40 protein-coding genes, 2 tRNA genes and 1 pseudogene (1 of these 43 running past the window's edge) are annotated in these 57,671 nt (G+C 53.3%); 18 read left to right on the forward strand and 25 right to left on the reverse strand.

From position 1 onward, the window contains the following. Nucleotides 1-1,130: 1,130 nt before the first annotated feature. Together B2952_RS14150 and B2952_RS02290 are read right to left on the reverse strand one after the other, a co-directional pair. A pseudogene (locus B2952_RS14150) lies at nucleotides 1,131-2,579 on the reverse strand (SLC13 family permease); the annotation flags it as partial. A 108-nt stretch (nucleotides 2,580-2,687) separates the two neighbouring features. After that, nucleotides 2,688-16,124 carry an InlB B-repeat-containing protein gene (locus B2952_RS02290; protein WP_290735092.1) on the reverse strand — a complete coding sequence of 4,479 codons (13,437 nt, stop codon included), beginning with the start codon at nucleotides 16,122-16,124 and terminating at the stop codon, nucleotides 2,688-2,690. 434 nt (nucleotides 16,125-16,558) lie between these two features. On the opposite strand from B2952_RS02290, the gene B2952_RS02295 reads away from it, so the two are divergent. Further along, nucleotides 16,559-18,133 carry a biotin attachment protein gene (locus tag B2952_RS02295; RefSeq protein ID WP_097034922.1) on the forward strand — a complete coding sequence of 525 codons (1,575 nt, stop codon included), beginning with the start codon at nucleotides 16,559-16,561 and terminating at the stop codon, nucleotides 18,131-18,133. Between the two features lie 78 nt (nucleotides 18,134-18,211). Here B2952_RS02295 and B2952_RS02300 read toward each other — a convergent pair whose 3' ends face one another. The 7 genes from B2952_RS02300 to B2952_RS02330 form a co-directional block, all read right to left on the reverse strand. Beyond that, nucleotides 18,212-19,192, reverse strand: coding sequence for a hypothetical protein (locus B2952_RS02300; RefSeq protein ID WP_290735097.1), 981 nt, complete (start codon nucleotides 19,190-19,192; stop codon nucleotides 18,212-18,214). 29 nt (nucleotides 19,193-19,221) lie between these two features. Then, nucleotides 19,222-19,608 carry a hypothetical protein gene (locus B2952_RS02305; RefSeq protein ID WP_290781486.1) on the reverse strand — a complete coding sequence of 129 codons (387 nt, stop codon included), beginning with the start codon at nucleotides 19,606-19,608 and terminating at the stop codon, nucleotides 19,222-19,224. A gap of 152 nt (nucleotides 19,609-19,760) precedes the next feature. Then, nucleotides 19,761-20,399, reverse strand: coding sequence for a hypothetical protein (locus B2952_RS02310; RefSeq protein ID WP_290735101.1), 639 nt, complete (start codon nucleotides 20,397-20,399; stop codon nucleotides 19,761-19,763). Beyond that, complete coding sequence (locus B2952_RS02315; RefSeq protein WP_290735104.1) at nucleotides 20,380-20,631, reverse strand: hypothetical protein; 252 nt, start codon at nucleotides 20,629-20,631, stop codon at nucleotides 20,380-20,382. The genes B2952_RS02310 and B2952_RS02315 overlap by 20 nt, the downstream gene beginning before the upstream one ends. A 15-nt stretch (nucleotides 20,632-20,646) precedes the next feature. Continuing rightward, the gene (locus tag B2952_RS02320; RefSeq protein ID WP_290735106.1) at nucleotides 20,647-21,546 is read right to left on the reverse strand and encodes an enterotoxin domain protein; all 900 of its coding nucleotides are present in this window, start codon (nucleotides 21,544-21,546) and stop codon (nucleotides 20,647-20,649) included. 290 nt (nucleotides 21,547-21,836) lie between these two features. Further along, on the reverse strand, nucleotides 21,837-22,139 hold the full coding sequence (locus B2952_RS02325) for a type II toxin-antitoxin system RelE/ParE family toxin (RefSeq protein ID WP_290735108.1): 303 nt from the start codon (nucleotides 22,137-22,139) through the stop codon (nucleotides 21,837-21,839). Then, a complete protein-coding gene (locus B2952_RS02330; protein WP_173474096.1) occupies nucleotides 22,136-22,438 on the reverse strand; it encodes a type II toxin-antitoxin system RelB/DinJ family antitoxin in 303 nt (100 codons plus the stop codon). The genes B2952_RS02325 and B2952_RS02330 overlap by 4 nt, the downstream gene beginning before the upstream one ends. 138 nt (nucleotides 22,439-22,576) lie before the next feature. Here B2952_RS02330 and B2952_RS02335 point away from each other — a divergent pair, with 138 nt between their 5' ends. Next, nucleotides 22,577-22,741: a hypothetical protein gene (locus tag B2952_RS02335; protein WP_290735115.1), complete on the forward strand. Its 165-nt coding sequence runs from the start codon at nucleotides 22,577-22,579 to the stop codon at nucleotides 22,739-22,741. A gap of 133 nt (nucleotides 22,742-22,874) precedes the next feature. On the opposite strand, the gene B2952_RS02340 is transcribed toward B2952_RS02335, so the two are convergent. After that, nucleotides 22,875-22,947, reverse strand: a tRNA-Glu gene (locus B2952_RS02340). Between the two features lie 78 nt (nucleotides 22,948-23,025). On the opposite strand from B2952_RS02340, the gene B2952_RS02345 reads away from it, so the two are divergent. The 5 genes from B2952_RS02345 to rpmB all read left to right on the forward strand — a co-directional run bounded on the left by B2952_RS02345 (nucleotide 23,026) and on the right by rpmB (nucleotide 27,772). Further along, complete coding sequence (locus B2952_RS02345) at nucleotides 23,026-24,615, forward strand: ABC transporter ATP-binding protein (protein ID WP_290735118.1); 1,590 nt, start codon at nucleotides 23,026-23,028, stop codon at nucleotides 24,613-24,615. Continuing rightward, a complete protein-coding gene (locus tag B2952_RS02350; RefSeq protein WP_290735121.1) occupies nucleotides 24,602-25,234 on the forward strand; it encodes a methyltransferase family protein in 633 nt (210 codons plus the stop codon). Before B2952_RS02345 ends, B2952_RS02350 begins: the two co-directional genes overlap by 14 nt. Before the next feature lie 7 nt (nucleotides 25,235-25,241). Next, entirely contained in the window at nucleotides 25,242-26,552 is a 1,311-nt protein-coding gene (locus B2952_RS02355) for a 3-deoxy-D-manno-octulosonic acid transferase (protein ID WP_290735124.1), read from the forward strand. After that, on the forward strand, nucleotides 26,552-27,484 hold the full coding sequence (gene ispH / locus B2952_RS02360) for a 4-hydroxy-3-methylbut-2-enyl diphosphate reductase (protein ID WP_173365667.1): 933 nt from the start codon (nucleotides 26,552-26,554) through the stop codon (nucleotides 27,482-27,484). The genes B2952_RS02355 and ispH overlap by 1 nt, the downstream gene beginning before the upstream one ends. Before the next feature lie 66 nt (nucleotides 27,485-27,550). Continuing rightward, entirely contained in the window at nucleotides 27,551-27,772 is a 222-nt protein-coding gene (gene rpmB / locus B2952_RS02365) for a 50S ribosomal protein L28 (protein ID WP_173318737.1), read from the forward strand. 114 nt (nucleotides 27,773-27,886) lie between these two features. On the opposite strand, the gene B2952_RS02370 is transcribed toward rpmB, so the two are convergent. Beyond that, on the reverse strand, nucleotides 27,887-28,537 hold the full coding sequence (locus B2952_RS02370) for a 3'-5' exonuclease (protein ID WP_290735127.1): 651 nt from the start codon (nucleotides 28,535-28,537) through the stop codon (nucleotides 27,887-27,889). Nucleotides 28,538-28,539: 2 nt separating this feature from the next. Then, complete coding sequence (locus B2952_RS02375) at nucleotides 28,540-29,085, reverse strand: lysophospholipid acyltransferase family protein (protein ID WP_290735130.1); 546 nt, start codon at nucleotides 29,083-29,085, stop codon at nucleotides 28,540-28,542. A gap of 73 nt (nucleotides 29,086-29,158) precedes the next feature. Here B2952_RS02375 and B2952_RS02380 point away from each other — a divergent pair. Further along, a tRNA-Cys gene (locus B2952_RS02380) sits at nucleotides 29,159-29,231 on the forward strand. A 47-nt stretch (nucleotides 29,232-29,278) separates the two neighbouring features. Here B2952_RS02380 and B2952_RS02385 read toward each other — a convergent pair. Beyond that, nucleotides 29,279-29,917, reverse strand: coding sequence for a hypothetical protein (locus B2952_RS02385; protein WP_290735132.1), 639 nt, complete (start codon nucleotides 29,915-29,917; stop codon nucleotides 29,279-29,281). A gap of 147 nt (nucleotides 29,918-30,064) precedes the next feature. Between B2952_RS02385 and B2952_RS02390 the strand changes: the two genes are divergently transcribed. The 6 genes from B2952_RS02390 (at nucleotide 30,065) to B2952_RS02415 (ending at nucleotide 38,300) form a co-directional block, all read left to right on the forward strand. Beyond that, entirely contained in the window at nucleotides 30,065-30,727 is a 663-nt protein-coding gene (locus tag B2952_RS02390) for a DNA alkylation repair protein (RefSeq protein ID WP_173365672.1), read from the forward strand. Between the two features lie 238 nt (nucleotides 30,728-30,965). Next, nucleotides 30,966-32,939: a 4-alpha-glucanotransferase gene (locus B2952_RS02395; RefSeq protein WP_290735135.1), complete on the forward strand. Its 1,974-nt coding sequence runs from the start codon at nucleotides 30,966-30,968 to the stop codon at nucleotides 32,937-32,939. 7 nt (nucleotides 32,940-32,946) lie between these two features. Further along, on the forward strand, nucleotides 32,947-34,224 hold the full coding sequence (locus B2952_RS02400) for a glycoside hydrolase family 13 protein (protein WP_290735138.1): 1,278 nt from the start codon (nucleotides 32,947-32,949) through the stop codon (nucleotides 34,222-34,224). Between the two features lie 26 nt (nucleotides 34,225-34,250). Beyond that, nucleotides 34,251-34,556, forward strand: a complete 306-nt coding sequence (locus B2952_RS02405; protein ID WP_290724634.1) for a TM2 domain-containing protein — start codon at nucleotides 34,251-34,253, stop codon at nucleotides 34,554-34,556. Nucleotides 34,557-34,636: 80 nt separating this feature from the next. Next, a complete protein-coding gene (gene secD / locus B2952_RS02410) occupies nucleotides 34,637-37,288 on the forward strand; it encodes a protein translocase subunit SecD (RefSeq protein WP_173381412.1) in 2,652 nt (883 codons plus the stop codon). Between the two features lie 79 nt (nucleotides 37,289-37,367). Beyond that, the gene (locus tag B2952_RS02415) at nucleotides 37,368-38,300 is read left to right on the forward strand and encodes a magnesium transporter CorA family protein (RefSeq protein WP_173365677.1); all 933 of its coding nucleotides are present in this window, start codon (nucleotides 37,368-37,370) and stop codon (nucleotides 38,298-38,300) included. A 73-nt stretch (nucleotides 38,301-38,373) separates the two neighbouring features. On the opposite strand, the gene B2952_RS02420 is transcribed toward B2952_RS02415, so the two are convergent. From B2952_RS02420 to B2952_RS02460, 9 genes are all read right to left on the reverse strand, one after another. Further along, the gene (locus B2952_RS02420; protein ID WP_173381411.1) at nucleotides 38,374-39,378 is read right to left on the reverse strand and encodes a polyprenyl synthetase family protein; all 1,005 of its coding nucleotides are present in this window, start codon (nucleotides 39,376-39,378) and stop codon (nucleotides 38,374-38,376) included. 3 nt (nucleotides 39,379-39,381) lie between these two features. Continuing rightward, a complete protein-coding gene (gyrB, locus tag B2952_RS02425) occupies nucleotides 39,382-41,322 on the reverse strand; it encodes a DNA topoisomerase (ATP-hydrolyzing) subunit B (RefSeq protein WP_173365679.1) in 1,941 nt (646 codons plus the stop codon). A 45-nt stretch (nucleotides 41,323-41,367) separates the two neighbouring features. Beyond that, nucleotides 41,368-41,682 carry a DUF721 domain-containing protein gene (locus B2952_RS02430; protein WP_290735144.1) on the reverse strand — a complete coding sequence of 105 codons (315 nt, stop codon included), beginning with the start codon at nucleotides 41,680-41,682 and terminating at the stop codon, nucleotides 41,368-41,370. A gap of 143 nt (nucleotides 41,683-41,825) precedes the next feature. Further along, a complete protein-coding gene (locus B2952_RS02435; protein WP_290735147.1) occupies nucleotides 41,826-42,602 on the reverse strand; it encodes a hypothetical protein in 777 nt (258 codons plus the stop codon). A gap of 7 nt (nucleotides 42,603-42,609) precedes the next feature. Continuing rightward, nucleotides 42,610-43,551 carry a hypothetical protein gene (locus B2952_RS02440; RefSeq protein WP_290735149.1) on the reverse strand — a complete coding sequence of 314 codons (942 nt, stop codon included), beginning with the start codon at nucleotides 43,549-43,551 and terminating at the stop codon, nucleotides 42,610-42,612. 238 nt (nucleotides 43,552-43,789) lie between these two features. Then, nucleotides 43,790-44,218 carry a hypothetical protein gene (locus B2952_RS02445; RefSeq protein WP_290730630.1) on the reverse strand — a complete coding sequence of 143 codons (429 nt, stop codon included), beginning with the start codon at nucleotides 44,216-44,218 and terminating at the stop codon, nucleotides 43,790-43,792. 91 nt (nucleotides 44,219-44,309) lie between these two features. Continuing rightward, nucleotides 44,310-45,083, reverse strand: a complete 774-nt coding sequence (locus tag B2952_RS02450; protein ID WP_173381421.1) for an MlaE family ABC transporter permease — start codon at nucleotides 45,081-45,083, stop codon at nucleotides 44,310-44,312. An 18-nt stretch (nucleotides 45,084-45,101) separates the two neighbouring features. After that, nucleotides 45,102-46,889 carry a S41 family peptidase gene (locus tag B2952_RS02455; protein ID WP_173381408.1) on the reverse strand — a complete coding sequence of 596 codons (1,788 nt, stop codon included), beginning with the start codon at nucleotides 46,887-46,889 and terminating at the stop codon, nucleotides 45,102-45,104. A gap of 102 nt (nucleotides 46,890-46,991) precedes the next feature. Then, nucleotides 46,992-47,846: a sigma-70 family RNA polymerase sigma factor gene (locus tag B2952_RS02460; RefSeq protein ID WP_173365682.1), complete on the reverse strand. Its 855-nt coding sequence runs from the start codon at nucleotides 47,844-47,846 to the stop codon at nucleotides 46,992-46,994. A 196-nt stretch (nucleotides 47,847-48,042) separates the two neighbouring features. Between B2952_RS02460 and B2952_RS02465 the strand changes: the two genes are divergently transcribed. The 4 genes from B2952_RS02465 (at nucleotide 48,043) to B2952_RS02480 (ending at nucleotide 54,123) form a co-directional block, all read left to right on the forward strand. Further along, nucleotides 48,043-49,269 (forward strand): sensor histidine kinase, encoded by a 1,227-nt coding sequence (locus tag B2952_RS02465; protein ID WP_290730636.1) that lies wholly within the window; start codon nucleotides 48,043-48,045, stop codon nucleotides 49,267-49,269. Between the two features lie 159 nt (nucleotides 49,270-49,428). Continuing rightward, entirely contained in the window at nucleotides 49,429-50,703 is a 1,275-nt protein-coding gene (locus tag B2952_RS02470; protein ID WP_290735152.1) for a hypothetical protein, read from the forward strand. 1 nt (nucleotide 50,704) lies between these two features. Beyond that, nucleotides 50,705-53,221, forward strand: a complete 2,517-nt coding sequence (locus tag B2952_RS02475) for a hypothetical protein (protein WP_290735155.1) — start codon at nucleotides 50,705-50,707, stop codon at nucleotides 53,219-53,221. 89 nt (nucleotides 53,222-53,310) lie between these two features. Continuing rightward, the gene (locus tag B2952_RS02480; protein ID WP_290735159.1) at nucleotides 53,311-54,123 is read left to right on the forward strand and encodes a hypothetical protein; all 813 of its coding nucleotides are present in this window, start codon (nucleotides 53,311-53,313) and stop codon (nucleotides 54,121-54,123) included. A 68-nt stretch (nucleotides 54,124-54,191) separates the two neighbouring features. Here B2952_RS02480 and B2952_RS02485 read toward each other — a convergent pair whose 3' ends face one another. The 3 genes from B2952_RS02485 to B2952_RS02495 form a co-directional block, all read right to left on the reverse strand. Continuing rightward, on the reverse strand, nucleotides 54,192-54,947 hold the full coding sequence (locus tag B2952_RS02485) for an acyl-[acyl-carrier-protein] thioesterase (RefSeq protein ID WP_290735162.1): 756 nt from the start codon (nucleotides 54,945-54,947) through the stop codon (nucleotides 54,192-54,194). A 65-nt stretch (nucleotides 54,948-55,012) separates the two neighbouring features. Then, nucleotides 55,013-56,743 carry a maltotransferase domain-containing protein gene (locus B2952_RS02490; RefSeq protein WP_290735164.1) on the reverse strand — a complete coding sequence of 577 codons (1,731 nt, stop codon included), beginning with the start codon at nucleotides 56,741-56,743 and terminating at the stop codon, nucleotides 55,013-55,015. 73 nt (nucleotides 56,744-56,816) lie between these two features. Next, nucleotides 56,817-57,671: the 3' portion of a hypothetical protein gene (locus B2952_RS02495; protein WP_173366944.1), read on the reverse strand. Its footprint extends 54 nt past the window's final position; only the last 855 of its 909 coding nucleotides appear in the window; its start codon lies off the right edge, out of view; its stop codon occupies nucleotides 56,817-56,819.

Genomic DNA, 57,671 nt, shown 5'->3' on the forward strand with positions numbered 1-57,671 from the left:
GCCTTGGCCTTCTTCACTGCGGCGATGCTATCCTGCTGGGCTTTCTTAGCGGCAGCGGCAGCCTTCTTTTCTTCGGCAGCTTTCTTCTTGGCTTCAGCGGCTTCAGCCTTCTTCTTTTCTGCTTCTGCCTTCTTGGCTTCGGCAGCAGCCTTCTTGGCAGCAGCGACGCTATCGGCCTTGGCCTTCTTCACTGCGGCGATGCTATCCTGCTGGGCTTTCTTCGCGGCAGCGGCAGCCTTCTTTTCTTCTTCAGCTTTCTTCTTAGCTTCAGCAGCTTCTGCCTTCTTCTTTTCTGCTTCTGCCTTCTTGGCTTCGGCAGCAGCCTTCTTGGCGGCGGCGACGCTGTCGGCCTTGGCCTTCTTCACGGCGGCGATGCTATCCTGCTGGGCTTTCTTCGCAGCAGCAGCGGCCTTCTTCTCTTCAGCGGCCTTCTTCTTGGCTTCAGCGGCTTCTGCCTTCTTCTTGGCCTCTTCTGCCTTCTTGGCTTCGGCAGCAGCCTTCTTGGCGGCGGCGACGCTGTCGGCCTTGGCCTTCTTCACGGCGGCGATGCTATCCTGCTGAGCCTTCTTTGCGGCAGCGGCAGCCTTCTTCTCTTCGGCAGCTTTCTTCTTGGCTTCAGCGGCTTCTGCCTTCTTCTTTTCTGCTTCTGCCTTCTTGGCTTCGGCAGCAGCCTTCTTGGCGGCGGCGACGCTGTCGGCCTTGGCCTTCTTCACGGCGGCGATGCTATCCTGCTGGGCTTTCTTAGCGGCAGCAGCGGCAACGAGAGCAGCGGCTTCGGCAGCCTTCACCTTCTCGATGGAGTCGGCCTTGGCTTGAGCAGCGGCAATACTATCGGCAGTAGCCTGGGCGGCAGCGGCACTATCAGCAGCGGCCTTCGCAGCAGCACTATCGGCAGTAGCCTGAGCGGCAGCGGCGCTATCCACGACAGCAGCGTTGCTATCAACAACTGCGGAATCAGCAACAGCGGCAGAATCGACAGCCGCGCTATCAACAGCAGTAGTATCAACAACAGAAGAATCTGCGACTACGGCAGCAGGGGCTTCCGGAGCAGGCTGTTCCACGACCTTAGTCACTGCGGCAGGCTCTGCGACCTTATCAGCAGCCTTCGGCGCCGGCGTACCAAAGAAGTTCACATGGGCGAGGAAAATCATCATTCCCCAAGAGAGAACCAGACCGACCAGTCCCATGACAACACCCGTAATCGCCATACCGCGCGTATCCGTATAGCCCGTCGCATGCGCAAGGGCGTTAGGCGGAGTCGAAATCGGGAGGCTCATGCCGAGAGAGCTAGCAAACGCAACGGAAACGAGGAGAGCGGTCACGCCACCGAGGCCAACGAGGTTGTCTTGGCAAGCGATGCCCACAGCACAAAGAATCGGGACCAAAAGCGTAGCCGTAGAGGTATGGCTCATGAAGTTCGCCATGAACAAGCAAATGATACCGCAGCCGACCATGAGAGCAAGCGGAGACCAGCTTGCAAACGGGATCGTCTTGATAAGGTGAGCGGCAAGGCCAGTCGCATTGAGGCCAACCCCCAGGGCAAAACCACCAGCCACGAGCCAGAGCACGTCCCAGCTCATCGCATTCAAATCCTTCTTGGTAATCACGCCGGTAAGGGCAAACACGGCCATCGGGATCATCGCAATCGCGTTATCGTTAATACCGTGAACGTTCTTGCCCGTCACCCACAAAAGCACACACACGACAAAGGTAATGTAAACAATGATAGCCTTGGGGCTCGTATCGAACTTGCCGGCACCTTCAATATTCAGGACCATCTGCTTCATCTTGATCGGGTAAATCTTCACGAGCAGGAGCCAAGCAACCACCATCAAAATAATCACGTACGGAATACCGAAAGCCATCCACTGGCCGAAGGTCACCGGGTTCGCGACAAGGTCACCACGGGCAACGGCATCGTTCAGGGCACCAAGGGCGATGGCGTTAGGAGGCGTGCCGATCGGGGTACCCATACCACCGATGTTGGCACCGAGCGGAATAGCAAGGGCAAAAGCAGCCTTACCGCGATCGTCTTCGTCAAAGAGCTTGAGCACCGGGGCGAGGATGGCAAGCATCATGGCTGCGGTAGCGGTATTGCTCATGAACATCGAGAACACAGCCGTAATGAGCATGAGGCCGAGGAGCACGAACTTCGGGTTCTTGCCGAAGGGCTTCAGGAGCACGCGGGCCAGGTTCAAGTCCATCTTGTACTTGGTGGCGGCGGCAGCAAGGAAGAACCCACCCAGGAAGAGCATGATGATGGGGTTTGCAAAGGTCGCCATGATGGACTTGTGGCTAATCATCGTCACACCGTCCACGCGGAACGGGGCGAGCGACGAATCGGACATCGTGACAATCATGAGCACGATGACAAGCATCGAGGTGGACCAGATCGGGAACGGTTGCAGGATCCAGAAAAGAGCGGCCATGACGAAAACGCCGATGACGCGGATTTCGAGCGGGTTCAGGGGTCCCATGGGGCTTGCTGCATCGAATCCGAGGGATTCGTAGGGCAAGAAGAGAGCGGCGATAGCAAGTATCGACGCAATGATGAATTTGATGAATTTAGCCTTTGTCATAGTGCGCCCAAATTTAGAAAAATAGGGCAATGGTGGCAAATACGGAGGCCAACGGAAAAGCCCGCCTAGGCAGGCGGGCCTTAATGCTGTTTTTTTTGCGCTTTGGGCCTATTTCACCATGATTCGGCCGGCCTTCATCTGGCTACCCGCACGCACGCGGAGCATGTAGAGGCCCGGTTTCGGAGCATCGAGGACCAGCTGGTTCACACCGGCAAGCGTCGTCGCGCTGCGGCTAGAAACCACCTTGCCGCCCATATCGAGGATATCGACAACCGTACGGCTACCCGCGAGGCCATCGCTAGCCTCGAAGGTGACTCCCACATTCGCGCCCGACTTCACGTAGCGGAGCCCATCGATGTTGAAGCTTGCGACCACCTTCGCAGCCGGAGCCACGCGGACCGTCGCCTTCTTCGCAAAGGCCCCCAGCTCCACGCGCAGGGTTTCACCCCCGTGCATTTCCGTCGTCTTGCCGTCGACCGTCACGAATACCTTGAGGCCGACCTCGCGCAGGGATTCGACACCCTTGAACGAGAGCTCGCCCACGCGGTCGGAGGTCGCGCTGAGTTCCACGGACCATTCCAGTTCGTCGGCCGGAGCCCTCACGGATGTCGCGAGCATACGTTCGCCATCCACAATGGAGAGGTTCACGTGGTCGCCCATGCCTGCAGGCGGCTCCTTCGCGACAAACGGCCTTGTCGATGCACCGAGGATGTTCCAGGAATCCACTTTTCCCTTCTTGTCGGAGAGTATAGCCTGGAGTCTCCAGTCCCTGTTGCTTGTGGCCTTCGCAAGGAAGCGCTTGCTGAGCGGGGATTCGAGAGAATCCAGCCCGGAAGTATCCCTGGAGGTAAAATCAGGTTTCACAGGCAGCACCCATTCCATGGAATGGTGGACTTCGGCCCAGACAGCTTCGTAAGGCTTGATAACGACCGCCGGTTCATACCGTCCGGCATCGGGATTCCAGCGCCAGAAGTTCACCTCGGACTTCTCTGCAGCATCGAGGGTCTCGTTTGGCCTGTCGCCATAGACGTTCAGGTTAAAGCCGTAGGGGTTCGCAACCAGGTTCCAGCCGCTGTTGATGCTGTCGAGGTTCCAGACAACGTTGTCCATCACACTCTCATCGGTTGCAGGCTTGAGCACAAGCGGGCGGCCTTCGAGAGAGCTATACCAATAACCACGGGTCGGTTCGATTTCGTCTTCCGGAGAGTATTCCCTATACTGCCAGAAATCGCCCATGGCCGAGGATTCGTCCCACCAGTAGAACTTGGCATCGTCATCGTCCCACTTCATGGCCTCCTTGTCGAGGTTCACGAGCGAAATCATCTGCCAGCCATCTTCGGCGACGGCGGCAATCTCAGCCTTCACCTCGAAGCGCTCCGACGTTTCGACCGTGTCCTTCGAATCGTAGAGCAACGCCGTCAGCACATACTTGTCGGCGGAGAGCGGGAACATCTGCCAGACTCCGCTGTAGGGCGGAACGATGGAATCGACAATGACCGTATCGGCCACGGATTCGCCAGCCTCCGTTTCAAGAATGACGCGCGCCGACACCTTGCGGGTCACCTCGAACTCGCTGGTCGCAAAGGCGAACTGGACCGCGTTACCCGCCTGCGTAACCACGGGCTTCACGAATTCGATATCCGTGCGGTTCGCCTTGCCAAAGTAAGCCACCAGCGAAGCTTCGGCAAGATTGAACGGCAGGACACCACCTTCAAACGTCGCAAGGCGTTCGTCACCACCGAGACGCACCATCACAAGGGAATCCAGCACAAAGCTCGAATCCGGTACGGACTCTACGCGGAGCATGTTGCCGTTCACGGTCTTCGGCAGGATAATCGTATTGTCCTTCGCGAATTCATGTTCGATTTCGCGCTGTTCCGCAATTTCTACAAGCTTGACCGTTCCGTTTGCGCTCTGGAGAGCCACGCGGTTATACATGTCGTCACAGGCTTCTCCGGAACCCCATACGGCATAGAGGTCGTAGGCATCCGTCTTTTCGAGGGAGAGCAGGGCATCGGCAAGTTCGCTAGAGAATTCCGTATAGGCCTCCCCTTCGCCCTTGCTGTCAAGGCTCCAGCCCACCATGCAGGCACTTGCCGTGTAGAGGTAGGCAGGCAGCGGAATCGAGACCGTGCTGTCGTCAAGCTTATACGAGGCAGAGTTCTTCCAGTCGCTGCCGTAGAAGAGGACATCCTTGTCGCGGTTCGCATGGAAGACGACGTCGAAGGTTTCCCCTTCCGTCGGAATCGCAAGCGTCACGTCCTCGGCCACGGTGAGTTCACCATCGGCAAGAGAAGTCAGGAGACCGCTGATGTCATCCACCACATAGAGCGAATCGGTAGAGCCCGAGAAACCCGCCTTGAGCGTGTAGGCCGCCTTGAACTTCAGGCCTCCCTGCACGACCGGCACCACGAGGCCCGAATCGGCCACGGTGAACGACACCGTAGTATCCTCGACATCCTGGGTGAGCACGAGGCTTCCCACGTTCGTATTCGCAAACGACACCGTGTAGGTTTCGACTTCGGCCGGTTCCCACACCGCATAGAGCGTGCGCACCTCGTTGGAGGCGCTTACGTCGCGTACCAGGTCGGAGGTAAGGTCGAACGAGCCTTCCGAAGCATCGGAGTCGAAGGACCATCCCACGAGTTTCGCATCGGCACGGTAGATGTTGTTCGGGAGCGCCACCGATTCATCGTCAAGAGTCTTCTCGTCCGAACTGAACCAGCCATCACCATAGAACACGTTCGCATCGCCACCGTTCACATCGTAAGTGAACCTGTACGGGATGGCAGCGACAGACGCACCAAGCGAAAGGCTCTGTTCCTGGCCCATGACCAGGGAGCCGCCGTTCGCCGTAGAGCCAAGGACCTCGCCCGTAGCGTCGGACTTCGTAATGGCAGATTCGGAATCGACGCGGTAACCCGGTATCACCTCGTAGGTCACGTTGAAAGTGATGCCCTTCTCGCTGCGCGGGATTTCGATACCGGCCGCCGTCACTTCGATCGGGTCCATCGTCATGTCGTTCACCGTCTGGCTGATAAAGAACGAACCAGTCCTGTCGCCCTCGCTCTTCACAAGTTCCTTGTCAACCGTCGCATACTCGTCCCACACCGCATAGAGTGTGTCTACCGGCAAGCCAAGCACACGGGCGTTGCGGAGATCAACCACGAAATCTTCGTCGTAGCGTTCATAATACTTGGAACCGTTGCGCGAGAAAGCCCAACCAAGGAGTTCGGCATCCGTGCGGAGCAGGCCCCTCGGGAAATCCGTCTCGCCATCGAGCGCAAAGAATCCCTTGTTGTTCCAGCCGTTCTCGTAGAACACGCGGGCCCTAGTATTTTCGACAAACACGAACTGGGCGCCGTCGCTTTCGACCGGGATTTCAAGAATCTTGTCGGCATTCACGTTCAGCACGCCGTTCACGAGCGATTCCAAACGGGTCCCTTCGGCATCGACCACGTAGAGGCTGCTGCCGTTCGCGAAGTAGCCCGAATTGAGCGTCACACCCGTATTGAACAGGAGGCCTTCGCTCACAGCAGGAACCACAAGCCCGTCATTTCCGATTTCGAAGTTCGTCTGTATGCCATCCGCGGACTGCGAAACGCTGACCTTGCCGGCATTGGCATTATACAGGGACACCGTGTAAGTTTCCTGATTATCGTCCGTGACCCACACGCCATAGAGTGTAGTGCGCTGCGTCGCAGAGAGATCCTTGGCGAGTTCCTCGTCGAACGCCGTATAGACGTCCGCATCGTCCGTCTTTTCGATAGACCAGCCGACCAGTTTGTAGCCCACGCGATAGACCTGCATCGGGAAGGCGCGAGCGTCCTCGCCCTGCGTCACATCAAATTCGCCGGAAGAACGCCAGGAGCTGCCGAAGAACTTTTCCGGGGATTCGACATTCACGTCGAACGCGATTTCGTAGGAAGACAGTTTGGCAGGCGCCTTCACGACCGTGTTGTCCGCCAGTGTCAGCCGATTATTCACAAGGGCAGCAAGGCTGTTGCCGTTTGCATCCACCGTGTAGAAGTAGCTGTTCGCGACCATCGAGTAGCCCGGATTCGCGACAAACTCGACCGTAAAGGCGACATCGCCCTTGCCGAGCGGAAGCGTGACCGCCTCGTCCGTGATTTCTGTGCTATTGACGATTTCGCCGTCCGCATCGCGCTGCACGAGAGAGAGCGAGCCCATCTCGGGAGCGTACTGGGCGACCGTCACGTTGTTCGTCGTAGCGCAGGTTCCCCAAACGGCATAGAGCGTTCCCGTGTAGCTCGGGATTTCGGCAACCGCCTCGACAAACGCAGCGTCAAACTCATGGAACAGCGTTTCGCCTTCGACAGGAGCCTCCGTCGCGCGCCAGCCCGTAAGACATGCATCCGTGCGGTAGAAGTCCGTCGGGAAAGCCTTCGGTTCGGCCACCTTGTAGGTGTATGCCGGAGCCGCGCCATCGGCGGGAGTCCCGTAGTAGACCGGAGCACCGCCCGCATTCACGTTGAACGTAATCGTGTATTCGCTTTCGGCAAGCCCGAGCGCCTTGATAGAGACCGTCTGGTTAACCATCAAAGCGCCATCTTCAAGTTCACCGAGCGAAACGCCATTGGCATCGAGAACCGCGAGGTTCGCATCCGCGTCATAGGCATAACCCGTAGCAGGAGCAAACGAGGCCACGAATTCGAGCCCGTCACCAACCGCCGGGACCGAGAGACCGTCGCCCACCTCAAACGCGCGCGTTCCCTGTGCAAGCGTCAGCACGCCCTTGCCCTTGTCGGCAGAAGTGACCGTATAGACCGTCTGCTGGCAGTTTGCATCCCAAACCGCATAGAGCGTGGACGTTCCGGCATCCTCGTAAGCCAAGGCGACATCGGCATCGAACATCGTGAAGCCCGTCGTCGCCGTCTCGTTGAAGCTCCAGCCCACGAAGCAGGCATCGGCACGGTAGAGGTTTGCAGGCAAGGTCCTTGCCGCCTCGTCGTCCGACACCTTGACGGAAACGCTGGCCAAGGGTTCTCCCATATAGAACACATTCGCGCCATTCGCATTTTCGTCCAGGGCTAGTTCGTAGCTCACGGCATTGACTGCAGCCGAGACGACAGCGTCTTCGGTCATGTACCAGGGCTGCGGTTCAGCAGTCATTTCCACCTCGGCTTCGTCTCCCACCTTATAAGAAGGATTGACCGTATTGTCGAGGGCATAGCCGGTCGCGGGGACCACGCGGAGTCCGGAGAAGTAAACGAACTCGCCCAGATATTCGGTATTGCCATTTATGTCAACAGCGCGGGTCGTCACCTTCGGAATCGAGACTCCCTCGTCTCCGACAACCGCCGCCACCCTGGTTTCGCCTTCCACATCCTGCAAGAGTTCGACCGTGGCCTTGCCCTGCAATTCGTCGGAGAGCGTTACCGTGACATTCTGGATCGGGGATTCGCAAGCGGCATCGTCGTCACTCCACACTGCATAGAGGTCGATGTCGCCATCGATTTCGCGCATCTCGAGTTCACCGATGAAGTCCGCATCCAGCGTCCTATACACAAGTCCGTCGGCAGAATTCACATCGAACGTCCAGCCCGCAAGGCACTTGTCGGTGCGATACACGCTTTCGCTCAGCGTATCGCCCACGCCGTATGTAGCGCTTGCAGCCCAGTGTTCGCCATAGAACACGGGAGCATCGCCAGCATTTTCGTGGTAGGCGACAGTGTAATCATTGCGAGAAAGTCCAGTCACGGAAATGATGATATTATCGTCGAACAAGGTTTCTGCGCCACCCGCAACGGTCGGCATAGAATGCACGGTCTGGTCAGCATCAGATTCATTCACATAAGAAATCGTGTAGTCCCCGTCAAGGGTTACACCCGGCTTCACCTTGACTTCGGCACGGGTGAAGTAGATGTTGTCTCCAACATACGAGGTGTGGCCGCCGTCATACCCCATCGGTCCCTGAGGAATCTGTACACCTGTCGCACCAATTGTAATGGATTCTACTTCTACCCCATCCACTTCCTGGTAAAGCGTAATGGAGGCAATATCAGAAATTTCCGGATCCAGCGTGAGATTCAGCATACCCATACGGCAGTCAGGATCACTTTCATTCCATGGCAGGTAAAGGACATCGGCTTCAAGCCCTGCCGCAATACGCTGCGCACGCGCAGTCAAGAAGGCTTCGTCAACCCAGAAATAAGCACCATTATTTGGAGAGTTTTCCCAATCCGGGTCAAAACTCCATCCAGTCATTTCGCTCAAGCAGGCATCGGAGCGGAAGGCAAAACGTGCCGGGAGGGAATCGCCGAAGACATACGTTCCGCCGGCATCCCAGTGTTCACCATACAGGACCGTAGCCTCACCGCCATTAGCAGCAGTGGTAAAGTGGTACTGGATCTTGGTTGTCTTGACACCGACATTGTAATTTCTGCTTCCAAGTGCCTCACCTATTCTAAACACGCCGTCAGTCGCAGCGATATACGTCATCTGCTCGCCATTCTCGTCTTCGACCACCTTGACATCGGGAGCTTCGGCATCAACTTCAAAACCAATGCACGGCAAAACGGAAAGTTCTACATCATAGCCGCTCGGGTTGAAGGCGATTTTCCAATCATCACTAAAATGGCCACTATACTCGTTCTTTATACTATTTCCGACTTCCTTATGTGTAAACACGGCATTGCCCAAGCGTTGTGTTACGACAAGGGTATCGAGCCAACGAACAGCGTCTTCTTCAGATGTGGACAAATCTCCGTAGTAGGCAACCGTAAACGTATTGACCAAGTTCGGCACCCTACAAGCGCCATCATATTCCACCCAGCTCGCATAGAGTTTAGTCGGGGTGGCGGCATCATGGCTAAAGAGGTCGAGATTCGACACGGACACTTCTTTAAAGAGCACATTCACATCGGGCTGGGCTCCATTCGGGTCATTCGTGGACCAACCGGCGAAGCACTTGTCGGTGCGGAAGGGAATCCACATCGGGGCATCGGAACCGTCGGCACCAATCTGGAGAGAACCGCTGGCCACGGCATCGGCAGGGATCCACACGTTCGAGGAATCCTCTTCACCGAGAGAGAGATCATAAGTTACGTACACCGGCTTGTACTGTTCAAACTTCACGTGCCAAGCCTGCGGTTCCATGATATTCAGTTCTGTACTATCCTGTGCAAGGACCGTCACAGAATTCCCATTGAACATGACATCATAGCTAAGCGTATTCAGCACGTAACCTTCAGCGGGAACTGCAACCACGGTAAGTTTCACACCGGCCTCGGTTCCGTTCTTATCAAAAACCTTCGGAATAGAGAGTGTCATCGGAGCTTCATCTCCCGCCCTGACGAAGACATGCTTTACTATCGTCTGTTCCGGATCGCTATCTTCGACCGGCTCTGCGCCGATTTTCTGGATAAAGTAAACGTCACCCTCGCCCTCGACATCAAGCATCAACTGGTATGATCCGGAACATTCGTTTGCGACAACATGTTCGGCATCCAGTTCAAGCGTGTTCACGACAGGGTTTCCGGCATCATTGCCGATAACCGCCATAAACGGAAGTTCGTTCACGACATCCGTATTTGTGCGGGATTCGACTTCTCTACCAGCAACCTTCCATGCAATGCGACAACCATTCCCATCGTACACGGCAGGAGCATGAACCGTTTCCGCAGTCACACCATCGGCACTTTCGAGCCAATCCATCTGGTAATTACCATCCGCGGACTTGTTTCCCACAAACAGACCCAAATCCGGGTCCGGACGCAAGAAGGCCACATTGTAGGCTAGCTGGGTATAGCGCACCTTGAAAATCATAGAACCCATCGCATGGGGCTGGATATTCAAAGTACCCGATGTCGCATCCGCTGCGACATAGTTCCAGTTTACCGGTTCCGCATTCGTTTGAGGAATGCCATTAAAATTCCGACTGAATGTAAAGTCAGATATCGCCATCGTGTAACCCGGATCCGGGCGAACCGAGACATCGAATGTAAGCGTGTCATCTTGGGATGGTACGTAAATAATGTGCCTTACAAAGTTTTCTTCCGTTTCGTAATCTTCGGCACGCTGAACGACCGGTTCGGAAGCGTGTTCAAAACTCCAGTGAACATTTTCAGCGTCGTTATCGTACGACTGTGAGAGAACGACGCTTCCATGGTATTCCGAACCGTCACCATATATACAGGCATTTTCTTCGTCAAGAGCACATACATGAATTTCATCAGCAACTTCCGTGTAGTTGCTACTTCCCGACATAGGCATGGGTTCCACATAATTTGCATAGAGGGTAATCGAGGCGTTTTCGTCTTCATTTGCGGCTGGCACATAATGCTCATTTCCTTCGAACAAGCCAACAAGCTTGGAATCGAAATCGCGCGAACCACCTTCATAAGCATCGCCATTCTTCACGCTCCAGTTGTGCTTGCCGTAAAAGACATTAGTCCGGTAATAATCATTCATTTCAAAGTCATCCCCGTAAGTGGGGCGACTATACACAGGCGGGAACATATACTTGCCGTCTTCATAGGACATCACACCTGAAGAGCGCACTCCACGGCCAAGATAGACGTCATTTCCAATTGCGTCGAGATTAAACTTGACATTGTAACTCAACACGGAGAAATCAACCAGGACCGCAGGGTTATCTGACCCAGTGATTTCGAGTTTACTCGTCTCTTCATTGTACATGGGGGGCGTCACGCTGGTGACCTTGAATCCCGGAGTAACCTCGTATGTAAAATCAAACGGATAGACATTATTTGCATAGTTATAATACCTGACACCCCTTCCATATTTAGTGGGGTTAGCCTCGACCACAACTTCACCGGAAGGCACCTGAATGCGAACAGGATTCCCGTTCAAAGAAAAGTCCTGCGAAAGGGTGAAATTTATCGGATACTCATAGCATTTCGCACCATGCTGCTCACAGCTACCAATCACAACGGCGTTTGCCATCCACGTATTACGCTGCTTTTCCCATACAGGGTAAAGTTGCATAGTCTGCGGATTACCCGGATTTTCAGGATTGGTAACAAGCAAGCCGGCATCTGCCGCTGCAGTAATCAGGTTTGCAGTTAGACTTGTAAAAGCGACACTACCATTATTTATCTGACTTGAAGTAAAGCAACCTTCTTCGTCCATTACACAATTAGCCTTGCTTTCATCTAGCGTCCACCCAGCAATATTTATATAGTCGAAGCCATCATCAACACCATAGAACAAAGGAAAGGCAGAATTTTCTTCAAGATCCAGCGTGTTCTCAGGATTGTTATACCCCGTCTTAAACAACGTATAAATATCATCATCCAATTCGAAATGATTATCGGTCAAATTGAAATGGAACACAATATTGTAGGGCTTTGCGACATAATTGGGCACAATCGAGAAAGATTCCTTCCAGAAACTTTCACTTTCGTTCCGAGCCTTCGCAATCTTCACATTAGTAAGGTCAACTTCGTCTTCGCCCGGCGTAAGGCCAGCAACAGTCCAAGTCTTGGATTTGCAAGGACTCTGTTCAACAACCAATTCCTCCCACGGAGCGACACTTTTGCTTTCGGACTCGACAACAGGCAAAGGTTCAATGACGTCGCAGCGATCCTCACCCGGGTTTGTCACGGTGAAGGACACTGTGTAGGACTCTATCGCATAACCCACCTTGTCCCCGAATCTCGGGACAAAAGAAGATCCGTAGGGTGCCACCGCGTTCTGTTCCGGTACCGCCACCGAAGTTATCAGCGTCTTTTCCCCAGAAGCATTGAGACCATAAACATCCACATTCAAATCCGACATCGTGGGATTTTCAATGTCAAAGGAGGGGATTGCTCCGCCAGACTGGTAACTTAAGACAATCTTTTCCACATCCGCATTGTCGAATACGTTCGCAATGACATCATAGAACGAAACAAACTTGGAGAAGTCGCCGTTGAATCCGGAAACTTCCACATTTCCCCCACTGGCATCCTGGAACGAAACACTCATGGAGAGCGGTCCAACATCGGCAAGAGCAAACACATGGGGCAACAGCGCCGTATAGGATTCCTCGCTATTGTCCACCTGATTTATCTTAGGTGAGACAAACACGAAAGAGATATCCGGAACATCGTCTAAATCGTTGCACACAGTGGTCTCGCCCACCACGCAGTACTGGTAAACCACATCGAATGTTCTGGACTGCCTTGTCTGGAGCAGGATGGTTTCCACTGCATCCGTAAATATTGTATTTGCGGTGAGTTGGAATGGACTCGCCAGCCCTTCTCCTTCTAGATAAGGAACATATCCATTTTCTGACAAGGCATCCAAAACGGCAGAAACGCTATCCACGAAAGCCCTGTTTGCACGCCCATCGACATCCGTATAGCCCGTAAGGCCTTCAAGCTGAGTCGACACTACAGGTGGATTCTCCCCTACATTTACGTCCGTTAGAATCGACTTTAGACCCATTACATTTTTCTGTTCCTGGCTGAGGGACGCCCCCGCGGCCGCATCCATAATGGCAAAGGGCAACAGGTAGTTCGGCTTTTCGAGAGGAGTCGCTATTGCGGGAAGGTTTCCACTCGACTGTGTCCAGGTGGGCACGCCACTACTCTTGTCCTGCATATAGTTCATGGCAGCAGCAAGCATCGGGGACTTCATATCCGCATCACTTGCGATACCATTTGCAACCCGCCCGAAGGTACCGCTACTCAAATCAGCGGCAAAGATGTCCATGTAAGAAGCATCGACAGGGCCGCCCGACACGTCGTAATAGTAGAAGCCAACAGAGCCGTCGTCCGTGAGCCCCTCCGAGGCGTTGCGGACGTTCGCCTGGAACACATCGCTACCCGTTTTCCAGTCCGCAGCAGAAATATTGCCAAGACCCGAAGCAACGGCATCCGTTCCGTAGTGGTAGTTGCCCACGACCGAAGCCGCCTGACTCATCACATCGATATAGCCACCGATGTAACCGACACTCGCGTTAGCCGCATCAATCCCCGTATAAGAAATTCCGCCGTTGGAGTAGTTGCCATAGACGGTAAAGTTTTCTACGGAATTGTAGCCGAAAATGGGACCCATGTACAGCGTTCCCTGCGAAGAGGCTCCCATGTTAGTAAACGTGAAGTCGCTCTCAATGGCGTTGCCGCTTATCGTAAGCGAATTTCCGCCTTCCACATGGCCGAACAAGCCGCCAATTTCGACATTGCCGTTCATGATGTCCATAGTTGCCCCTATGTAGCCAGACATCGTCACATTGGTTGCCGACATGGCCACATAGCTGTTGTTCGAAATGCTACCGGCGATACCGCCGACCTGTTTTCCACCCGCAACATTTGCAGAAACATTGATATACTCAAAGCTATTGAGCAGGACCCGTTGAGTATTTCCCGCAACGAAATTCCCCACACCAAGTATGCCGCCCGCAGCCGATGCGCCCGTAATGGCATTAGCCCCCGCAAGGGTATCGTTTGTGGCAGAAAGCGTTCCATAGGCACCATCCCGCATATAGCCAATGGCACCGCCCGCGATATTACCCGTAACCGTTATGTTTTCCAATTTGGTATTGGACACGCCCGCACCAGGAAGTCCACCGGCAATGCCGCCGACACTCGATTCACCAGCGCCCGAAACCACTATTCCGGAAACCAAGGATTGATTGACTCCTGCATTGGGGCAGTTTTCCGCCCACACGTCATAAGCAAAATAAACGTAGCCCACAAAGCCGCCACGATAAGAAACGCCCGTTCCCGTATAGGAGGCATCATCGGCAATGACCGTTGCCCCCGCCGAAGTCGCACGAACGGTATCATTGGAGAAGAGCATATTTATCCCGTTACCATTCGTATAGCCCAGGAATCCACCCGCAGCAGAAACGCCCACACCCTGCATTGCCGCGACATTCAAACCATAGACCTTGGTATCGACGACGCTCGAATTGGAAATAGACAACGTTCCATTATAGGGAGTATATGTTCCCGCAAAGGCACCCACCTGGGTACCTGCCACATAGGAATTGGTTACATGGACATTGGTAAACGAGGCATCAGACTGGGAAACCTCGCCCGTCACAATACCGGCAACGCTACCCTGTTCCACATTATTCACCACAACACGGGCATTGTCAAAGGTAACATTGCTGACTGTCTTTACGTTTTGCAGGAATCCGAAAGCAGACTCCAGTCCCCCCGCATTTTCATAACAAAGACCGCTAATGGTATTATTCTGACCGTCGAAAACGCCTTCCGACTCGGCAAATGCAATCGGATGGAAATTCGGCATCACGCACTTGCTATTGGCAGCATCGTAGCCGCCAAAATTGAGGGGACCGCCAAGTTTCAGCGTAAAGCCCGCGGCCCCGCCGTTTTCTTCAAGAATATCCACCACTCCCTTTTCCGGTTCCACCATTTCGCAAACTTCCGTTTCCTCTTCTTCGTCCCATTCACAAACTTCTTCACCATCATCCCAAGCGGTGCCGAGATACCAGCATCTGAAGTCCGCCTCACCCTCATTCGGATTTTCTTGCACCCCCTGCGAAATCTCACAAATATTTCCATTGCATTCCAAATGGAAATAAGTTCCATTACTGAGACAGCCGTTTTCATCGAAGGTAATGACGTTTGGGTTTGCAAACTTGGGAGTTATCGTTACCGGCTGATTGGGCATGACAAATGTAGCCGTATTGCCGTTTACATTTGTCGTTATAGCCAGCCCATCATCATCGCCCACGACAGTCACGCCCCTAAAAAGTGCGCCTTCCTCCGGAATTGCCGTCAAGGTAACCGTCGTACCGAGAATCGCTTCCGTCACGTCACTTTCCATAGATCCCATCGTCACCGTTGCTATCGATACTGGATGCGAGGTACCGAAGGTTGGAGATATCGACACATCCTTTGCCGGCATCACAAACGTCACCGTAGTTTCATTTTCCACAATTCCGTCGATAGACTCAATGACATTACCATCGGCATCTTCTATCAGAGCCCCGATCAAAAAATAGTCTGCATCCGGAGTCAGAGTTAACGTGACGGTAGTCCCAACAATGGCCGTATTCACATCGCTAACGACATTTCCGCCAGGTCCCTGGACAACCTGCACCGCATAAGGCGTGTTTTTGCTAACTAGATTCATGGTCAAATTTAGGCCATCCCTAGTAACGCCCCCATCCGAGCTAAGACCTAGCGTAATCGAACTACGGGAACCCATAATGTCAATATTTTCACTTTCGCCACTGTTGTTCCAAAGCTCCACACCATCGGCATCCCCGTCCCACACATGGAAGTAATCCCAACCATTTTCCGTATTCACGCTACCCGTCACCTGCAACACATAACCGACAGGAGCCGTTATCTGGAGATTACCCGAAGCATTATCGCTATAGGAACCCGCAGTTCCGCCATCGTCATAAACGTTGAACGAGGTCAGGCCGTTCGTTATGTCGGCATCGGTGATGGTCAGCTGGTTTGTCCCCGTCACGGGCAGGTTTACGTAGAAGCCGCCGTTACCGTCGCTGGTAAGCGAGACCTCATCAGCCCAAGAAGCGGCAACTGCAAACAGCACCGTCAAGGCGCAAAGGAAAAAAGCATGAATCTTTGTCTTCATAGATTCCTCTCTAAAATCTTACATTCGCAATACAACGAACCGAGGGCCTTGGACGGTCCTCAAGAATTTGTGCAAAATTTAGTTAATCCGTAAATTTATTACAAGATTCTTACACAAGATATTCCGCAAAGCGCTCTCATACAAACGAATCTCTTTTGCTTGTATTGGCAAGGAAGAGTGAGTTACACGACAATTTCTTATTCTACGCATGTTTTGCGTAGAATAAATCGTATTCGCCACTCGTCAACACAAATATGATTATCAAAATATAACGGTTACAGGCGCCGTAATCATCAGTTTCACAAGCAAAAAAAAGCTCAACTTTCCAATTCTTTCCGCCCATTGCTTACTCCCCACCACCCACTAATTAACTATCTTTTGCCCCGTATTTTATTGTACAGTAAAACAAGGGATTTATCCCACAAGGAAACACTATGAAAAAGATCAAGTTCCAGGATACCTCGTTCCGCGATGGTTTCCAGTCTATTTTCGGTGCCCGTGTCTTCGCGAAGGACTTCATGCCCGCCGTCGAAGCTGCCTGCAAGGCCGGCATCACCCACTTTGAAGCTGGTGGTGGCGCCCGTTTCCAGGCCCTTTACCAGAACTGCGGCGAAGACGCCTTCGACATGATGGACGAATTCCGTCGCGTCGTGGGCCCGAACGTCCGCCTGCAGACCCTCGCCCGCGGTATCAACGTGGTGGCCCTCGCCCCGCAGCCGCGCGACATGATCAAGCTCCATGCCGACATGTTCAAGAAGCACGGCATGACCCGCATCCGTAACTTTGACGCCCTCAACGACGTGAACAACCTCATCTACTCCGGCAAGTGCATCACCGACGCCGGTCTGGAACACGAAGTCGTCGTGACCATGATGGAACTGCCTCCGGGATGCGACCTCAACGCCGCCCACAACCCGGAATTCTACGAACGCATCCTCCGCAACATCCTGGACGCGGGCGTTCCGTTCGCATCTGTGTGCTTCAAGGACGCTTCCGGTACCACGAACCCGACCAAGGTTTACGAGACCTTCAAGCGCGCCCGTAAGCTCCTCGGCGACAAGGTCGAACTCCGCATCCACAGCCATGACACCTGCGGTACCGGTGTGGCCCAGTACAAGGCCGCTATCGAAGGTGGCGCCGATGGCGTCGACCTCGGCCGCAAGCCGCTCTCCGGCGGTACGGCTCAGCCCGACCTGTTCTCCATGTTCCACGCCCTCAAGGGCACGGAATACAAGCTCGCCCTCGGTGAAGACAGCATCGTCGACGACCACATTCCGGAACTCATGGAAGCAAACAACGTCGCCGTTGAATGCCTCAAGGACTACAACTTCCCGCCCGAAGCACGCCAGATTACGACCGACGTGATCTTCAGCCCCATGCCGGGTGGCGCTCTTACCGCCAACACCCTCATGATGCGCGAAACCAAGACCTTCCACCTGTTCCCGAAGGTTATCGAGAACATGAGTGAATGCGTCCGCCGCGGTGGCTTTGCCTCTTCTGTGACGCCTGTTTCCCAGTTCTACTTCCAGCAGGCCTACATGAACACCCTGAACCAGGCCGCAGGCCGCGGTACGTGGTTCAAGATGACGGAAGGCTACGGCAAGATGCTCCTCGGTTACCAGGGCAAGACCCCGTGCGAACCGGATCCGGAGCTCGTGAAGATTGCCGCCGACCAGTTCAACATGAAGCCGTTCAAGGAAGCCTATCCGGGCATCCAGTGCGCCGAAGAAATCCTCGAACCGGGCATCCCGGCTGCGAAGAAACTCCTCGAAGAAAATGGCCTGCCGGTTACCGACGAGACCATCTTCATCACGGGCTGCCTCCAGACGAAGGCCGGCAACAAGGGTATCGAGTTCCTCAAGGGCAACCGCCACATTGGCGTGCCGAAGAAGGACCCGAACGCCGCTCCGGCAGTGGACACCAAGAACATGAAGGCCGGTGCCGCAAGCACCTACCGCATTGCCCTTGGCAACCAGAGCTGGGACGTGCAGGTCAGCACGCTCAAGTAAGTCTTATAGACAAATTAAAGGAAGCTCCGTTGCGCGGGGCTTCTTTTTGTTATAGCGAAGAATTATGGTTACGCCCTATTAGAAAGGCTCGCACAAAGGAATCCTTGCATTGCATTTTTTGCCCTCCGCATAATCATAGTGAACTTGATTGTATTCACCTTTCACTTTCAGGCAACTATTGCTGTCAACAACCTGTATATTTAAAGTTCCATTGGGTGTAAGTTCAAAAAAGCTACTATCTTGGAAAGATACTCTAATAGCTGATGAGGAAATACTTTTTTGTGGATTTGGAAGCCTCCCGATGATATTATCGTCGTTACAGTCTTCGAATATATCTAAAGCCATGTGATAGTGAATTACTCTTTTGAATGTTCGTCTAGATAACGATAATTCATAAATACCATCATCATCAACAATAAATAATTCCCCTGCAAAGCGATTCATTATAGGATGTAAAATCATTCCATAATCAATCATTTTTCTAAGCCGGTCTCCGCCGTCCATTTTTTTCAATACATCACGTCTGTTTTTTATCAAATCCGCTTCTGATTGATATACAGTAAAGTCATAATAGAAATCTACAATGCTATCCACTTCATATAAAGATGAATCTGGTAATTTGATAAAAAAAAGCACATCAGGATAGTTGGAACGATACAGGAGAGCGTGATACCCATCGTCGAAAAGTTCTGCGTAGGTGACGGTCGTGTCCCTGCTTTTGAATGCTTCGGTAATTTTACCACACCATGTATTAACGTTCAATTTATCGAAGCCCCTACATATTTGAGCGGCACCATTCGAAAAAGTAATATACGGCAATGAGTCGTGGCCGATATAGTAATAGTAGTTTTTATTGTCTTGACCATATATCCACCAGTCACCGGAGCCCTCGTTCATCTGGTTCACATCAAATTGGAAGATATTCGATTCTTTTGGAATGATGTAATTAGGCTCAATCAAGAGCATCCAACAGTTTAAAAGAGCATTCGAGAAGGCCATCAACAACACGACAAGACACAACGGCACAAGCAGAAGAAGGATTTTGGGGAATTTAGTCATTTGGAATCTGGTCCTATGCGTGATTCAATCTACTCTACTATAATTCCATATTTCTTTTTCAATTTTAAACGTGCTTCTTTTGAAATCTTATAGGATGGCAACTTTGTAACAGCAAATTCAAAAGCCTGTTTTGCATTTGTCACCGCGCAAGATAATGGAACGAAAAAGGGTTTTGAATTTACGATAGTATAAAATGTAAGTCCGAATTTTACTACAGTAAAAGGCAAATCTACATCCATTACATCATTCCAAGATATATGAATTTTATTTTCATATAAAGCAAAAGAAAAAAAACAAATCTTTCTTAAAACCGTTATTCCTGAACCATCAAAAATTAGACGATAATTCGGATAATAACCAAAAAGAAACACACAAAATATAAGAATACATAAAATAACCATTCCTATCTGTTGCATTGAAAAAATAGGTAACGGAGGAACAATCATTAAATAAAGGAATGGAAAGAGAACTAAACCTAATAAAGTTCCTATTGTTATATATATTACCACACTTGACTTACACACAACCTGCATTTATTCTATCCCATTTATATTAAAGAAAGCCATAATCAAACGTTATTTAATATCCAATATAATATTTTATGATTCTTTTTTAACTTGCGGTATTTGTCTGCAAGTCGTCTAAAACTTTCTCTAGCGTCAGGATCCATTTTTTCACACGAAACATTTTCGTCTATGAATATTATAAGATTCAAAAAGTTTGCATACGCAAAAAATGGTATTCCCGAAGGATTTTTTGGATAAACATATATTCGATAAAAAGGAAGTATACCATCAACTTGAATTCCTTCATAGCGCCAAGGCTCAAAAAAATGCTTTTGAGAACAGACTATTCGATGTCCAAACTTTAAACCTCTGTGAACGCCCTCTTTCGTAAAAGAAAAACAAATAAATTGGGAAAAAAGAGAAAAAAATGTTAGTAAGTAAAAAGCAAAATTGGGCAACCAGTTAATATAGGGAAACCAAAATTCGGTTTGCATTTGTTCAAAATCACCCTTATATCCCAATTTATGAATCAGCGATACAATAAATTCTGTTTGCACTTCTTCCCCCAAACCGCCGTTAGAAAAAATTTCATGTATACACAATATGCCGAGGCAACCAAAAAAAATTTTCCATATAATGCGCAGTTTTATTGCAATACTATTATTCATAAAATCCCTTACTTCACCTAAAGTATTCATCATATTTAGAACCTGCCATACTAGATGCTGCACAACCAAAGAGTACAAACAACGGAATAGATATAAACCAGGGTAATGCAAAGGCCCCAATAATCAAACCTACTGCAGTTCCAACCCCGACGGTTAAGAGGTCTCTACCCCATGGATTATTTTGAGTTACCCTGTTGACCGTCAGTTCTATTGCAGCCGATGTAATGGGAATGGCTTGTTTTCTCTGTAAAGAAACGTTGGACATAAAGTTAATATAAGATTATTTTTTCGGTATCGGCATCGTGAGAATGGTGACCTTTCCTTTTTTTTCATTATAAGAATAGTTTACCCCAAGAACAATAATATTATTTTTTATAACGGCCAAACGTTCTTTATCAAAAGATGGAATTTTTTCATTTTGCCAATTTTTTCCGCCATCAACACTATAGTACAAATAATGAAACCAACGACCGGCTCCCACCCTAAATTTAAATATTCCGGCCATTAGAGAATCTTTAACATAAAAATCAGATGGATTTAAAGCATCAGAAAGCCATATATGTCTCTTGTAAGGAATAGTACTAAAAATATGAAATCCGTCTCTGTTTCTATGCAAAATACGAACTTCATATGTAGATGAGGCGTATTCGTCATATCCACAAACAATCCAATTTTTTTCTTTTTGCGCATATACCGCGTCGGTACTGCAAAGGTTGTTCAGATAGTATTTTTTTCTCTTTTCCAGCAAAAAATTCGGACTCTTCAAAAAAGAATCAAGTTTGTTTACATAAATTTCTCCAATTTTTCCTTCTATCATTCCCATTCCCCAATAGTTCCATTTATCAGAATCATCGCTGAAGAGAATATTTTCATTCAAACTTGTATTTGTCATTTTCCAAGTTTTACCGTCATCTAAAGACAGCAACAAGATTGGCTTTTTTTCTTTAAACCCATATATTGTAATTGTTTTTTCATTGTATCTTATTGTATCTTGAATAAACTCCTGTAATTCGTCAAATGTACGAGTTTCTTTTTGAAAAAGGCTTGAAAATTCTTCCTTTCGCCATCTATCGTCTAATTCAAACAACTTTGTTAAACCCAAAAGAAATAAAGGACAAAGAAGAACTACTCCTATAGGAATTGTGGCTATCACAAGTATTTTTTTTCTTAATTTATTCATGTAGACTACTTTAAATTTCTAGATTATCCATTGTATAAATTATTCACTTCCCAAATGTTGTAAATTTATTATAAAAAAACACAATTATTCTCCATTTCAAAATAGCAATAAAAAGTTTTAACGTTTTAGTTGTTGTAAAATAGAGTTTTGCAGAAAAACATCATTCTCGAAAACATGTTCCGTCTAATTTCAAAGAATTCCATCATATCATCTACACCTTGGCCTAAACAGCCGCCACTTATAAATATAACCTATTCTGCCCGGAAAATTTTTTCAAGTACGCATTATGACTACTTCGCTTCTTGTCTGCAATAAAAGACACGCAATATAACGACTTTCTGCATGTCATGATTGACATGATAAAGCAGACGATAATTCCCGACGGGCATTGCGCGCACTTCACGCAAAATCCAAGGTTCATCTTGGCATAAGGCAAAGGCGTCGGGAAAATCGGATAACGTGTTTACCGATTCCTGAAATTTTGCCATTAGATTCTTGGCAGCGACAGGCGAACAAAGCGCTATGCTGATATAGTCAAAGATTTGATCGATGTCTGCCTGCGCAGCGGAAGAAAAATGGACTTCAAAATTCATACCTTATATTTCTTCTTGACGTCGGAAAGAACCATCGCGGCAGGGCGGGTGCGGCCTTTCAGCATATCGTTGTAACCCTTCTCGAGTTCCGCATCGAAACGTTCCTTTGACCATTTGGCGGAGTTTTCGGGAGCCTTGGGCAGTTTTACGTCGAAGGGAATCCCCTGTTGCAGAATAATCTGCTTATAGAACATGTTGATGGCACTGGAAACGGATATGCCGAGGGTTTCCAGAACACTTTCAGCCTGTTCCTTGACATCAGGCTCAATGCGAGCATATAAATTTGCAGTCTTGTTCATATTTTTAATATACATATTTGTCCGCACAAATGCAATACATTTTTAAACTTCCCATAAATCGAGCCAAAAGCGCAAGATTATTCACGACATAACCCATCTCTTGACTATGAAACAACATGAAAATAGATTTGAAGCGTGATGATAAAACCAACATCGACCATTGATAGGATTACGGCAGACTCGAAGCAGAAAAGAGCCGTCTTGAAACTCCAGGAGGCTCTCGCCGATGGAGAACGTTCCGCCGAACAGGGCGGTTGGCTTTCTGCAGCCAATGTGCGGAAGAAAATACACTCCGCATTTTGAACCGTTGAAAGGACTACTTGAAAGCTCTGGAATTGTAGACAAGGTTTCGTCTTTCAGCGAGAACTTTGTTGAACTTCTTTAACTAAGCGCAACCAAAAAAGAAAGAAACCAATCTTTCGATTGGTTTCTTTCGTACCCCCAAGCGGTTTCGAACCGCTGTTGCGGGAATGAAAATCCCGAGTCCTGGGCCACTAGACGATAGGGGCGTCTTATGTAGGGCCAAATATAGTTAATCGGGCGATTTTGTAAAGGGGGCCGAACGACATTTTTTGTATTTTTTTTCGGTGAACATCAAAAAAAGGCTAAAAAAGTCCCTTTTGCGCGGGATTTTGCAGTATTTGCCGCTCGCTTTCATGGCAAGCCTCGCCGACGCGGGGCTCCTGTGGGGCATCCGCTCGTTCATGGGGCTGCTCGAGGGCAGTTCGCCGTTTACCCTCTGGGAATGGGCAGGCCTGATGGCCCTTCTCGCCGCACTCCGCCTGGTGTTCATGTTCGCGAAGGCCCGCAATTCCGAGACATTCCTGTTCAATACCGGGAAAAACGTCACCGAGTGGTTCCTCGGGCGCATCCGCATGCTTTCGCCCCGGCTTTTCCACGACGGTTCGGGCGACGCGAAGGTAGAGGCCGCCTACGAGGCGACGCTCTCGCTCCAGAGCAACGCCGGGGCGTATTTCCAGCTGGTGCAAGCGCTTTTGCAGCTTGCCATCTTCTTGCCGGTGCTCCTGTACATCTCGTGGCCGCTCACGCTATTCCTGTTTGCGGCGGTGGTGCCGTTTGTCGCCTGGATGCAGCGCAGGCTCCACGCGCTCGGCCCGCAAGAAGAATCGCTCCTGTACGCGCGGTCGAACTTTAGGCTTTCGCTGAATACCGCCCGCAGGCTATACCGCAACTGGAGCGGCAATGCCGAAATCGAGCACCTCGCCCGCGAGGTTTCGGAAGAGGCAGGGTCGCTCAACCGCAAGGGGCTCGACGCGAGCATCCGCAAGAACGCGCTTTCAATCGCGATGGAGACGCTCTCGGTGGTGGCGATGGTCGCGGTTCTCGCATTCTGTGCGATGCTTATCGCCCGCGGGTGGATGGACGGCACGGGGCTCGTGCTGTTCTGCTCGGCGCTGTTGCTCTGCTACAAGCCGGTGAAGGAATGCGCCCGCGCCGTGCCGCAGTTCCGGGCCGCGGCGAGCGCCTGCGACGTGCTGGAGGAATTCGAGGGGTTGCCGATGCGGACGGCGTGTGAACAGGATGCGCGCGGTCTGGAGACGGGTTCGAGATTGCCACGCCTCTCCGAGGCTCGCAATGACGACAGCATTGTAATCGCGCACGGGAACTTCACTTACGAGGGGTGCGACACGCCGGTCTATCGCGACTTCGGGATTACTTTGTCCAGAGAGAAGCCCGTACTCTTGCGCGGGCAGAACGGCATCGGGAAATCGACCCTATTGCGCCTGCTCGCAGGCCTCGAGGAGTGGGACGCCGCGGCACCCGAAAACGTATTCTTTATCCCGCAGGACCTGGAACTCCCGCCCCGCCGCCTGCTTGTTGACCTGCTCGCCAGCCGCGAGGGCGAACCCGCACGCCTTATCGGGGAATTTGCCAAAGTGGCAGGTACCGACCGCCTGCTCGAAAAGCAGGGCCTTTCAGGCGGGGAACGTTCCCGCATCGCCCTCCTGTGGGCACTCGCAAGCGACTCGCCCACCGTCCTCCTCGACGAACCGATGGCCGCCATCGCGCTCGACGACCGCGAACGCATTCTCCTCGCATTCCTCGATACCGCAGCCGCCCTCGGCAAGTGGGTCATCATGGCGAGCCACGACCCGTTCAGCGCTACGGCGCAGTCCCGCTTCAACGTAGTGGAGATGGAACGTGCGAAAGGCTAGCGAAATTCTCTACCGCTTCCGCGGCTATATCCTCGCGCTGGGCGCCGTGGCGCTCCTCGCCTGCCCCGCAGCGTCCTTCCCGCAAGTATCTTTGGATGCCCTTGCCCTAAATGGCGGCGGCACGACATGCATACCCTACATCGGCGCGCTTATCTTTTACGTCCTGGGCATCGCGCTCCGCATCAGGGCCCGCCAGTTTATAGGCCAGCACACGCGCGGCTCCACGCACGAGGCCACCACTCTAGTTACCACAGGGCCCTACGCCCACATGCGCCACCCGCTGTACACGTCGAACACCTACATCGCGCTGGGTGCAATCTTTTTCCAACTTGGCGTGAGCGGATTCTTCTACGTTTTCATTATAGCGATAGCCCTCTTCGAATACGCGCTCGCCCGCGCCGAAGACCGCTTCCTCGAAGAAAAGTTCGGCGACACCTGGCGCGCCTGGGCCCAAAGAACACCGATGACCACCGCGAATATCGAGGCGCTTTTCTGCCGCAACTCCGGCGACAGCCCCGCGCGCACCGTTTTACAGGCATTCCGCGCCGATACCTCCACATGGTTCTGGTTCGTATTTTTTAATTTGATAATGGTTCTACTCAAAATCTACACGGCCTGAGATAAACATGTTTAACGCGATTGATTTTGCACGATTCGCCATTGGCACTGCCGCCAAGGCAGTCGCTAAGGTCCCTGCCGTAAATACACGGTTCCATATCGGCGACCGCCTGAACGGACCCTGGCCCGAAGGCCCATTCCTGTGGATGCACGGGGCAAGCCTCGGGGAATGCAAGATGCTCCTGAATCTTGCGAAGTTCCTGCAAGAGGACATTGCGAACCTGCCCAGGATTCTCATCACCACGCAGAAGGTGGAGGTGGTCGAGTTCCTCCGCGACGCATGCAAGACTCCTAGTGCCAAGTCCGTAGACACACTTGTCGCTTCGCGACTGCGGTGTGACGATGAAGGGTCCGCAACACGATGTGACGAAGATGGATCTGCAGCAGGGTGTAACGAAAGTACAATCGAGGCGGCCATCGCCCCCGCCGACACGCAGACGACCATGAGTCTTTTTGCCAAGAAGGTAAAGCCTATCGCGCTTATCCTCGGCGAGAACGAGCTCTGGCCGGGCTACCTTTCTACCATGCGACGTCTGAACATCAAGCCATCCGTTGCCATCGTCTCGGGCCGCTACCGGGCGTCCGTGCCGGGGATCGACTTTTCTCCCGTTGCATTTGCAAGCATGCAGACCGGCGACGACCTCTCGCGATTCCTGAACGCGGCCTCGAAATTCCGCATCCCGAAAACGGCCATCGGCGGCGACTGGAAACTCCTCCCCTGGGTCCGCAAGAACGAGCCGCTCAAGCCAGTCGAAAACCCGACTGTCGACGTTGCGTTCCTCTCCATGCACTTTTCCGAATGGACCAGCCTCGAACGCATGGTGGAATCCTCCATCAAACGTCAGGAATCTGTCGTCCTGGTTCCGAGGCGTCCCGAAGAAGCCGAAACATTCCGCAAGGCGCTCATCGAGGAAGAATACACAGTTGTCGACTGGCCACTCGTGCAGAAGGGAGCCATCTCCATCGTAAGCCAGTTCGGCATCACGAGCGACGTCCTTTCCATCTCGAAAACGGCAGTCGTCGGAGGTTCGTTCGCACGGGGACTCGGAGTCCATAACTTCTGGGAACCGCTACAAGCAGGTGTAGCCACCAGCATCGGGCCTTTCACCGCAGGGCAAAAGGAAAATGCGGCGGCACTCGTCCGCGAAGGTGTCATCGCACAGTTGCACACCACCGCCGACTACCCGAGACGCATGCTCCCCGATTCAAAACTCGTCGGAACCTTCCTCGCCCACGAACGCAACAAGATTCAAGATTCCTACCGGCAGCTCCTCGAATTCCTGCGGGGCCTGCCGGAATTCCAAGACGGAAACACGTAATGAAAAAGATTGTCCTTGCCACACCGCGCGGATTCTGCGCCGGAGTCGACCGCGCCATCCATATCGTCGAGAAGGCCCTCGAAAAATTCGGCACCCCCATCTACGTTCGTCACGAGATCGTTCATAACAAATTCGTAGTCGACACCCTCAGGGAAAAGGGCGTCATCTTCGTCGACGAGGTGAGCGAGGTCCCAGAAGGCTCGGTTGTCATCTTCTCCGCGCACGGGGTCGCGGAACACATCTACGCCGATGCCGAGGCGCGCCACCTCAAGGTGCTCGATGCAAGTTGCCCGCTGGTGCTCAAGGTCCACTACAGTGCGAAGCGCCACTTCAATGCGGGGCGCCACATCATCCTCATCGGGCATGCGGGGCACGCCGAAGTCGAAGGCACGCTCGGGCAGCTCCCCGAAGGCGCCATCACCCTCATCCGGAACGAAGAGGACGTCTCCACAGTCAACGTTCCCGAAGGCAAGGAACTCGCCTACATCACCCAGACGACGCTCTCCGTTGCCGAGACCCACAAGATTATCGAGGCCCTGAAGAAGCGTTTCCCGAACATCATCGGCCCGAACGCGGGCGACCTCTGCTACGCGACCGGCAACCGCCAGGCGGCCGTCCTCGACCTCTGCAAGCAGGTCGACATGCTCCTCGTGGTCGGCGCCAAGAATTCCTCGAATTCGAGCCGACTCATGGAACTCGGCCTCGAACAGGGAATCAAGAGCCATCTCATCGCCGACGTGAACGACCTCGACCTCTCGTGGTTCGAGGGGATCGAATCCGTCGGGGTATCCAGCGGGGCATCCGCACCCGAAGTGCTGGTCCAGGAGGTCGTGGAATGGCTAAAGTCCCATTTTGAGCCGATTTCCATCGAAAATTTCATAAAATTGGTGGAATCGACCAAATTTAACCTCCCCAAAGAGCTCCAAGACTAACTTTAGCCTTGACAGTTCGACCATTTTTATCTAAAATTGGTGTCCGAAAAACAACGGAGTTTCATTATGAGCCGCATTTGTGAAGTTACCGGCAAGGCCGGCCTCGTGGGCAACATGGTTTCCCACTCCAACCGCAAGAAGTTGATGAAGCAGCTTCCCAACCTCCAGAAGAAGCGCTTCTACATTCCCGAAGAAGACCGCTGGGTCACGCTCCGCGTGAGCGCCGCCGGCCTCCGCACGATCAACAAGTGCGGTATCCAGGCTGTCGCCCGCGAACTCGGCATCTAATTCTCGAATAAAGAGACTAAAAAAACCGTCAAAGGACACTTTGGCGGTATTTTGTGTTTCCGGGCCGCACTTGGCGGCCCCTTCTTTTTACCCGGAAACGGGAAAGGCGGGCGCCTACTTGTTGATGAACTGCGGCACGCCCTTGTACTTGGCCATGCTCGCCATGATGTTGCCCATTTCCCAGTCCTTCTCCTTTAACCGGCGGCGGAGGAGCGCGACAAACACTTCCATGAGCATCTCGCAGTCGTAGACGGCGCGGTGCATCTTCGCGGGGTCGATCTTCATCGTGAATTCCCCGCGCTTCATGAAGAGGCCCGCCATGTAGCCCAGCTTGTGGTTCTCGAGTTCCGGCAAAATCGTACGGGCGACGACCAGGCTGTCGATGACGGGATTTCCCGGGATAAACTGCGGGTTCTTGGAGTAGGCCACGCGCAAGAAGCTCGCGTCAAAGTTCGCGTTATGCGCAAGCAAGATGGATCCCTGTCCGCAGAAGGCCGTAAACTTCTTGAGGCATTCACCTACCGGCGGGGCGTCCTTTACCATGGCGTCGGTAATATGGTTCACGCGCGATGCCTCCTCGGGAATCATCATGTTTGGGTTCACCAGCGTGTTGAACTCCGAAATAAGCTTGGGGACGACCCTGCCTTTCGGGTCCGTCTCGACGGTGAACTTCACGGCTCCTATTTCGACAATTTCATCCTTCGTATTGACAAGGCCTGTCGTTTCGAGGTCAAACGCAACAAATTTCGGCGGCAATGCGATCATGTCTACTCCTTTTCCCGACTGGTGTCGGACCTTTTTTCTTTGCAAAAATACTTAATTTCGATGTCAATAGATGTCATCGGGAACGGAACAACAAAGTTATCCCAGCTTTTGAGGCGCACGTGGCGGCCATAGCGGGCTTCGACAAGCCACAACGGCCTTTCGGCCTTTTCGGCAAGCCACAGGGAACCAGGCTTGACCTGCAGTGCCGGACCGCGAGGCCCGTCCAGCGCCATTCCCACGAATCCTCCTTCCCGCAAAGTCCGCACCAGGTGACGCACGTTCAATGCGCCGTGGCTATCGGAACCGCGAGTCACCACGTATCCCAGGCGCCGCGCCACGCGGGCAAAAAGGTCCCCGTCCGAAGATTCCGAGACAAGGATATGCATTCCCGACCCGCGGAAAGCGGCACAACTGGCAAGCAGGTCCTGATGCCAGCTTCCGACCACGCCGGGGGCATACCCCTCGGGCAACCTGAGTTTTACCCTCAGGCTTTTGACCCACAACATGCAAGCGAAAGCTAGGAGCCAGCCCTTGAATCGACCGAACATGGGCAAAAATTAGTTTTTTTAGCCATTCCCCCTTGGCAAAAGCAGTTTATTTACCTATATTGCCGCTCACATTGGCGACGTACCCAAGTTGGTAAGGGGCGGCTCTGCAAAAGCCTTATTCATCAGTTCGAGTCTGATCGTTGCCTCTCAAAAAAACCGCTTTCGAAAGAAGGCGGTTTTTTTATACGGTTTTCTACAGTAGCGGGTTCTTGCGCGGGCGGCCACGCGGACGCTTCACGGGCAGTCCGTCGGGACCGACAGCCGGGGCCGCGGCCTTGTTTTTCGCAGCCAGCGCCGCACGAATCTTCTTCGCACGCTCTTCCATGCGCTGGCGTTCGAGTTCTGCCGCCGAATAGACCTTGGCCTTGGCCGCGTCGCTCGGCTTTGCTCCGAAAGAGCCCTTGAGCACACGCCCCGAAGAGGGTACCGGCGGAGGAGCCGTCACAACCTTAGCCGTTTCCGGAACAACGGGTTTCTCCACTGCCGGACGCGGCGCGGAAAACAGCGAGTCCAACTTCCGGCGGGCACCCGACATCGGCCTTTCCGCATCCAGAACCGGGGCCGGTTCGACCTTTGCCGAAAAGCCGGGCCTTGCAACGGGGGCACGCGCGAAAGATTCCGAAACCGAGCGCGCCACCCTGAGCATGTCCGCCCTCCCCTTTTCCTGTTTCATCCTCAGGCGTTCGCGCTTGGATGGCCTAGTAGCCGAACGGCGACGCTTGGCCGTGTCCTCCCTAGCCTCCCTCTGCAATATTTCCTCATTGGACGGGCCTCGGAGTTCCGGGGGAACCTCGATTACCGCACGCTCATAAACGGCTTCATTCACGCTCATAATCCCAAAAAACTTAAAAAAAACGATTTGTCAAGAGTATTTTTTGTCTTTTTTTTGCAAAAAATTTCAAAAAACTGAAAAAAATTTAAAAAAAATGCTTGTCAAGGTCTAGAAAATAAATTCTTTCTGGACTATTTTTGTGTCGTCATGTTAAGGTTCACTCAAGATATCCTACTTGCGCTCCGCGCTATCGCTAACGAAGAAGAATCCCACGAGATGTCCAAGAAGGCACGCGAACAGTTTGACTTCCTGGGAATCCGTCTTGTCCCAAGGCGCGAAGTTACCTACCCCATATTCGACAAGAACCCGCCGAAAGACGACGCCGAGTTGGTAGCCCGGGTCGAGGACATGTGGTCGCAGCCCTACCGCGAAATCCAGTACGCCGCATGCGACTACCTTTTCCGCCACAAGGAAATGCTCGGGGGGCAGCATCTCAATTTCTTGAAGAAACTTATCAAGACCCGTGCCTGGCGCGATACGGTCGACACGCTCGCCGCCTGCATTTTAGGAGACCTCGCGCTCCGCCTCCCCGCGCTCCGCAGCAAGATTGCCTCCTGGATCCGCGATCCGAACATCTGGGTCCGCCGCAGCGCCATCATCTTCCAGATCCAGTACAAGGACCGTACCGACTGGCCGCTGCTGCGCCAGTTCTGCCTCACCTGCGCCAAGGAAGACGACTATTATATACGTAACGGCATCGGCCGCGCACTGTCCGAGTACGCGCGCATCAACCCGACCGAGGTCCGCCGTCTAGTACAAGATAACGTCTTCGCCGAGCAGACCACGCAAGAGATTCTGCGTTTAATATAAAGTTCGGGCAAAACAAGTTTGCGAACCTCGTCCAGATTTCATTTGGACGAGGTTTTTTTCACTTTTTCCTTGTTTTCTCGAAGGGGGAACGCGAACCGGCCTTCCAGCACGCACCCCTTTGCACCCGGGCAGCATTCCTGCTTCCGCTTGTCACAGAAAGTCTCTCTCAAATACCTACATTCCCAACTCATGCAAGGAATAATAGCATATTCTTTCCCGATTTATCTATATTTCGGGCATGCGTTACGGTGATATTTCCTCCTTCCAGACGGGCGTAGCCGTGCCCCTCTTCAGCCTCCGCAGCAAGGCTGACATCGGTATCGGCGAATTCCTCGACCTCATTCCCTTCGCAGGCTGGTGCAAGCTCTGCGACTTCAACATCATCCAGCTTTTGCCGGTCAACGACACCGGAGCCGAGGCGAGCCCCTACAGCGCCCGGAGCGCATTCGCCCTGAACCCGGTGTTCATCAACATCCAGTCAGTCCGCGGCTCCAGCGAATTCGAGGAAGAAATCGAGGATGCCAAGGAAGGATTCGAAAGCGAAGAACGCATCGACTATTATAAGATATCCACGTGGAAGCGCGGCATTCTCCGCAAGATTTTCGACAACCGCTACGACGAGCTCAAGAAGGACAAGGACCTTTCGAACTGGATCGACAAGAACGGATGGGCCAAAGCCTATTGCGCCTACGCGACACTCAAGGCCCAGAATTCCGAGTCGAGCTGGAAGGACTGGAAAAAGTTCAAGGATCCCACGGCAGATGATATCGAGAAGCTCTGGACCAAGTACCACAAGGACATACTTTTCCAGGCCTGGATGCAGTACGTCGCCGAGATGCAGTTCACGGCCGCCGTGAGCGAGGTTTCGAAACTCGGCATCCACATCAAGGGAGACATTCCCATCCTCATCAACGAGGACAGCGCCGACGTGTGGGCGAACCGCAAGTACTTCTCGCTTTCCGACCGCGCGGGCGCACCTCCCGACATGTTCAGCTACAGCGGCCAGAACTGGGGATTCCCCACCTACCGCTGGGATGTCATCGAGGCGGACGGATTCCGTTGGTGGAAAGACCGCCTCGCTCAGGCGAGCAAGTTCTACCACGCCTACCGCATCGACCACGTGCTCGGATTCTTCCGCATCTGGTCCATCCCCGAAAACGAAGTGACGGGCATCCTCGGACGCTTCAATCCCTGCGTCCCGCTTACCTGGGACCGTCTGCATGCCGCCGGGTTCATCCGCGAGACGCTCGAGTACCTGCGCCGCCCGAACTACTCCGTGGACCAGCTTCGCGAATTCCTGGGCGACGAGACCGAGAACATGGTTTCCGTCTACTTCGAAAGCCTGCCCAACGAGCCTTCGCGATTCGTCCTCAAGCCGCAATTCTATAGCGAACGCGCCATCACGACTCTCGACGAACCGCAGAACGTGAAGGATGCCCTCCTGAAGGTCTACTGGAATCGCATTTTCATCCCGGCAGGCGACGAAAACAACTACTACCCGTTCTGGTACTGGTACAACCAGCCCGTTCTCAGGACACTCCCCGAAAACGAGCAGGAAAAGCTCAAGGAAATCATCCACGAAAACGAAGCCTCGCAGGAAGGGCTCTGGGAACAGAACGCGACGAAGCTTCTCTCTATCCTCGCGAAAGAGACCGACATGCTGGTATGTGCCGAAGACCTCGGAGCCGTCCCGCACTGCGTCCCCACCGTGCTCAAGAAACTCAATATCCTTTCGCTGCGCATCGAGCGCTGGGCCCGCAACTGGGATGCCCCGTACAGCCCCTACTACGACATGGCCGAATACCCGAGACTCTCCGTGTGCACCACGAGTTGCCACGACACCTCGAGCCTCCGCGGGCTCTGGGAAGAACCCGATTTCGACCGCGACCTCTACTGGACACACGCCCAGCTATCCGGTGCCGCGCCGCAGACGCTTACCCCGCCCGCCGTGCGCAACATCCTTGAACACGTATTCTCGTCGAACAGTCTCTTCTGCATCTTGCCTGTGCAAGATTTCTTCGCGCTTTCCTCAACCCTTTCCGAAATCCCGGCCGAAGAAGAACGCGTGAACATTCCCGGCACGGTCGGCGGCAAGAACTGGACCTACAGGATTCCCGTGACCATCAAGGAACTCACGGCAAACGCATCGCTCCATTCCGAAATCCGCAAGCTCGTGGACGTGCGCAAGCGCCGCCCGATGTGGAACATCTAGAGGCACCATGGTCCGGTCTTCAACGAAACTCGCGCCAGACTGGGTCAAGGACGCCATCTTCTATCAGATTTTCCCTGATAGGTTTTGCCGCAGCCCCAAATACAGTGCCGTAGGCAAGTTCGTGCAATGGGACAGCAAGCCCACCCGCACGAACATGTTCGGCGGGAACCTCGCGGGCATTACCGACAAACTAAAGTACATCGTAGATCTCGGCGCGACGGCGATTTACCTGTGCCCGATTTTCAAGAGCAATTCCAACCACCGCTACCATACGGTGGACTACTTCGAGATTGACCCGGTGCTCGGCACGCTCAAGGATTTCGACAACCTTGTAAAGAAGGCGCACGCCCTCGGGCTCCGCGTCATTCTGGACGGCGTCTTTAACCACTGCTCGCGCGGATTCTTCCAGTTCAACAGCCTCATGGAACTCGGGGAAGATTCCCCCTACGTCGACTGGTTCCACGTGCACAGCTGGCCCATACACGCCTACTCGGGCAAGCCGAATTACGAATGCTGGTGGAACTACCCCGCGCTACCGAAGTTCAATACGGACTGCGCGGACGTTCGCGAATACCTGTTCAGCGTCGCCGAATACTGGACCAGGCGCGGCATAGACGGCTGGCGGCTCGACGTGCCGAACGAAATAAACGACGATAGTTTTTGGCAGGAATTCCGCAGGCGCGTGAAGGCGATAAACCCCGAAGCCTACATCGTGGGCGAAATCTGGGACAATCCCGAGCGCTGGCTCAAAGGCGACCAGTTCGACGGAGTCATGAACTACCCGTTCCGCAAGGCGGTAATGCAGTACCTCTTCGACGAGAACCCCGTTTCTACAGGCGAATTCTGCAAAAAGGTGCGCAGCGCGTTCCCCGAGAACCGCTTCGGCACCCCGATGAACCTGCTCGGGAGCCACGACACCACCCGCATCGCGTCGCAACCCCGCACGAGCCCCGAACGCATAAGGCTCGCGCTCGCCCTGCTGTTCTTTATGCCCGGAGCCCCCTGCATCTACTACGGCGACGAAATCGGCATGGAAGGTGGCAAGGACCCCGACTGCAGGCGAACATTCCCGTGGGACCAGCTGAAGGCCCGCAAGGCGCTGCCCATCTACAAGTTTATCCGCGAACTCACCCGCATGCGCCACGAAAACCCCGTACTCCGCGACGGGAGCCTGAAAATTCATTTTACGGGGACCGGCTTTTCTGTGGTTCGCGCATCGGGCCATGACTGTTTGACCCTTTCGGTGTCGCTGGATGCGCCCGAACCATCTTTTGAAATTAAATAAAAACGTAAACAACAAGGAGCTGCTTTATGCCTTTTTGTCCAAAATGCGGAAATGAAGTTGCCAACACAGACACATTTTGCAACAAATGCGGAACCAGCATTCAAGAGATCCCGGCAGAAGGAGCTGGCACCAAAGTGAATCAGGTCGCCTATGCAGTCCTGGCCATCCTTTTGGGGGGCTTGGGCATACATAAATTCTATGCCGGCAAGATAGGCATGGGGATTCTGTACATTCTGTTCTGCTGGACAACCATTCCCGGCATAATAGGCCTTATTGAAGGAATCATCGCCGTAACGAAAAATGCCGACGCAAACGGCAACATTTACATCTAGTTTCCTTACGCGGCGCCCGCCTTTTTCTATCTTTGCACCCGCAACTAAATGCGTATTAATGCCTTATTAAGGGATTACAAATGAACAAATATAAATTCGGCATAAGAGAATTCATCATTCTCGCTGTTATTGCTCTCTCGGCCTACACCGTATGGCCCTCCATCCAGGTTCACTCCAAGAAGGGCGAAGAACAAAAGGCGTTCCTCAAGGAAAACCCGAAGATGGCAACGAAGTCCATCAACTTCGGTCTGGACCTCGCGGGTGGTACGAGCATCACCCTCCAGATTGACCAGTCCGGACTCAAGGAAGGCGACGACATCAAGGACATCCAGGCCCAGTCCCTGGAAATCATCCGTAACCGCGTCGACCAGTACGGTCTTTCCGAACCCCAGATTTCTCCTTCCGGCGACGACCGCATCCTGGTCGAACTTGCCGGCGTGGACGACTCTACCGCAAAGGCCCTCGTGGGTTCCACCGCAAAGCTCGAATTCAAGATTCTTGCCGAAGCAGACAGGTTCCCCCAGGTCGTCGGTCTCATCGACCAGTACCTGACGCGCCAGACTTCCGACGTGACTGCAGATTCCGCCGCGACGGATAGCACTGCCGCCAAGGACAGCACGGTCGCAGCGAAGGATTCCGCAAAGGATACGGCCCAGCTTTCCGACGAAGAACTCCTCGGCGGCAAGGTCGCCGCAGCTGAAGCCCCGAAGGCCGAAGATTCCTCCAAGGCAGCCACCGAAGAAGCCGCACCGGCTACGGAGGTCGGAAAGGCCCTCAGCTCCTACTACATGTCTTTTGCCAACGGTGGGTTCATTGCCGAAGAAGACATCGAAAAGGTCAAGAAGCTCCTCGAGCTCGACGGTGTCAAGAAGCTCATCCCGCGCGACCTGAACTTCGCGTTCGGAAGCGGCCTCGAAAAGATCAGCAACGATTCCCCGGTCAAGGCCAAGCGCCTCTACCTCCTCAAGCGCCGCGCCGAAATGGGCGGTGACGATATCGTGAACGCCCAGCCCCACCGTCTCGCTGACGGCGTGAGCGCAGGCGAAGTCGCCGTGACCCTCAAGTTCGGCGGCATCGGTCCCAAGAAGTTCTCCGCCGTGACCGCCGCGAACGTCGGCAAGCAGATGGCCATCGTTCTCGACAACCAGGTGATTTCCGCTCCGCGCATCAACGAACGCATCCCGAACGGCGACGCCCAGATTACCGGTCTCGATGACATGGCCGAAGCAAACCGCCTCGCCGTCGTGCTCCGCGCCGGCGCCCTCAAAGCCCCGATGAAGATTATCGAAAGCCGCACCGTGGGTGCCACCCTCGGTGAAGAAAACATCGTCCAGGGCTTCGGTTCCGGCGCTGTCGGCCTCATCCTCTGCCTTGTGTTCATGGTGGCTTACTACCGTCTGGGCGGCCTTATCGCGAGCCTCGGCATGGTCATCAACACCCTCGTTACCGCCGCCGTGATGTCCGTGTTCAACGCGACCCTCACTCTCCCCGGTATCGCGGGCTTCATCCTCGTCGTGGGTATGTCCCTCGACGCGAACGTGATTATCTACGAACGTATCCGTGAAGAACTCAAGGCCGGCCTCACCGCCCGCGCGGCAGTCGCCAAGGGTTACGAACGAGCCTTCAGTGCCATCTTGGACTCCAACTTGACGACCGTGCTTACCGGCCTTATCCTCTACAAGATCGGTACCGGTTCCGTGAAGGGTTTCGGTCTTACGCTTACTATCGGTATCCTCACCTCGCTCTTCTGCGCCATCACGCTTACCCGCGCCATCCTCGACTGGAAGCTTGCCAAGCGCGACACGACGACGCTCTCCATCGGTAACGGCATCAAGGCCATCAACGAGGCGAACCTCCAGATTATCCCGCACCGCAAGCGTTTCGGTCTCATTTCGACCATTCTCATCATCGCTTCCATCGCATGCATTGTGGTCAAGGGATTCGACTTCAGCATCGACTTCACCGGTGGCCAGGTCTACACGGTTCAGTATCAGGATAACGCGAAGCACGAAAGCGACCTCAACAAGGCACTCTCCGCTGCAGGCATCAATGGCACGCGCGTCCGCTCCCTCGGCGGAACGTCCGCCAACTCCTACCAGATTAGCATGCGCGCTTCCGAAGACGCACAGTTCGAACTCAAGATGAACGAAGCCTTCAAGAAGGCCGGTCAGGAATGCGTCATTGTCGCGAAGGACAACGTCGGCCCGACAATCGGCAAGGAACTCCGCTTCAACGCTATCTTGTCCGTAATCCTCGCCTGGATCGGCATCCTCCTCTACGTGTGGTTCCGGTTCGGCAAGTTCGGTCTCGGTTTCGGTGTCGCCGCCGTGCTCGGCCTCGTGCACGACACCATCATCACGCTCGGCTTCATCTCGGCATTCAGCCTCTCCTTCGACGGCGCCCTGATTGCCTCGCTCCTCACGATGATCGGTTACTCCGTGAACGACACGATCGTGAACTTCGACCGCATCCGCGAAAACACGGCCATCTACGGTTCCGCGAACTTCGGCGAAACAATCAACAAGTCCATCAACCAGTGCTTCAGCCGTACCATGGTGACCTCCCTCACGACCTTGTTCGTGTGCGTGATTCTCGCCGTGATGGGCGGTTCCTCCATCCGCGACTTCGGCCTCGTGCAGTGCTTTGGTATCCTCATCGGTACCTACTCCTCCGTGTGCATCTGCTCTCCGATTGTTCTGTGGTGGTCCAACCGCTTCAAGAAGGGCGTGTAATCAAATTAAAATGTTGAAAAGAGCCCCGGCAATGCCGGGGCTTTTCTATATTTGAACCCGTTCGATCAAAGGGGGCTCCATGCTCAAGTATTACAAAATCGAATCGGGCCGCATTGCAGTCGCCCCGAACGAAGACGCAGCTGACATCGTCATCATGGGCTCCCTCAGCCAGGAACAGCGAAGCGTCCTAGTCAAGGAATACGAAATAACCGAGCATACCATCGCCTCCGCATTCGACTCCGACGAGCTTTCCCGTATCGAATACGACGACGACTTCACCACGATAGTGTTCAAGAAGCCCAAGAACTATTCTGCCGCGGACAACTTCCAGTTCCGCGTAGAATCCTTCGGCATCTTCATCTTCAAGGACTGGATCCTGCTCCTCACCGACAGCGACATTCCCGTGATGGACGAACGCCGCTTCTCGAAAATCGACAGCCTGAACACGTTCGTGCTCCGCGTGTTGAGCTATGCGATATCGCACTTCAACGAACACCTGCGCATTATCAACCGCATCAACGACGACCTCGAACTGCGCCTAAACACCTCGATGGAAAACAAGTACCTGCTTTCCATGTTCAGCCTCAACAAGGGCTTGATCTACTACGTGAGCGCACTCAACAGCAACGACACCTTGCTCCGCAAGTTGCAGCTGGGCAGGAGCCTCAACTGGACCGAGGCCGAACGCGAACTCTTGGAAGACATCCAGATCGAAAACGGGCAGAGCCTGCAACAGGCAAACATCTACGCGAACATCTTGACGTCGATGATGGACGCCCGCGCAAGCGTCATCAACAACAACGTGAACCAGCTGATGAAGAACTTGACCATCGTGACGATTTCGATATCGCTCCCGACGTTCTTCGCAAGCTTGTTCGGCATGAACGTGCAGTTGCCCTTCGCCATGAACGGCGACGCCGCTACAGGATCGCCCATAGCCTTCTGGGGCATCATCGCGGTCTGTATCCTGTCAGTGGTCGTCTTCCTCGCCTTCTGGATGCGGCGGAAGTAGCGCGAGGAATATATCTTCAATTCCCCGATGCGAAGCATCGCCCCGAGCACATCAATGTGCGGAGGAGTAGTCTTTAATTCCCGCGGTCGCTCATGCTCGAAAACATGGCGACAATCTCGTCGGTAAAGTTGTTCTTCGGGAACTTGTCCGCAATCTGTAGCGCCTGTTCCAGATGTTCCTGCGCTTCGGCCTTCGCCTTGTCGAAACTCTTCTTCGCATTCAGTCGCGCAAGGATCTCGCCGGCGACATCGTCGGTCGCGACCCTCTTGATAAGCGATTCCATTTCGGAACGTTCATCCGCGTTGCAATCTTCGAAGTAATACAGAAGCGGGAGCGTAATGAGCCCGTTCGAGAGGTCGGTGAACTTCGCCTTGTCCAGATTCTTCGAGCCGTAGCCGTAATCGAGCAGGTCATCGATAATCTGGAACGCGAGCCCGAAGTGCGCCCCCATCTTGGCACATTCGTCAATCAGGGGTTTGTCGAATCCGGCCATGATACCGCCGATGCGGGACGCAGCCTCGATAAGCGCGGCCGTCTTCGCATCGATAATCTCGTTGTAGGTTTCCCTGGAAAGCCCGAGTTCACCGCAGTGGTCGAGTTCCATGATTTCGCCCACGATGAGCTTGTCCGCAGCGTCCGAGATAATCACCGGCACTTCACGATCCCGTTCGTCAATCACGCAACGCATCGACTGCGAAAGCACGTAGTCGCCCACGAGAACGGCCACCTGCGTTCCCCATTTCTTGTGGGCGGTAGCCTTGCCGCGCCGGAGTTCCGTGCCGTCGATGATATCGTCGTGCACGAGACTCGCAAGGTGCAACAGTTCCACGCTTGCGCAGGCATGCGCGACACGGGACGCATCGGGCGCCACATTCCCGCAGTTGGATATGAGGCAAAGAAGAGTCGAACGGATGCGCTTGCCCTTCGTCTCGAAAAGAGTCTGAAGCCTATCTGCAATCCCGGCAGGAGCAGTCTCTGCCACACGCAGGATTGTCTTTTCGGTCAAATCCAGCTGATTACGGACTAGGTCACGAGCCTGTCCGAGAACTGCCTGGAAATCGGCTTTCGAAGGAGTCATAGACTAGACATCCAGGTCGTTCAGGACCTTGTAGGCGTTCGTTTCGATAAACTTGCGGCGCGGTTCCACGTCTTCGCCCATGAGCATGCTGAAAATCTGGTCGGCGAGCACGGCGTCTTCCACGTAGCACTGCTTGAGCAGGCGCGTCTTCGGATCCATGGTCGTGTCGTTCAGCTGTTCGGCGGACATTTCGCCAAGGCCCTTGAATCGCGTGATGGTGACATTCTTCTTGTCTTCCATCTCGGCCATTACCTTGTCCTTCTCGTTTTCGTCGAACAGGTAGCGGTCCTTCGTGCCCACCTTGAGCTTGTAGAGGGGCGGCATAGCAAGGAAGATGTGTCCGGCATCGATAAGCGGGCGCATGTAGCGGAAGAAGAACGTGAGCAAAAGCGTCTGGATGTGAGAGCCGTCCACATCGGCATCGGTCATGATGATGATCTTGTCGTAACGGAGCTTCTCCATCTTGAATTCGGTGCCGATACCCGTACCGATGGCATTCACCAGGTTCTGGATTTCTTCGGTGTCGAGCACGCGATGAAGGCTTGCCTTTTCCACGTTCAGGATCTTACCGCGCAACGGGAGGATGGCCTGGAATTCGCGGTTACGTCCGCTCTTCGCGGAACCGCCTGCGGAGTCACCCTCGACAATAAACATTTCGCACTGCTTCGGATCGCGGCTACTGCAGTCAGCGAGCTTGCCGGGGAGTCCGCCGCTTTCGAGCACGTTCTTGCGGCGAGCGAGGTTACGGGCACGGTGAGCCGCCTCGCGGGCGAGTGCCGCGTTGTAAACCTTGTCGAGAATCACCTTGATGGCGGCCGGGTTCTCCTGGAAGAACTCCTCGAGCTTTGCGCCGAACGCGCTATTCACGTAGCTTGCAATTTCGGAGTTGCCGAGCTTGCGCTTGGTCTGGCCTTCGAACTGCGGCTGCGAAACCTTGATGGCGATAACCGCAGTAAGGCCTTCGCGAATGTCGTCGCTCGTGATCTGCGCATCCTTCTTGCCCTTGGGCATTTCGGCAGCGAACTTGTTGATGACGCGGGTAAGCGCCGTCTTGAAGCCCGTAACATGCGTACCGCCGTCGTAGGTGTTCACGTTGTTCACGAAGCTGAAGAAGTTTTCCTGGTAGCCATCGTTGTACCACATGGCGACTTCGAGCGGGTACTGGCCATCAGGGAGCACCAGGTGGATGGGCTCGCTAAAGAGCGGAGTGCGATGTTCATCCACGTAGCGCACGAACTCGGAAACGCCACCCGGGTAGCAGAACGTCTCGGAGCGTTGGTTCTCGGAGTCGCGCTCATCGGTAAGCGTCAGGCGAAGACCGCTCATGAGGAACGCGAGTTCGCGGAAGCGTGTCGCCAGCGTGTCGTACACGTAGACGGTCTCGGTAAAAATCGTGTCGTCCGGGTAGAACTCGACACTCGTGCCGGTCGTGCCGTCGCTCTCGCCGATATCCACCTGCGGGCCGCAGGGAATGCCCTTCGAGAATTCCTGGCGCACCACGCGGCCGTTGCGACGCACCGTCACGATAAGCTTGTTCGAAAGCGCGTTCACGCAGCTCACGCCCACGCCGTGCAGACCGGCAGAAACCTTGTACGAATTGCTGTCGAACTTGCCGCCCGCATGGAGCTTGGTCATCACCACCTCGATGGTGCCCACGTGTTCCTTCGGGTGAATGTCGGTCGGGATGCCGCGCCCGTTATCGGTCACGCGGATGCCGTTGCCCGGCAGGATGGAAATTTCGATGTGGTTGCAGAATCCGGCCAGAGCCTCGTCCACGGAGTTATCGACGACTTCCCATACCAGATGGTGAAGCCCGCGGATGTCGGTCGAGCCGATGTACATGGCGGGGCGGACACGCACCGCCTCCAAGCCCTCAAGAACGGTAATGCTCGAACCGCTGTAATCTTCCTCGGCCTTCTTCAATTCTTCAGATTCTTCTGCCATATTTCCTCTAAAAACATTTCACAGGAGCGAGCCTCGGGAGCCGGTTCAAACGAAGCGAATCGCCTTAACCACAGGCTTTCCGAGCAGCGCATTGCACCTGTCAATAATAGCATTTTTTTGCATGAAAAGTTCGCTTTTCCAGGCCGCAGAAGCCGCTTTCAGCACAAGCGTATGCTTGTCCAATTTCACGGGTCGCACGTGCGCGCAAACAGCCTTCCCGACCACTTCCTCGAAGCGGTCCGAAAGGGTCTTGAAGTCCATACTTTCGGAGACATGCGCCTTGTCGAGAACCTTCGCAATGAGCACGCTGATATCGACAGCGCCCTCTCCCGTCACACCCTTTTTTCTACGGACAAACATATTTTTACTCCACATCAAACATCTTCATCGGCAGCACACGCCTCTGTTTCGCCTTCAGCACTTCAAGAACAACCGTACTTTCTCCACCCTGCGGTGCAGTCGTCTTTATCGTCACTGGATTTCAAACTTTTTCAACAGATGTTTCATGCTCTGTTCTCCTTAAAACTTTTTCTGCGTATTTCACTACAAAATAATAGCAAACCAACTTGCATGTTCAGTGCACCCGTGCCCTCGTGTGGAGAATCTAGAGTGATAATCTTATCTACATCACCATAATAATAGTTGCTATTCTGCGTGTACTCACGAGCAACCACTCCGCCCATCGAATGACCGATTAGGATATAGCGAGAGGCTAATTGACGGTATAGATCAGGATTTTGGCGAATTATTTGGAGAGCCTTCTGCCCCTCCACCATTTGTCCAAGAGAATCAGGAACTTTCCATGTTTTAACTTCCTGAGCTTCTTCCACAAGTGCTCGGCGACCACCAAACTTTCCATCCGCATTCCATGTTCTGTTCCCCAATTCAATCGCATTTTCAATCGAACTATTTGGGGGAAGCGAAAATGCTCGCCAGTGATATACGCAGGAATTATGTACAGCCTCATAGGCACTGTCGTATACAGGTTCCTCGAATATTCGTGTTCTTAGCCATTGATTCAAACGAGGTTTTTTCTCATTCACTTTTTCAACATAACGGCCAATATTCGCATTGCCAAGATAATTCATCGCATCGTAAGCTTGCGGAAGATTTGAATTTTCCTCAAAACCCTGCAATTCTCCATCATCATTCTTATGGCCATAGGCTCCATGCAAAAGCATCACATTGTAGTTTGTAATACTCTCCATAGGTCTCGGAACAGCCCAAGACACAACGACAAAGGTCATCAAAAGTAAGCTTAACAAAAAAATTTTCTTCATATTTTCCCTATTTATAACTTACAATTTCACCACTTTCATTTTGGAATTCCGGTCTGCTAACCGACAGCAAATAAGTTTCGTACTGACGAATAATTTTTCTCTTTTCAAAATCAACAGAATGTATGTTTCCATTAATTCTGAGCATTTTTCCGTACAAAATAAAATTTCTATTTCCCATATAACTTTTGGGCCATTCTGGATGTTCAATCATGTCTGATTCATCATTATCCACCCATAGACTAATTCCCAAAGAGTCTCTTTTCAAAGCAATACAAAAAATTTCATTATTATACGCACTCACGTCATCACATTTTTCAATCCACTTCAAGTTTTCGTCTAGTTTCTTATACGTAATCGTCTGCGCCACCGTATCCAAAACGGCGTACTGGCAAGCATCACCAGTAGCATTTAGAGATTTCTCATCCAACGCAAGAATGGTTCCGTCAAGCCATTTGCGTAATCTACTAATGCGAAAATCAACTTTACAACCATCCAAAACCTTTTCTATTTCCACTTCATTCGGTTTTTCGCCTATTTTCCAAAAAGTCATCACAGGCCCTTCCCATACTTCAGTATAAAGAGAAGTTTGCCCCCCCCATATAACAGAATCACTCAACTGGCCTAGGGCATAATTACATTCATCATTAAAATTATCCAACGTATCCGTCCACCTAGGACCAGCCTCTTGTACCCTATAATTGAAGATGCGAAGGCGTTGGTGACCACGCCCTTCAATAGCATACCCATCGCTAGTTTCTTGGGTCCATTCCTTGTCATCGGCAACAATTACCAAAGAATCGTCAATAAACCCAACAATATGGGGACGACTATAATAGCCAAAGAACTCTCTTTCCCCATCTTCAGGAAACCAATCCCCACATCCCCACATGATTACGCACGAAAATGCGAGCGCCAAAACAGCTAGCAACCTTTTAATTTCAACCATCATAAAGGAGACCTCCTTTGCCACCTATCACAGCCAGACACCGCCTAGAATCATGTGACAAAAATTACACATAAATATACTCTATATTTTGTACAAAATCAAGTACGACCTCGGATGATTTTATTAATCTAGACACCCCCGCTATCAAATAACTTGAAATCACAGAGTTATGCCAACTCAAAGACCTCGGCAGAAATGCCGAGGTCTCTTTCTCAAACACATCCAATACTATATCACCGCACTACCGGTTCGAGTACAGAATAAATGATTCAGGATTTAAGACGACATTAGTCTTCGCTCTTGGAAGTATTCTAACCGAATTCATTCCATCACGCAACCCAAATAATTCCATATTATCGAATGAGAAGTAGCCATCTGCATCTATGGAAGCCATAACATGGGTCATATTCTGCAAGTGAGTCAATTGAACTGTATTTTCAAAATAGGTCGTGTCATAGCCATTCAGATGGACCTTAGAAGAGCCTGAACGAGAAATCAGTCCATTCACATGGGTATCCACATTTACAGAATCAACTTTTCCTCCACCAAATGTTCCGCTCAAAGACCAGTTTACAGTCACCGGTTCTTGGACGGGCCCAGTGGACGAGCCTTCATCGCTGTTGCAAGCCAGCAATCCAAACAATGCTATTCCGAAAAGAAATCGTTTCATATAATCTCCTTTGTTTTATCAATCATAGGAAAGCCCACCCCCTGTTCACCAATCTAAAACTAGAAATAAACTTAAAAACGTTAAATACCGCTTACACGAGCAGGAGTTTAGAAAGCGTAAATCCGCCGATGAGGATGCTTGTCATGCCGGCAACTACGGTGGCCTTGGTGCTCTTGCCCACGCCCTCGGCACCGCTATGGGTAAAGAACCCGAAGAAGCAGGCGTAGCTTGCGATAAAGTAGCCGTAGAGTGTAGCCTTGATAAGGCCCACCACCAAATCCCAGTTGTGGTAGAACATGCGCACGCCGTAGAAGAACACCGACCACGAGACTTCCTTGTAGAGGTGGGCCACCTCGTAGCCGCCCGCGATGCCGATGAAGATGCTTATCACGGTAAGCGTCGGGAGCATGATGACTGTCGCGATAAGGCGCGGTGCAAGCAGAAACTTGTAGGGGCTTAACCCCAGAACCTTGTAGGCATCGAGCTGTTCTGTAACCGCCATGGTGCCAAGTTCCGAACACATGGAGGCACCAATGCGGCCAGCAAGTACCATCGCGGTCAAGATGGGGCAAAGTTCCACCATCACGGACTTGCCCACGGCCATGCCCACGAACATCATCGGGATCATGTCACCGAACTGATAGGCAAGCTGCCACGACATGATGGCGCCGGTAGCAAGCGACGCCGCAAACACCACGGGAATGCTGGTCACCCCAACGCGGTGCATCTGTTCCACCGTCGTGTGTAAATTAGAGAATGCCCCGGGAATATTCTTGAAGAGTTCCCACACGAACTTGAAGTAGCTCAGCACGGTCCGCAGGAACCTGCGAACAAACCGCCCGAGCGCCTCCGCAATGCCGTTCATCAACTTCACGCGCGAAGCCTACTTCTTTTTCTTGGATTTCTTAGAGTCGGCCTTCGCAGGGCGCTTGCCCGGGCCCGAAATCGTCTTCTTGTAGAGGGCGTCGTCGGAGAGATACTTGATAGCTTCCTTGAGCTGCTCGTCGCGCTTGAGCGAGAAGGCCGTGCTCACGGAATCATTCACCATCGCAGTCAGGAGTTCGCGCTTAATGCCGTCCTTGATGTAGTCCTTGTTCTCGTCAAACTGGGCATCTCGCTTTGCCTCGAGGGCCTTGCGCATATCCGAAAGACGCGCGGCGAGAGTCGTATCGGAAACCGTCTTCGCGCTGTCGCCCATGTAGTTCTGTTCGCGCACGATGCTCTTCTCGAGCTGGTCCACGCCCACGAGGGCATTGCTCTTTACCTTCATGAAAGTCGTATCCTTCATGCAGAATTCCTTGAACTGTGCATAGAGGGAATCCGGCACCACCCAGTCGGCATCGACCTTAACTCCGGCCTTGTCAAGCTGCGGGCGCACCTTCACGGCAAACTTGAAGTACATGGCCATGCGTTCCTGCACCTGCACCACCCACGGCATCGGAGAGAGTTCGATATCCACGTCGGGAGTGATGCCGCCACCGCCGAACATCATGCGTCCGTTGTTCGTGTAGAACGTATCGCGTGCGACGGTGTCCTTCTTTGCGGAATCCGCAGCGGCCTTGTCGCCATCGTCCTCGGATTCCTCTTCCATGAGCTTGAGCCCCTTGATGCCGTTTTCAGGCTTGTTGATGCAGCGGCCGAAGGGCAGGTAGTAGAATGCCGTCGTAAGCTTAAGCGCGTTCCCCTGGTTGTCGAGCGGGAAAATCGTCTGCACCGAGCCCTTGCCGAACGAGGTCTTGCCGATGACAAGCGCGCGGTCCCAGTCCTGGAGCGCACCGGAGACGATTTCTGCAGCGCTCGCGGAGCCCTGGTTCACAAGCACCACCATCGGGACATCGGGGGCAAGCATGCCGTCGCGGCGGGCGCGGCTCTCGGTCCGCTGCGTGCGGCCGAGCGTAGAGACAATCACGTTGCCCTGCTTGAGGAATAGTTCGCTAATCTCGATAGCCTGGTTCAAAAGGCCACCCGGATTGTAGCGCATGTCGAGCACGAGCTTCTTCATGCCCTGCTTCCTGAGGCCGCGGATGGCGTTTTCCACATCGCTCGTCGTCTTGTCGCTGAAGGTCGCGAGCTTGATGTAGCCGATATCCTTCGAAACCATTCCATAATAGGGAACGGCATGCACCACGATTTCGGCACGGGTAATCGTAAATTCCATCAAGTCGGCGACACCTTCGCGTTCGATGGAAACCGTCACGTCGGTCCCGATCTTGCCACGGAGCTTGCTCACGGCGTCGTCGAGCGAGAGGCCCTTGGTGTCCTTGCCGTCAATCTTTCGGATGCGGTCGCCGGCGCGGATGCCGAGCCTGAATGCCGGAGTCCCGGAAAGAGGGGAAATCACGGTCAAGATGTTGTCGCGCAGGCTGATGGTGATGCCCACGCCGCCGAACTTGCCTTCCATCGAGACCTTGAGGCCCTCGTAGTCCTTCGGGGTAAACACCGTCGTATGCGGGTCGAGGATGTCGCGGATGCCGTTCAGGGCGGCATCGGTCAGTTCCGTGGGGTTCACGTCCTCCACGTACTTGCGGTTCACCTCGGAAAGCACCTTGTTGAGGCGGGATACTTCATCGTAAAAGTCGCCGGGAGGCGTCTTCGTATCGCCCGCGGCAAAGGAGAACGTCATTGCCGAAAGGGCAAGCACAAATGGGATTCGGGAAAAATTGAAATTCATGACTGAAAAATACAATTTCTAGGCTAAAGAAACATGCCAAAAACGGGAAAAACCGGCCCAAAAGGACCGGTTTTTGAAAAAAAAGGAGAGAGAGTAGAAAAATCAGGCGGCTTCGTTCAAGATCCGATGAATTTGTTCAGTCTTGAGCTTGGCCAGTGCGGATTCCTTGAGCTGGCGAACCCTTTCCTTGGAAAGCCCGACCATCGGGGCGATTTCCTTGAGGTTCAAGTCGGAATCCACAGAAAAACCGTAGTAGAGCTTGAGGATGTCGCGTTCCTGCTTGGTGAGGTTCTCGCGCATCACCCTTTCGTAGATGTCGCCGCAGTTCTTGCGTTCGGCAAGGGCGTCGGTGCCGGCATCCACGGAAGCAAGCGTCTCGCCGAGGGTAACATCGCCATCTTCTCCGACGGGAGTATCGAGAGAGGTGGTCTTGGAACCCATCATGAGAATCTTCTCGATGGCGTCGCCCTTGTACTTGGACACTCCGGCGAGGCTTTCCGGGTCAAGCACGTAGCTGCCGCCCACGACCTGGCGGAGCTTGCCACCCTTCTTGTTGAAACGGCGGAGCACAAGTTCCTTTTCGGCGCTGATGCGGACCATGCGGCCCTTCTCGGCGATTGCGCGGGTGATGTTCTGGCGGACCCACCACACGGCGTAACTGATAAACTTGATTTTCTGGTCCGGGTCGAAACGGCGCGCGGCTTCCATAAGGCCGAGGTTCCCTTCGCTGATGAGTTCGCCCACTTCGATGCCCTGTCCCTTATAGAGATTCGCAATATTCACCACGAAGCGCAGGTTGGATTTAACCAGCATATCCATCGCCTCGCGGCTCCCCTGGCGGATCTTCTTGAGCAGCAGCGTTTCCTGCGCCCTGGTCAGCAGGGGATATTTCGAAATCTCGTTCAGGTACTGAAAGTAGCTATCCCTTTCTTCCCTATTGCGTGTATTCGTAATCATGATAAACCTCTGCTGTTGCGTGTTGTCATTTGCTTTACGTATACAAATTTACCTCCGATTTCCCTTTACTGTGTCATTATCGGGAAAGCCGTTCGCAAAAGTTAAATTGGTTTTTTGTCGCTTTTTTCCGCATTTTCGTCATGAAAATGTCACATACACCCTTCCAAAACGCATTTTTTGACTTAATTTTGGACGTATGACCATAAAAAGAACCGCAAAAGCCGTTACAAACTTCATCGAGACCAAGCGCGGGACGTTCGAAGGCATGCAGGAAGCAAGTTTCCGGCGTAGCGAGAAGATCATCAACGACCTCCTCCGCGAAGAAAAGAAGTCCTTCAACTACCCCATCCCCCCCTTCGTGCCGCTTCTCCTGATCTGGCTTTTCATTCTCCTGTTCCCGCTCGCCACCTACCTCGACCCCTCCAACATCACTTCGCCCAAGATCAACGCGAGGGGCGTCGTCGGATTCTACGTTCCCCTGATTACCACGACACTCATTTTCTTCATCAACCAGAAATTCCTGGTTCCCAGCTGCATTTTCAAAAAACACTACATCCCGTTCTTTATACACAACTCCCTGCTCGTCATCGGAGCCCTGTTTGTCCGCGAAGTCGCGTTCTTCCTCCTGGAACGGAGTCCCGACGAAGGCATAACCTACTTCTTTACCTCGTTCTGCTTTTCGAATATGAAGGGCGGCCACTTTACCTTCCTGACCGTCGTCCTGTTTTCTATCCTTGTGGGATTCGTCTGCATCATCAGCGTTCTATATAACGTTGTTCTAAGGCATACTTTGCGAAGCTTTTTGCAACGCGAACAAAAAAGCATGGCCCTGCAGTATGAACTGGATTTTCTCAAGAACCAGCTCAGCCCGCATTTCCTATTCAACACCCTGAACAACATCTCGGCACTCATCTCGATAGACCCGAAACGCGCCGAAGAAGCCATGTCAAAGCTTTCGAAACTGCTCCGCATCACACTCTACCAGACATCCGACAAGACCATCGCCATCCAGGAAGATATCGACATCCTGCAAAAATACGCGGACCTGGAAAAACTCAGGCTCAACAGCGATTACGACCTGAAATTCGACATCCAGCTCGAAGACAGCAATTTCCAGATTGCACCGCTCATCGCCATGCCCCTTGTGGAAAACGCCATCAAGCACAGCGTCAACCCCAGCGGCAAAAGCTTCGCGCACATTTTCATCCGGCAAGAGGGCACAATCGTCACCATCCAAACCGAGAACTCGAATTTCCCGCGCAAGTCCAAGTCCAATTCGAGCGGGCTCGGAATCGCTACGTTCCAGAAGCGCCTGGAACTTCTCTACAGGTCAGCTTACGAATACAAGACTTCCGTCGAGGGCGACGTCTACAAGGCGACACTAAAAATAAACACCCTGAATTCGCCTTTGAGCAGTAATTAATCACCCCTTAAGCAGCTTACAGATAAACTTTTTTTAAAGCATCCCTTTACACGGGTTGCTTTTTTATATAGCTTTCCCTGAACACGTCCGGGATTATCCTGGGCCTAGGCGATGCCCTCGAGGGCTATTCTTTAGATAAAATCACAACGGGGAATTCCTATGAATCATAGGAGTCTAAGGGGAATTGTAGCCGCGGGGCTTTTCTTGGCCATCGCGGGCAATGCCCAAATTTGCAACAGCACCGTCATCTTTGACGGTTCCAAGAACAACGGAAAAATGGAGGATTCCGGGCGCACGTTCCCGGAAGCTCCGGAATGGAGGGCGAACTGGGGAAATTTCGAAAAGATGGAATCACCCTACATGCGCCTTTCGGGAATAAAGAACTCGCGCGGGGACTGGACAGGGACACTCGTCTTTGAGGGACTTCCCGCAGACGTTCGCGGAGGAACGCTCAAAATAGACGTCCGTGCGACGCAGGCCGCAAAATTCGGCGTGTGGCTCGTAGAATCGGCAGGAGCCGGGAACATCTCTTTCCACAACATCGATGCAAACCGGACTCACGAACTAGCCGTCCCTATCGAGAACCTGCTCGGCAAAAGGGATGCCCGCGTGCATAAAATCGGCATCGGGCTTTTCGATGTTCCCGCAAACCAGTACACTACGCTGTTCGTAGACAATATCGAGTTCACCTGCGCCGGAGACGGTTCTGTATCCTCAAATTCCCAGGAAACAACCAACGGCACGCAGGCAAGCGCCACATACTACTTCAGGGACGTGGATCCGTTTACTGCATTCCGCCCCCACATCAACAACGAGATTCCCGTGCGCACGGCGCGCATGGCCATGGATGCCGCGACCCGCTCCGAATACAGAAAGCGGACAAACAAGCCGTTCATACTGGGCGAACAGGATTACCGCCAGATCGAGGCGTACAGGAACGCACGCGACCTTTCGCCCGAAAAATCCCGCGACGGCTGGTACAAGAGTCTCTTCCTCGTCGACAGGAACCGGCTCAGGGACAGCGTCATCGCGAATCCCAAGGCGTTGTTCGTCGAAGCGCAGAATATCGCCGCGGCAAACGGGAACAGGACCATTCCCCTGCTTGTTGCCGACATCGACTGTGCCGTCAGATACTACAGCGACACCAGTTTTTCCACGACCTCCCTCGAAGACCACCATCTGCTGCTTGCCGGGTTCCCGACCAGCTACGTGAAGGGTTCCAAGGTAAAAATTGCCTACGACCCCTATTTCGTCGCGACAACGCGCAGGGCGCTCCCGTCCATTGAAATCTGCATTGGCGGCAAATGCCAATCCATCGAGCGGAGTTCCGTCGCCGAATTCGAATTCGACTCGGCAGGGCCACAGCCTGTCACCGTAAACCTCCGTTCCGGAGACACAACCACGCAACAGATTCTCACGCTGGAGGTCAAGTAACATGAATCGACTGCTGAAATTCACCTCGGCCCTTGCGCTCTCGCTTTTCGCAAGTGCAAGCGCATCGCACCTGGACGCTTTCTTCATCAACACCGGCAACGAAAAGACGGATTGCATCTCGACCATGCCGACGGGCGGCTTCGGCTTCTGCATCGAAGCACAGGGCAAACTCAGCTTTACCGCACGTGATGCCGATGTCCGCATCCGCATTATCGGTGGCATCGACGACGACGCGGCGATTTTGAAGAAAGCGCTCAGCCGCCCATTCCTCATCATCGACGGAATCCACCTGAGCGTCGACGAGGAACGCACCCTGGACCAGCTCCAGCAAGAGACGGAACAGTTCGGCATCCCTAAAATCCTTACCGAACTGGGTTACACCCCTATCCTCGTACAGTTCTCACAGACCGTCCATACCTCGTTGCAGAAAAATTCGCAGACCTTTGCCGCCCTGCTCAAGTTCCTTGGAAATAACAAGGCCATCTCCTTCCCGAACAAGAAAGAAGACGGCTTCATCGTCCTCGGCATAAGCCAGGGAGGTATTATCGGGCGCTACGGATCCTACCTCTACGACACCTCGCGCAAGGCGGGCGATACACCCATCCGCCTCTACGCATCGCTCGATTCGCCCCACCAGGGAGCAGTGATGCCGCGCGGGCTCATCTCGACCATCGACTTCTGGGCGAACAAGGCGGGAGTCGCATCGGCAGAAGCGTTCAACGACCTCATCACCTCGCCGGGAGCACGGGACTTGCTGCTCTACGACACCGAGGCAGGGAACGGCACGTACGAAGCCAAGACGGACGCAGGGCGCTTCCTCTTCGGCGAATACCGCAAGGCCGCAAACTACAAGGGATTCCCGGCCATTCTCATCGCGCAGGGGCAACTGAAGGGAAAATCGCCTAAGCACGCGACAACCTATTTCGCCCTGAACCGTTCGGCAAAACGCGGCAGCGAGCCGTGGGGTCGCGCCTCCAGCCGCATGATGGCCTCCGAAAGCAAGGATTCCGCATTCTCGCACAACCACGTCTACGAATTCCTGTCGCAGGACGAGACCTCGACACCGAAAGGAAACGCAAAATTCGATTTCGTTCAGGGAAGCACATATCCCTTCGCAAGGACAATGTACACGTCGCTTCGCGAAGGCATGGAAGACGCCATCCCCGACGACATGAAATACGACATAAAGCTGTTCGGGGCTACACTCTACACCCTGAACTTCACGAACTCCTGGGAAGCGGACACTCTCTACCAAGGGAGCAGCACGTTCATCCCGACAGCGAGCGCCATGGATTTGCAGTGCAACGGGGACCTCGCCATGCGTTCCGACTGCGCATTCAGCAAGTCGTATTCGGGATTCCCCTTCGAGAATCCGGGAAAGAACTCTACGGCGAAAGCTGTCTATGCCGTGGATGCGACGCATCCACGGTTCGAGGAGGCGACCAGCGGCCGCCACATCGAACCCGCCGTCCGTTCGGACGGCAGCATAGACAGAGCCGTGCTGGAGGGAATGCAGGCAGATGTATGGCGTTTGCTTTGCGAAGTCGCCAAGGCAGACTACGACAGTGCAAACCACGAGTTCAGAAACATGAAACTCACCGGGATGTTCCAACCCCATACAAGCTGCATGGACGCTTCGAAAATGCCGGAAATCATCAAGAACGCGGGCGCATTACAGACAAAGAAGTTCGGGTTCATCCGCTACGACTACAACGACAAGGCAACCGAAAGCGACGATGAAGTCAAATTCACGCTTCCCTCCGGTTGGCAAAAAGTCGCAACCGTCGATAACGCCAACGACGTTCCCGAGGGCTCCGTATTTGAAATAGGCATCAAGGCGGAAAATTCCAAGGGCAACTGGATGAAGGCGGAAATCCTGCTGACCAAGCGCAAGGACGGCGGCGCACAGGTCCAGCTCGAAGAAGTGAATGTCCCGCAGGACGGTCAGTTCCACACTCTCCGCTGGCAGATGCCGAGCGTTCCCGGCGCCATGTCCAATTACCGCTGGTTCCGGCTCGTACTCAACTCCAACGGAGCGACGATGACCCTCACCAAGCCGAGGCTCATCACCTCGACCGTCGCAAATCTCGAAAAGCCATCCCCCATCGCGACAAGGACGCTTTTCCCCTCCAATTACGGAATCGTAAAATGGAGCCCGACGACCTCCATCACCTACAACGACAAGGCCGCCGCGTTCAGTTTCGCGGAACGCTATTCCGGAATCCACCTCGACTTCGGCGGGACATATTCCCTCGATGCCTACAGCGAACTGAAAGTAGAATACCGCGCCGGCACCTGCCTGCACAGCGAAATCTACTTCGGGACCGCCTCGAAGGGGAAAGTAAACCTCGGAAGCAACAATAGTTTGCAAAATGAATTTGTAAGCAAAATTTTACCCTTATCACAAATAGTCAATACGTCCGTAACCGCAAGCAACGGCTATTCCGCGTCACGCTTGACCTTGCAAGCGATGCGCGCAAACGAGACCTGCGAAATACGTTCAATTACGCTCCAGTAACGGCTATTGACACACATCCTCAATTAACATAACTTTTAGCAAACACATATGTACTACGCCGGGGGCGACCCCGGCCAAGGGATGTTACAATGAGAACAAACAAGACATTTAAGAAGTCGATTATCAGCGCGACCGGCAAACTCGCAGCAGGCATCGCCGCGGCCTTCGCACTGACCGGCTGCCTTCCGCCCCAGATGCAATCGATGGGTTCGGCGCCGCTTCCCGCTTACCACCAGCCGAAATCCACTCCGGATGGCGAAAAGCAGATTACCCTTTCTGCCGACGCCTACGGGACCTTCGCGGCTTCCGGATTCAACGTGGAGCAGGTGAACGCGGGCGGCGGAGCGCTCAGCCTCGAATTCCACCCCACAGGGACAATTTCCCCGCTGTTCGTAAACGCAAGTGTCGCGGGCATCGCGGGTACGCTCCAGTTCGGGTGCAACGACCTCCCCTGCAGCGATGACGGTTACAACGTCTGGCTCGCTTCCAAGGATGGCGACAAGGACTACACATTCTGGAACCTGCAGGAACGCATTGTCAGCGGCGTCGAGTTCAACATCGGGTCTCACCTGTTCCTCGGAACCGCGGGCGGCTTCCAGTTCTACCAGGGCGGCGGCGATTACGAAAGCAAGCGCGAATTCCTAGAAAAGCGGAACCTCGTCGAAAACATGGACGAACGATTCGGCTGGAGGCCCACCGCCTCCCTGTGGGTCGGGCCGCGTCTCGGCGAAAGCGCAGGCTCGCTCGCCATCGAATACGGGATCAACTTCGCGAAAAAGGTGAAGGAATGGAACTCGACGCTCGGAATCTCGTATTTCCACCCGAGCGGATTCCACGGCACCGTCTACACGAACACCAACACCTCCTTCGCGGTATCGCTCGGGAAGTCGTTTTCGCTCTAGAGTCGCTCCTACAAAACAAAAAAACTGCATGGTTTGTGCCGTGCAGTTTTTTCATATCTTCAAGTCAATTACTTCATCTTGATTTTCATCTCGAAGACCTGGCGGCCTTCGTCGTCCTCGATCTTCATGTAGGTCGCGCCCATCTTGTCGGCGCGGAAAATCTTGACTTCCTGACCCTCGTGCGTCTCGCCCATAAAGTGCACCTCGAGCATCGAAGGAATGCAGAGTTCCAGATCTTCCGAAGAGAACACGTTCAATGCAAGTTTCACGTACTCGATGTTGTTCATGTGGTGCGACATGTCGATATGCTGGGGCAGCACCTTCTGGCGGTAAACCTCCACATATTCTGCGGGTTCCACCGGGAACTTCGTGAACTTGTTGTCCATGAACGGCTCCGGGGCGCCTTCCGTCGGGAAATCGACCGCAGAAAGTTTCACGGGGCGGTGGCGCTGCAAATCCAGGCAGCAGGCCTCCTGCACGGCAAGGATAATCGGTTCGCCTTCCAGCGTGGTAATGGCCGTATTCTCGTATGTGCGGATAGGCGCGTTATCGGCGGGGAACGACGTGGTAACCACCTTGTCGCGCCAGAACGGGCGCTGGAAAAACTTGAATTTTGCCTTATAGATAACCCAGTAAGCGCCCTTCTCGTGAACGCAGAAGTTGTCCTGCTTGATGGAGCCGAAATTCTCGGTGAAGTTGTCCTGCACCATGAGCACCGTCTGCGCGATACCCATCTTGCCCGAGACGTCGATGTATGCCGAGGTAATGGTGCGCTGTTTCTGGAAAACCAGCGGATTCTTTGCAAGTGCGTAAATGTCAATCATGCTTTCAATATAATAAAAAAGGGACCGCCGGGGCAGTCCTAATAAATTAGTTTCCGAAAATCCAGCTAGATTTTCTTGAGCACGAGCAGGTGGCCGGGGGCCTTCGCGGGGTCAAGACGCACGAAGTTCCTGTTGCCGCGCCATACGAAGCTCTCGTCGGTAATCAGGTCCTTCAAGAAGAAGAACGAATCCTGCGAAAGCCCGAGTTTTGCCATGTCGAGTTCCACCATGCCTTCCTGCGCGTTGTCCATGTCCATGTTGCATACGCACAAGATAACGTCATCGCCGGTCTTCTTGGAATAAACCATCAGCTGGTCGTTGGCGCAGTAGTGGAAGTCGAGGTTGTCGTATTCCTGCAGGGCAACGTGTTCCTGGCGGGCGGTATTCACGCGGCGCACAAAGTCCTGGATGCCGGGGCCCTTCCAGTTGTGGACCTTGTACTGGTACTTTTCGCTGTCGGCAAGTTCTTCCTTGACCGGCGAGGGAATGTTTTCGCACAGCTCGTAGCCGTTGTACATGCCGGTGAGGCTAGAAAGCGTGCCCGCGAGGAAGTAGCGCTGCTTGAACGCGTTCGGGCCCTTGTACGCAAGGTACTTCGGGAAAATATCCGGAGTCGTCGGGAAGAAGATTCCGCGCATGTATTCCTTCGCATCGCTCTGCGTGAGTTCCTTGAGGTACTGCTCGAATTCCCACTTGGCAGAGCGCCAGGCGAAATACGTGTAGCTCATGTCGAAGCCCGACTTTGCAAGGCGGTGCATCATCTTCGGGCGGGTGAAGGCTTCGGCAAGGAATACGAGTTCCGGGCGCTTTTCCTTCACGTCGGCGATGAGCCATTCCCAGAACGGGAACGGCTTGGTGTGCGGGTTGTCGATACGGAAAATCTCGACGCCCTTGTCGGCCCAGAACAAGATAATGTTCTCGATTTCTTGCCAGAGCGCCTTGTAGTTGTCGTTGTAGTAGTCGAACGGGTAGATGTCCTCGTACTTCTTGGGCGGGTTTTCCGCAAACTTGATGCTGCCATCGGGTTCGTGGTAGAACCATTCCGGGTGGCTCTTCACGTACGGGTGGTCGGGGCTGCAGTTGAGCGCGATGTCGAGAGCGAGGCGCAGCCCCTTGCTGCGGGCGGCCTTCGCAAAATGCTCGAAGTCCTTCATGCTGCCGAGTTCCGGGTCCACGTCGTAGTGGCCGCCGTTCTTGTTACCCACGGCATACGGGCATCCCGGCTCGAGCGGCTTGCCCTTCTTGTCGGTCTTCGCGTGCAGCGCGTTGTTCGCACCCTTGCGGTTCGTGACGCCAATCGGGTGAATAGGAACTAGATAAACGGTATCGAACCCGAGGTCGGCGATGTAGTCAAGTTGCTTTTCGCAATCCTTCCAGGTGGCGCTCTTCTTGGGGTCGGTGCCCTGGCTCTTGGGCCACATCTCGTACCACGTACCGATGCGGCTGTAGGTCGGGTCAACGCGGAGCATCATCACCGGGCTTTCGGTCGGCACGTCCTTCGGGGCGATTGTCCACGCGCAAATCTTGTATTCGTAGTAGCCGATGTTGTTGACCGTGAAGGAGCCTTCCCACTGGTCGTTGTCCACGAAGTGCATGGGAGCCTTCTCCCACTTCTTCTTGCTCACGTGGCGGTAGAAAATCGCGGCGTCGTACTTTTCGTGACTGTGGCGGAAAATGTCCGCGGTGAGCGTGACGGTATCGCCCGGTTCACGCTTGAGCATAAAACGCCCACCTTCGATCTGGGGGCGGATGTTTTCAATGACGAGATTGTCTTTACGTGTAGGGATTGTAGCCATAGTGAGTAGAAAGTTAGCAATAAAAAAGGGCCGCGAATGCAGGCCCTTCGAAATAATCAAAATCAAGTCGCAATTACTTGGAGCGGTTGCGTTCCTTCTCGCGCTGACGGCGGCGCTTTTCGGTATCGTCCGGGAAGAATTCCGGGAGGGCGTAGCCGATGGCAATACCGAACACGATTCCAGTCTTGCTCATGCCGTCCGGGTTAACCACGGAAGAAATGACGTTCGAGCTGAACTCGGACTGGTAACGAAGGCTCGGGTTCTCTTCCGGAGTCGTCGTGCCGAGAGCCGGCGCGTAATACATACCCACGGAGAACTGCAGGTAGTACCACTCATTTGTCATGTACGAGATGAGAAGGTCGAACTGATAACCGTTGACCGTGATAAGCGGACGAACGTTCTCTTCGTTCGGTTCCACGTTGTGGTCGAAGTAAACCGTGCCATAGGACACAGACACGCCCAAGTGGAGCGGGTTCTTCGGGAACAGGTAGTAGTTGATACCCACCTTGTAACCGTAGCCGCCTTCCAGCTGGATGCCTTCGAAGTCATTGTCATCGCCCTTGGGGAGCATACCGCCAGAGGCATAAAGGCCGACACCCCAACGCGTAATGTATTCGGCACCGATACCGAAGCCCATGCCCATACCGGTTTCACCCATGATCGGATAGCGGGAACCCATACCAATCTGGAAAATCAGACGGTCCTTGAGCCAGTTACGACGGCGTTCGGAGTTTGCATATTCATCGAGGCGCTGTTCTTCTTCGAACTTCTTGCGGGCTTCAAGGTCCTTCTGTTGAGAAGACGAAATGGAACTTCCGCCATCGGCCTCTTCAAACTCGCTATCGTCATCAGACGTCGCAGCACGGGCAGCCGGAGCCTCGGAAGCGGATTCGAAGTCACTATCGTCAAATTCGTCATCATCCTGCGC

Source organism: Fibrobacter sp. UBA7003 (assembly GCA_002449765.1).
Taxonomy (GTDB): domain Bacteria; phylum Fibrobacterota; class Fibrobacteria; order Fibrobacterales; family Fibrobacteraceae; genus Fibrobacter.

Excerpts from the sequence above, each read along its gene's own strand:
- B2952_RS02315 (WP_290735104.1), bottom strand. The coding sequence starts at position 20,631 with ATGTCCAACGTTTCTTTACAGAGAAAACAAGCCATTCCCATTACATCG.
- B2952_RS02290 (WP_290735092.1), bottom strand. The coding sequence starts at position 16,124 with ATGAAGACAAAGATTCATGCTTTTTTCCTTTGCGCCTTGACGGTGCTG.
- B2952_RS02435 (WP_290735147.1), bottom strand. The coding sequence starts at position 42,602 with ATGAAGAAAATTTTTTTGTTAAGCTTACTTTTGATGACCTTTGTCGTT.
- B2952_RS02335 (WP_290735115.1), top strand. The coding sequence starts at position 22,577 with ATGATAAAACCAACATCGACCATTGATAGGATTACGGCAGACTCGAAG.
- B2952_RS02430 (WP_290735144.1), bottom strand. The coding sequence starts at position 41,682 with ATGTTTGTCCGTAGAAAAAAGGGTGTGACGGGAGAGGGCGCTGTCGAT.
- B2952_RS02485 (WP_290735162.1), bottom strand. The coding sequence starts at position 54,947 with ATGATTGACATTTACGCACTTGCAAAGAATCCGCTGGTTTTCCAGAAA.
- B2952_RS02465 (WP_290730636.1), top strand. The coding sequence starts at position 48,043 with ATGACCATAAAAAGAACCGCAAAAGCCGTTACAAACTTCATCGAGACC.
- B2952_RS02310 (WP_290735101.1), bottom strand. The coding sequence starts at position 20,399 with ATGATGAATACTTTAGGTGAAGTAAGGGATTTTATGAATAATAGTATT.
- B2952_RS02325 (WP_290735108.1), bottom strand. The coding sequence starts at position 22,139 with ATGAATTTTGAAGTCCATTTTTCTTCCGCTGCGCAGGCAGACATCGAT.
- B2952_RS02480 (WP_290735159.1), top strand. The coding sequence starts at position 53,311 with ATGAGAACAAACAAGACATTTAAGAAGTCGATTATCAGCGCGACCGGC.
- B2952_RS02475 (WP_290735155.1), top strand. The coding sequence starts at position 50,705 with ATGAATCGACTGCTGAAATTCACCTCGGCCCTTGCGCTCTCGCTTTTC.
- B2952_RS02295 (WP_097034922.1), top strand. The coding sequence starts at position 16,559 with ATGAAAAAGATCAAGTTCCAGGATACCTCGTTCCGCGATGGTTTCCAG.
- B2952_RS02305 (WP_290781486.1), bottom strand. The coding sequence starts at position 19,608 with ATGCAACAGATAGGAATGGTTATTTTATGTATTCTTATATTTTGTGTG.
- B2952_RS02420 (WP_173381411.1), bottom strand. The coding sequence starts at position 39,378 with ATGACTCCTTCGAAAGCCGATTTCCAGGCAGTTCTCGGACAGGCTCGT.
- B2952_RS02320 (WP_290735106.1), bottom strand. The coding sequence starts at position 21,546 with ATGAATAAATTAAGAAAAAAAATACTTGTGATAGCCACAATTCCTATA.
- B2952_RS02405 (WP_290724634.1), top strand. The coding sequence starts at position 34,251 with ATGCCTTTTTGTCCAAAATGCGGAAATGAAGTTGCCAACACAGACACA.
- B2952_RS02470 (WP_290735152.1), top strand. The coding sequence starts at position 49,429 with ATGAATCATAGGAGTCTAAGGGGAATTGTAGCCGCGGGGCTTTTCTTG.
- B2952_RS02355 (WP_290735124.1), top strand. The coding sequence starts at position 25,242 with ATGTTTAACGCGATTGATTTTGCACGATTCGCCATTGGCACTGCCGCC.
- B2952_RS02445 (WP_290730630.1), bottom strand. The coding sequence starts at position 44,218 with ATGAAACGATTTCTTTTCGGAATAGCATTGTTTGGATTGCTGGCTTGC.
- B2952_RS02375 (WP_290735130.1), bottom strand. The coding sequence starts at position 29,085 with ATGTTCGGTCGATTCAAGGGCTGGCTCCTAGCTTTCGCTTGCATGTTG.
- ispH (WP_173365667.1), top strand. The coding sequence starts at position 26,552 with ATGAAAAAGATTGTCCTTGCCACACCGCGCGGATTCTGCGCCGGAGTC.
- B2952_RS02460 (WP_173365682.1), bottom strand. The coding sequence starts at position 47,846 with ATGATTACGAATACACGCAATAGGGAAGAAAGGGATAGCTACTTTCAG.
- B2952_RS02395 (WP_290735135.1), top strand. The coding sequence starts at position 30,966 with ATGCGTTACGGTGATATTTCCTCCTTCCAGACGGGCGTAGCCGTGCCC.
- B2952_RS02385 (WP_290735132.1), bottom strand. The coding sequence starts at position 29,917 with ATGAGCGTGAATGAAGCCGTTTATGAGCGTGCGGTAATCGAGGTTCCC.
- B2952_RS02390 (WP_173365672.1), top strand. The coding sequence starts at position 30,065 with ATGTTAAGGTTCACTCAAGATATCCTACTTGCGCTCCGCGCTATCGCT.
- rpmB (WP_173318737.1), top strand. The coding sequence starts at position 27,551 with ATGAGCCGCATTTGTGAAGTTACCGGCAAGGCCGGCCTCGTGGGCAAC.
- secD (WP_173381412.1), top strand. The coding sequence starts at position 34,637 with ATGAACAAATATAAATTCGGCATAAGAGAATTCATCATTCTCGCTGTT.
- B2952_RS02440 (WP_290735149.1), bottom strand. The coding sequence starts at position 43,551 with ATGATGGTTGAAATTAAAAGGTTGCTAGCTGTTTTGGCGCTCGCATTT.
- gyrB (WP_173365679.1), bottom strand. The coding sequence starts at position 41,322 with ATGGCAGAAGAATCTGAAGAATTGAAGAAGGCCGAGGAAGATTACAGC.
- B2952_RS02450 (WP_173381421.1), bottom strand. The coding sequence starts at position 45,083 with ATGAACGGCATTGCGGAGGCGCTCGGGCGGTTTGTTCGCAGGTTCCTG.
- B2952_RS02490 (WP_290735164.1), bottom strand. The coding sequence starts at position 56,743 with ATGGCTACAATCCCTACACGTAAAGACAATCTCGTCATTGAAAACATC.
- B2952_RS02330 (WP_173474096.1), bottom strand. The coding sequence starts at position 22,438 with ATGAACAAGACTGCAAATTTATATGCTCGCATTGAGCCTGATGTCAAG.
- B2952_RS02400 (WP_290735138.1), top strand. The coding sequence starts at position 32,947 with ATGGTCCGGTCTTCAACGAAACTCGCGCCAGACTGGGTCAAGGACGCC.
- B2952_RS02415 (WP_173365677.1), top strand. The coding sequence starts at position 37,368 with ATGCTCAAGTATTACAAAATCGAATCGGGCCGCATTGCAGTCGCCCCG.
- B2952_RS02300 (WP_290735097.1), bottom strand. The coding sequence starts at position 19,192 with ATGACTAAATTCCCCAAAATCCTTCTTCTGCTTGTGCCGTTGTGTCTT.
- B2952_RS02455 (WP_173381408.1), bottom strand. The coding sequence starts at position 46,889 with ATGAATTTCAATTTTTCCCGAATCCCATTTGTGCTTGCCCTTTCGGCA.
- B2952_RS02370 (WP_290735127.1), bottom strand. The coding sequence starts at position 28,537 with ATGATCGCATTGCCGCCGAAATTTGTTGCGTTTGACCTCGAAACGACA.